At 72.2% G+C, this 51664-nt stretch carries 51 protein-coding genes and 2 rRNA genes (1 of these 53 cut by a window edge); 19 read left to right on the forward strand and 34 right to left on the reverse strand.

Annotation, left to right across the window (positions count from 1 at the left end):
- Window positions 1-164: the 5' end (the start) of a bifunctional DNA primase/polymerase gene (locus ACFXJ5_RS25010; protein WP_384635086.1), read on the reverse strand. It extends 748 nt beyond the left edge of the window; the window shows 164 of its 912 coding nt (coding positions 1-164); the start codon lies at window positions 162-164; its stop codon lies beyond the left edge, outside the window.
- A gap of 152 nt (window positions 165-316) precedes the next feature.
- Between ACFXJ5_RS25010 and ctaD the strand changes: the two genes are divergently transcribed.
- On the forward strand, window positions 317-1981 hold the full coding sequence (ctaD, locus tag ACFXJ5_RS25015; RefSeq protein WP_384635089.1) for an aa3-type cytochrome oxidase subunit I: 1665 nt from the start codon (window positions 317-319) through the stop codon (window positions 1979-1981).
- 25 nt (window positions 1982-2006) lie between these two features.
- Here the strand turns inward: ctaD and ACFXJ5_RS25020 are convergent, their stop codons facing one another.
- The 3 genes from ACFXJ5_RS25020 to ACFXJ5_RS25030 all read right to left on the reverse strand — a co-directional run bounded on the left by ACFXJ5_RS25020 (window position 2007) and on the right by ACFXJ5_RS25030 (window position 5273).
- A complete protein-coding gene (locus ACFXJ5_RS25020) occupies window positions 2007-3287 on the reverse strand; it encodes a glycosyltransferase (protein ID WP_384635092.1) in 1281 nt (426 codons plus the stop codon).
- Window positions 3288-3445: 158 nt separating this feature from the next.
- Window positions 3446-4750, reverse strand: a complete 1305-nt coding sequence (locus ACFXJ5_RS25025; RefSeq protein ID WP_384635094.1) for an ABC transporter substrate-binding protein — start codon at window positions 4748-4750, stop codon at window positions 3446-3448.
- Window position 4751: 1 nt separating this feature from the next.
- Complete coding sequence (locus tag ACFXJ5_RS25030; RefSeq protein WP_384635096.1) at window positions 4752-5273, reverse strand: hypothetical protein; 522 nt, start codon at window positions 5271-5273, stop codon at window positions 4752-4754.
- 78 nt (window positions 5274-5351) lie between these two features.
- Between ACFXJ5_RS25030 and ACFXJ5_RS25035 the strand changes: the two genes are divergently transcribed.
- The 3 genes from ACFXJ5_RS25035 to ACFXJ5_RS25045 are packed head-to-tail and all read left to right on the forward strand — an operon-like array spanning window position 5352 to window position 9053.
- Entirely contained in the window at window positions 5352-5789 is a 438-nt protein-coding gene (locus ACFXJ5_RS25035; RefSeq protein WP_384635098.1) for a hypothetical protein, read from the forward strand.
- A gap of 1 nt (window position 5790) precedes the next feature.
- Window positions 5791-8340, forward strand: a complete 2550-nt coding sequence (locus ACFXJ5_RS25040; RefSeq protein ID WP_384635101.1) for an ABC transporter permease subunit — start codon at window positions 5791-5793, stop codon at window positions 8338-8340.
- Entirely contained in the window at window positions 8337-9053 is a 717-nt protein-coding gene (locus ACFXJ5_RS25045; RefSeq protein ID WP_384635104.1) for an ATP-binding cassette domain-containing protein, read from the forward strand. The genes ACFXJ5_RS25040 and ACFXJ5_RS25045 overlap by 4 nt, the downstream gene beginning before the upstream one ends.
- Here ACFXJ5_RS25045 and ACFXJ5_RS25050 read toward each other — a convergent pair.
- Together ACFXJ5_RS25050 and ACFXJ5_RS25055 are read right to left on the reverse strand one after the other, a co-directional pair.
- Entirely contained in the window at window positions 9022-9477 is a 456-nt protein-coding gene (locus ACFXJ5_RS25050) for a transglycosylase family protein (protein ID WP_384635107.1), read from the reverse strand. The genes ACFXJ5_RS25045 and ACFXJ5_RS25050 overlap by 32 nt on opposite strands.
- Window positions 9478-9572: 95 nt before the next feature.
- Window positions 9573-10175, reverse strand: a complete 603-nt coding sequence (locus ACFXJ5_RS25055) for a transglycosylase family protein (RefSeq protein ID WP_384635110.1) — start codon at window positions 10173-10175, stop codon at window positions 9573-9575.
- 484 nt (window positions 10176-10659) lie between these two features.
- Between ACFXJ5_RS25055 and ACFXJ5_RS25060 the strand changes: the two genes are divergently transcribed.
- Both ACFXJ5_RS25060 and ACFXJ5_RS25065 read left to right on the forward strand, forming a co-directional pair.
- Window positions 10660-11436 carry a hypothetical protein gene (locus ACFXJ5_RS25060; RefSeq protein WP_384635113.1) on the forward strand — a complete coding sequence of 259 codons (777 nt, stop codon included), beginning with the start codon at window positions 10660-10662 and terminating at the stop codon, window positions 11434-11436.
- 122 nt (window positions 11437-11558) lie between these two features.
- Window positions 11559-11837, forward strand: coding sequence for a hypothetical protein (locus tag ACFXJ5_RS25065; RefSeq protein ID WP_384635116.1), 279 nt, complete (start codon window positions 11559-11561; stop codon window positions 11835-11837).
- A gap of 177 nt (window positions 11838-12014) precedes the next feature.
- On the opposite strand, the gene der is transcribed toward ACFXJ5_RS25065, so the two are convergent.
- The 5 genes from der to aroH all read right to left on the reverse strand — a co-directional run bounded on the left by der (window position 12015) and on the right by aroH (window position 16604).
- Window positions 12015-13472, reverse strand: a complete 1458-nt coding sequence (gene der, locus ACFXJ5_RS25070) for a ribosome biogenesis GTPase Der (RefSeq protein ID WP_384635236.1) — start codon at window positions 13470-13472, stop codon at window positions 12015-12017.
- A gap of 205 nt (window positions 13473-13677) precedes the next feature.
- Complete coding sequence (locus ACFXJ5_RS25075) at window positions 13678-14370, reverse strand: lysophospholipid acyltransferase family protein (protein ID WP_384635119.1); 693 nt, start codon at window positions 14368-14370, stop codon at window positions 13678-13680.
- Window positions 14328-15011, reverse strand: coding sequence for a (d)CMP kinase (gene cmk, locus ACFXJ5_RS25080; protein WP_384635122.1), 684 nt, complete (start codon window positions 15009-15011; stop codon window positions 14328-14330). The genes ACFXJ5_RS25075 and cmk overlap by 43 nt, the downstream gene beginning before the upstream one ends.
- A 148-nt stretch (window positions 15012-15159) precedes the next feature.
- A complete protein-coding gene (locus tag ACFXJ5_RS25085; RefSeq protein ID WP_384635125.1) occupies window positions 15160-16245 on the reverse strand; it encodes a prephenate dehydrogenase in 1086 nt (361 codons plus the stop codon).
- Window positions 16242-16604, reverse strand: coding sequence for a chorismate mutase (aroH, locus tag ACFXJ5_RS25090; protein ID WP_384635128.1), 363 nt, complete (start codon window positions 16602-16604; stop codon window positions 16242-16244). Before aroH ends, ACFXJ5_RS25085 begins: the two co-directional genes overlap by 4 nt.
- Window positions 16605-16732: 128 nt before the next feature.
- On the opposite strand from aroH, the gene ACFXJ5_RS25095 reads away from it, so the two are divergent.
- The 5 genes from ACFXJ5_RS25095 to ACFXJ5_RS25115 all read left to right on the forward strand — a co-directional run bounded on the left by ACFXJ5_RS25095 (window position 16733) and on the right by ACFXJ5_RS25115 (window position 19643).
- Window positions 16733-17095 carry a DUF952 domain-containing protein gene (locus ACFXJ5_RS25095; protein WP_384635130.1) on the forward strand — a complete coding sequence of 121 codons (363 nt, stop codon included), beginning with the start codon at window positions 16733-16735 and terminating at the stop codon, window positions 17093-17095.
- Between the two features lie 89 nt (window positions 17096-17184).
- Window positions 17185-17853 (forward strand): hypothetical protein, encoded by a 669-nt coding sequence (locus tag ACFXJ5_RS25100; protein ID WP_384635133.1) that lies wholly within the window; start codon window positions 17185-17187, stop codon window positions 17851-17853.
- A 19-nt stretch (window positions 17854-17872) separates the two neighbouring features.
- Complete coding sequence (locus ACFXJ5_RS25105) at window positions 17873-18469, forward strand: DUF6529 family protein (RefSeq protein WP_384635135.1); 597 nt, start codon at window positions 17873-17875, stop codon at window positions 18467-18469.
- Window positions 18466-18867 (forward strand): Rieske (2Fe-2S) protein, encoded by a 402-nt coding sequence (locus ACFXJ5_RS25110; RefSeq protein WP_384635138.1) that lies wholly within the window; start codon window positions 18466-18468, stop codon window positions 18865-18867. The genes ACFXJ5_RS25105 and ACFXJ5_RS25110 overlap by 4 nt, the downstream gene beginning before the upstream one ends.
- Before the next feature lie 56 nt (window positions 18868-18923).
- Entirely contained in the window at window positions 18924-19643 is a 720-nt protein-coding gene (locus ACFXJ5_RS25115) for a DNA polymerase beta superfamily protein (protein WP_384635141.1), read from the forward strand.
- Here the strand turns inward: ACFXJ5_RS25115 and ACFXJ5_RS25120 are convergent.
- The 10 genes from ACFXJ5_RS25120 to ACFXJ5_RS25165 all read right to left on the reverse strand — a co-directional run bounded on the left by ACFXJ5_RS25120 (window position 19595) and on the right by ACFXJ5_RS25165 (window position 31397).
- On the reverse strand, window positions 19595-20371 hold the full coding sequence (locus ACFXJ5_RS25120) for a DNA polymerase beta superfamily protein (protein ID WP_384635144.1): 777 nt from the start codon (window positions 20369-20371) through the stop codon (window positions 19595-19597). The genes ACFXJ5_RS25115 and ACFXJ5_RS25120 overlap by 49 nt on opposite strands.
- Window positions 20372-20452: 81 nt before the next feature.
- A complete protein-coding gene (locus ACFXJ5_RS25125) occupies window positions 20453-21520 on the reverse strand; it encodes a pseudouridine synthase (RefSeq protein WP_384635147.1) in 1068 nt (355 codons plus the stop codon).
- A complete protein-coding gene (scpB, locus tag ACFXJ5_RS25130) occupies window positions 21520-22161 on the reverse strand; it encodes an SMC-Scp complex subunit ScpB (protein WP_384635150.1) in 642 nt (213 codons plus the stop codon). Before scpB ends, ACFXJ5_RS25125 begins: the two co-directional genes overlap by 1 nt.
- Window positions 22154-23188 (reverse strand): segregation and condensation protein A, encoded by a 1035-nt coding sequence (locus ACFXJ5_RS25135; protein ID WP_384635153.1) that lies wholly within the window; start codon window positions 23186-23188, stop codon window positions 22154-22156. Before ACFXJ5_RS25135 ends, scpB begins: the two co-directional genes overlap by 8 nt.
- A 111-nt stretch (window positions 23189-23299) precedes the next feature.
- Window positions 23300-23908 carry a hypothetical protein gene (locus ACFXJ5_RS25140; protein WP_384635156.1) on the reverse strand — a complete coding sequence of 203 codons (609 nt, stop codon included), beginning with the start codon at window positions 23906-23908 and terminating at the stop codon, window positions 23300-23302.
- Entirely contained in the window at window positions 23893-24852 is a 960-nt protein-coding gene (locus ACFXJ5_RS25145; protein ID WP_384635159.1) for a ParA family protein, read from the reverse strand. Before ACFXJ5_RS25145 ends, ACFXJ5_RS25140 begins: the two co-directional genes overlap by 16 nt.
- A 457-nt stretch (window positions 24853-25309) precedes the next feature.
- Complete coding sequence (ald, locus tag ACFXJ5_RS25150) at window positions 25310-26425, reverse strand: alanine dehydrogenase (protein ID WP_384635162.1); 1116 nt, start codon at window positions 26423-26425, stop codon at window positions 25310-25312.
- A gap of 189 nt (window positions 26426-26614) precedes the next feature.
- Entirely contained in the window at window positions 26615-28684 is a 2070-nt protein-coding gene (locus ACFXJ5_RS25155) for an NB-ARC domain-containing protein (protein ID WP_384635165.1), read from the reverse strand.
- 352 nt (window positions 28685-29036) lie between these two features.
- Complete coding sequence (locus tag ACFXJ5_RS25160; RefSeq protein ID WP_384635168.1) at window positions 29037-29663, reverse strand: NUDIX domain-containing protein; 627 nt, start codon at window positions 29661-29663, stop codon at window positions 29037-29039.
- An 87-nt stretch (window positions 29664-29750) separates the two neighbouring features.
- Window positions 29751-31397 (reverse strand): CTP synthase, encoded by a 1647-nt coding sequence (locus tag ACFXJ5_RS25165; protein WP_384635171.1) that lies wholly within the window; start codon window positions 31395-31397, stop codon window positions 29751-29753.
- 438 nt (window positions 31398-31835) lie between these two features.
- Between ACFXJ5_RS25165 and ACFXJ5_RS25170 the strand changes: the two genes are divergently transcribed.
- Window positions 31836-33647 (forward strand): glycoside hydrolase family 15 protein, encoded by a 1812-nt coding sequence (locus tag ACFXJ5_RS25170; RefSeq protein ID WP_384635173.1) that lies wholly within the window; start codon window positions 31836-31838, stop codon window positions 33645-33647.
- Between the two features lie 24 nt (window positions 33648-33671).
- On the opposite strand, the gene ACFXJ5_RS25175 is transcribed toward ACFXJ5_RS25170, so the two are convergent.
- Both ACFXJ5_RS25175 and ACFXJ5_RS25180 read right to left on the reverse strand, forming a co-directional pair.
- On the reverse strand, window positions 33672-34811 hold the full coding sequence (locus tag ACFXJ5_RS25175; RefSeq protein WP_384635176.1) for a glycosyltransferase family 4 protein: 1140 nt from the start codon (window positions 34809-34811) through the stop codon (window positions 33672-33674).
- 122 nt (window positions 34812-34933) lie between these two features.
- Window positions 34934-35731, reverse strand: coding sequence for a hypothetical protein (locus tag ACFXJ5_RS25180; RefSeq protein WP_384635179.1), 798 nt, complete (start codon window positions 35729-35731; stop codon window positions 34934-34936).
- 136 nt (window positions 35732-35867) lie between these two features.
- Between ACFXJ5_RS25180 and ACFXJ5_RS25185 the strand changes: the two genes are divergently transcribed.
- From ACFXJ5_RS25185 to ACFXJ5_RS25200, 4 genes are read left to right on the forward strand one after another with little or no spacing between them, the layout of a single operon-like run.
- Window positions 35868-36773 carry a hypothetical protein gene (locus tag ACFXJ5_RS25185; protein ID WP_384635182.1) on the forward strand — a complete coding sequence of 302 codons (906 nt, stop codon included), beginning with the start codon at window positions 35868-35870 and terminating at the stop codon, window positions 36771-36773.
- Between the two features lie 18 nt (window positions 36774-36791).
- The gene (locus tag ACFXJ5_RS25190; RefSeq protein WP_384635185.1) at window positions 36792-38039 is read left to right on the forward strand and encodes a hypothetical protein; all 1248 of its coding nucleotides are present in this window, start codon (window positions 36792-36794) and stop codon (window positions 38037-38039) included.
- Window positions 38036-38419, forward strand: a complete 384-nt coding sequence (locus ACFXJ5_RS25195; protein WP_384635188.1) for an effector-associated constant component EACC1 — start codon at window positions 38036-38038, stop codon at window positions 38417-38419. The genes ACFXJ5_RS25190 and ACFXJ5_RS25195 overlap by 4 nt, the downstream gene beginning before the upstream one ends.
- Window positions 38419-39522, forward strand: a complete 1104-nt coding sequence (locus ACFXJ5_RS25200) for a caspase domain-containing protein (RefSeq protein WP_384635191.1) — start codon at window positions 38419-38421, stop codon at window positions 39520-39522. The genes ACFXJ5_RS25195 and ACFXJ5_RS25200 overlap by 1 nt, the downstream gene beginning before the upstream one ends.
- Window positions 39523-39524: 2 nt before the next feature.
- On the opposite strand, the gene ACFXJ5_RS25205 is transcribed toward ACFXJ5_RS25200, so the two are convergent.
- From ACFXJ5_RS25205 to ACFXJ5_RS25230, 6 genes are all read right to left on the reverse strand, one after another.
- The gene (locus ACFXJ5_RS25205; RefSeq protein WP_384635194.1) at window positions 39525-40568 is read right to left on the reverse strand and encodes an aldo/keto reductase; all 1044 of its coding nucleotides are present in this window, start codon (window positions 40566-40568) and stop codon (window positions 39525-39527) included.
- Between the two features lie 113 nt (window positions 40569-40681).
- On the reverse strand, window positions 40682-42424 hold the full coding sequence (recN, locus tag ACFXJ5_RS25210; protein WP_384635197.1) for a DNA repair protein RecN: 1743 nt from the start codon (window positions 42422-42424) through the stop codon (window positions 40682-40684).
- A 75-nt stretch (window positions 42425-42499) separates the two neighbouring features.
- Window positions 42500-43420, reverse strand: coding sequence for an NAD kinase (locus ACFXJ5_RS25215; RefSeq protein ID WP_384635199.1), 921 nt, complete (start codon window positions 43418-43420; stop codon window positions 42500-42502).
- A complete protein-coding gene (locus ACFXJ5_RS25220; protein WP_384635239.1) occupies window positions 43417-44223 on the reverse strand; it encodes a TlyA family RNA methyltransferase in 807 nt (268 codons plus the stop codon). The genes ACFXJ5_RS25215 and ACFXJ5_RS25220 overlap by 4 nt, the downstream gene beginning before the upstream one ends.
- Before the next feature lie 13 nt (window positions 44224-44236).
- A complete protein-coding gene (locus ACFXJ5_RS25225) occupies window positions 44237-44530 on the reverse strand; it encodes a hypothetical protein (protein WP_384635202.1) in 294 nt (97 codons plus the stop codon).
- Complete coding sequence (locus ACFXJ5_RS25230; RefSeq protein ID WP_384635204.1) at window positions 44523-45539, reverse strand: histone; 1017 nt, start codon at window positions 45537-45539, stop codon at window positions 44523-44525. The genes ACFXJ5_RS25225 and ACFXJ5_RS25230 overlap by 8 nt, the downstream gene beginning before the upstream one ends.
- Window positions 45540-45669: 130 nt before the next feature.
- On the opposite strand from ACFXJ5_RS25230, the gene ACFXJ5_RS25235 reads away from it, so the two are divergent.
- Window positions 45670-46017, forward strand: coding sequence for a sterol-binding protein (locus ACFXJ5_RS25235; RefSeq protein ID WP_384635207.1), 348 nt, complete (start codon window positions 45670-45672; stop codon window positions 46015-46017).
- Window positions 46018-46034: 17 nt separating this feature from the next.
- The gene (locus ACFXJ5_RS25240; protein WP_384635210.1) at window positions 46035-46880 is read left to right on the forward strand and encodes an alpha/beta fold hydrolase; all 846 of its coding nucleotides are present in this window, start codon (window positions 46035-46037) and stop codon (window positions 46878-46880) included.
- Between the two features lie 65 nt (window positions 46881-46945).
- Here ACFXJ5_RS25240 and ACFXJ5_RS25245 read toward each other — a convergent pair whose 3' ends face one another.
- Window positions 46946-47968 carry an HAD-IIA family hydrolase gene (locus ACFXJ5_RS25245; protein ID WP_384635213.1) on the reverse strand — a complete coding sequence of 341 codons (1023 nt, stop codon included), beginning with the start codon at window positions 47966-47968 and terminating at the stop codon, window positions 46946-46948.
- Between the two features lie 75 nt (window positions 47969-48043).
- Here ACFXJ5_RS25245 and ACFXJ5_RS25250 point away from each other — a divergent pair, with 75 nt between their 5' ends.
- Window positions 48044-49318: a DUF1015 family protein gene (locus ACFXJ5_RS25250; RefSeq protein WP_384635216.1), complete on the forward strand. Its 1275-nt coding sequence runs from the start codon at window positions 48044-48046 to the stop codon at window positions 49316-49318.
- 66 nt (window positions 49319-49384) lie between these two features.
- Here the strand turns inward: ACFXJ5_RS25250 and ACFXJ5_RS25255 are convergent, their stop codons facing one another.
- The 4 genes from ACFXJ5_RS25255 to ACFXJ5_RS25270 all read right to left on the reverse strand — a co-directional run.
- Window positions 49385-50239, reverse strand: coding sequence for a hypothetical protein (locus ACFXJ5_RS25255; RefSeq protein ID WP_384635242.1), 855 nt, complete (start codon window positions 50237-50239; stop codon window positions 49385-49387).
- Window positions 50179-51054, reverse strand: coding sequence for a hypothetical protein (locus ACFXJ5_RS25260; protein WP_384635219.1), 876 nt, complete (start codon window positions 51052-51054; stop codon window positions 50179-50181). Before ACFXJ5_RS25260 ends, ACFXJ5_RS25255 begins: the two co-directional genes overlap by 61 nt.
- 289 nt (window positions 51055-51343) lie before the next feature.
- A 5S ribosomal RNA gene (gene rrf / locus ACFXJ5_RS25265) occupies window positions 51344-51460 on the reverse strand.
- A gap of 110 nt (window positions 51461-51570) precedes the next feature.
- Window positions 51571-51664 (reverse strand): 23S ribosomal RNA (locus tag ACFXJ5_RS25270); the annotation flags it as partial.

The following is a 51664-nucleotide window of genomic DNA, read 5'->3' on the forward strand; positions in this document are numbered from 1 at the left end:
CACTCACCGCGGCAGGGGGACGGCCCCGCGGCCGGGCCCGTCTCGTCCCGGTGCGGGGAGCGGAGGGCGGGCAGCTTGGAGCGCGCCAGCGGGAAGACCGCCAGCCCTTGCGTGGCGGCCGCCAGCGCGTGTTGCACGGCGTGGGTGTAATCGGGATGCACCACCCGGTTATCGTACGTCCGTTCGAGTCGGGGCGCACCAGTGCATTTCCGGCCGTCTTCGGGTGTTCCGCGTGGCACCCTCGCCACGGATCCGGCGCCGTGCGCATCATGGGGCGTTCCGCCCGGATGCTGCGTAGCGAGGCGAGGGGGCACGCATGGGGACCGACACCGCACCGGCCGACCCCGGAGTGGCAGCGGCCCGCCATCCCGGGCGGCTGGTCGTGGACTGGCTCACCACCACCGACCACAAGAAGATCGGCCACCTCTACCTGATCACGTCGTTCGGGTTCTTCCTGGTGGGCGGCCTGATGGCGCTGCTGATGCGCGCGGAGCTGGCGCGGCCCGGGCTGCAGCTGGTCTCCAACGACACCTACAACCAGCTGTTCACCCTGCACGGCACGATCATGCTGCTGCTCTTCGCGACCCCGACCTTCGCCGGCTTCGCCAACGAGATCATGCCGCTGCAGATCGGCTCCCCCGATGTCGCCTTCCCCCGGCTGAACATGTTCTCGTACTGGCTGTTCCTCTTCGGCGGCCTCATCGTGGTCGGCGGCCTGCTGGTGCCCGAGGGCGCGGCGTCCTTCGGCTGGTTCGCCTACGCGCCGCTGAACAGCGCCACCCGCTCCCCCGGCATCGGCGCCGACATGTGGATCGTGGGGCTGGCCCTGGCCGGCTTCGGCACCATCCTCGGCGCGGTCAACTTCATCACGACCATCATCGGGATGCGGGCCCCCGGGATGACGATGTTCCGGATGCCGATCTTCACCTGGAACGTGCTGTTCACGTCGATCCTGGTGCTCTTCGCCTTCCCGGTGCTGGCTGCCGCGCTGCTCTGCCTGGAGGCCGACCGGCGCTTCGGCGCGGTGGTCTTCGAGCCCCAGAACGGCGGGGCGCTGCTGTGGCAGCACCTGTTCTGGTTCTTCGGGCATCCCGAGGTCTACATCATCGCGCTGCCGTTCTTCGGCATCATCAGCGAGATCATCCCGGTCTTCTCACGGAAGCCGATCTTCGGCTACGTGTCGCTGATCGGTGCGACCATGGCCATCGCCGGGCTGTCGATCGTGGTCTGGGCGCACCACATGTTCGTCACCGGCGCGGTGCTGCTGCCCTTCTTCTCCTTCATGTCCTTCCTCATCGCGGTGCCGACGGGGGTGAAGTTCTTCAACTGGATCGGCACCATGTGGCACGGCTCGCTGTCCTTCGAGACCCCCATGCTGTGGGCGGCCGGCTTCCTGGTCAGCTTTCTGTTCGGCGGCCTGACCGGCGTCATCCTGGCCTCGCCGCCGCTGGACTTCCACGTCAGCGACACGTACTTCGTCGTCGCCCACTTCCATTACGTGGTCTTCGGCACCGTCGCCTTCGCGACCTTCGCCGGCTTCTACTTCTGGTGGCCCAAGCTCACCGGCAAGATGCTCGACGAGCGGCTGGGCAAGATCCAGTTCTGGACCCTCTTCGTCGGCTTCCACACCACCTTCCTGGTCCAGCACTGGCTGGGCGTCGAGGGCATGCCCCGCCGGTACGCCGACTACCTGGCCGCCGACGGCTTCACCGCCCTCAACACGGTCTCCACGATCGGCGCCTTCCTGCTGGGGATCTCCACCCTCCCCTTCCTCTACAACGTCTGGAAGACCCACAGGTACGGGACGAAGGTCGACGTCGACGACCCCTGGGGCTACGGCCGCTCCCTGGAGTGGGCGACCTCCTGCCCGCCGCCCCGCCACAACTTCCTCACCCTGCCGAAGATCCGCTCCGAGTCGCCGGCCTTCGACCTGCACCACCCCGAAATGGCCACGCAGGCCGAGGCCGACGAGCGGGTGTGAGCGCCGTCAGGGCAGGTGACGATGTCTACCGGGCCCTGACCGCCCGCCTCGCGCGCCGCGCCACAGCCCTGGCCACGTCCTTGCACAGGTAGGCCGCCCCGAGGGCCGGCCCGCCCGTACGGCGGCCGAGGCGCCGGGCCAGGCCGGCCATTCCGCGGCGTTCCCTGAGCAGCTGCTCGAAGAGGTCGGCGCAGACGCGGGCGATGCGGTCGGGATCGTAGTGCCGGGCCTTCTCCCGGGCGGCACGGCCCATCGCGCGGCGGCGGTCCTCGTCGCCGATGAGGTCGAGCAGGGCGGCGGCCATGGCGTCGAGGTCGCGCGGCGGGACGAGCAGGCCGTCCTTGCCGTGGTCGATGATCTCGCCGGGGCCGAGCGGGCAGTCGGTGCTGACGACGGGCAGGCCGACCGTCATTCCCTCGACGATGGTCATACCGAAGGACTCCATGGCGGAGGAGACCGCCAGGATCGAGCCCTTGGCCATCTCCGGTTCGACGGGGGCGACCTGTCCCATCAGCCGTACGTACTCGCCCAGTTGGAGTTCCTCGATCAGCTCGGCCAGCTCGTCGCGCTGGACCCCGCCGCCATAGATCCGCAGACCCCAGTCGGGCCGTTCGGTGACGACCTTGCCGAAGGCGCGGATCAGGTCGCCGTAGCGCTTGACGGGGACGAGCCTTCCCGCGGCCACGACGTACTTCGCCGTCAGGTCGGAGGGCGCGGCGCCGGTGTCGGGCACGCTGTTCGGCACCGCCCGGACCCGTACCCCCGGCAGTCGCAGCCGGCGGCGGTACGCGGCGGCGTCGGCCTCGGTGGTCGTGGTCACCGCGTCGAGGCGCGGATACATCCGGCGCAGCGTGAGGGTGAGCCGGGCGGGGTGGGTGTCCAGGGTGAGGTGCTCCTGGGCGACGCGCACCAGGCCGCGCGGGGCCTGGCGGGCGATGTGGACGTTGAGCCCCGGACGGGTGCCGATCACGACGTCCGTGTCCAGTTCGGCCAGCCAGTGGCCGATCCGCTGGTCGGTGAGCCTGCTGTACTGCCGGTAGCGGCTCTCTGCGACCGGGAAGACCTTCGCCGGCTGCTGGTGGAGCGGGTGTTCGCCTTCGTACGTCGGGCTCTTCTTCCGCAGGTCGACCAGGTGCCGCAGCGGGACCTCCGGGGCGAGTGCGAGGACCGGCTTCTCGCGGTGCCGGAACACGGAGGCGATCTCGACCTCGTGGCCCTGCCCGGCCAGCGCACCGGCCAGATTGAACGTCGTACGGATGGTCCCGCCCAGTCCGTAGGCGTTGTGGAGCAGGAATGTGATGCGCATGCGTCCCCGTCATTCAGCGGCTCCCCGCGGACTTTCGTCCGCCTTCCGAAGGCAAGACCCGCTCCCCCCACACCTGGTTGTTCGCCATGACCTCCTTGTGGCGGAGCTGTGATCACATCGGTAGCCGGACCCGGACAACCTTTCCGGCGGCCGACGCGTCAAGCACCGTACGGGAGTTGGGGGACGACAAAGCAGTTCTTCCGCATGTCGCCGCCCCTGGTGAGCCATCCTCCGTGGCCGTTCTTCGCACGGTCGCTCCACTGGGCGACCGACAGGCAGGTGCGGGCGGTGGCCGGCGGTTTCGCCGTCGAGGTGAAGCGCACCGGGAGCAGCAGCCCGCCCGCGTCGTACGGCTTCCCGGCGACGAAGCGTTCCACGCACGCGCGGGTCACGGAGCCGTCGCAGGAGCGGATCGCGTCGGTCAGCCACATGGCGGCGGCCCAGCCCTCCAGCTGCCACTGGGCGAGCCGGCCCGTCTTCCTGGCCGCCATGCCGGTACGGAAGGCGCGGACGGCCGGGTCGGCGGTGTCGTCGTAGTTGCGGCTGGCCGAGGTCGCCCAGAGCGCGTTGCGGCAGCCGGCCGCGTCCTTGTAGTCGGACGGGACGGTCGACGCCCAGTTCTGGACGTTGGTGACCTTGGCGGTGACGGTGACGCCGGCGCTCTGCATGGCACGGCAGAGCTGGCCGTTGCCGTGGGTGTCCATGGCGTCGAAGAGGATGTCGGCGTGACGGGCGCGCAGATCGGCGGCGACGGCACGGAAGTTGGGCAGCGCGAAGTCGACCTCCTCGCGGACGGTCCGGTAGCCCTCCACCTTCAGGCCGCGCAGGATCTGGTCGGCGTAGCGGGCCGAGGAGGCCTGGTTGTAGTAGACGACGGCCGCCGTACGGGCCTTGAGCCGCTCCTTGAAGAAGCGGTAGACCTCGGTGCCCGCGTAGAGCCGGCCGCCCCAGCCGGGGGTGCCGTCGCGCGGGGCGGCGCTGCCGTAGATGCCGTAGAGGTGCGGGTAGGTGTCGTACTCGGTGCCGATGGGGATGCCGCCGATGTCGGGGACGCCCTTGCGGCTGACGTAGGGGGCGCCGGCGTAGTCCAGGGAGCTGGTGGCGACGAGGGCGAACACCTTGGCCTTGTCGACGAGTTCGCGTACGCACTGGTTGTTGCCGAAGCCGCTGCCGCCGTCGTCGCAGGTGACGGCCTCCAGGCGGTGGCCGTTGACGCCGCCCTCGGCGTTGACGGCGTCGAGGTAGGCGAGGGCGCCGTCGCGCGGGGCGGAGAAGGCGCCGCCGCCGACGGGGCTGGTGGCGCTGGTGATGATGCCGACCTTGAGGGTGGCCGCGCTCCGGCCCGGAGTCGGGCGGCCGGTGAAGTCGCTTTCGGGCAGACGGCTGCCGCAGGCGACGAGGAACAGTACGGCGAGGGCCAGGGCGAGAGCCGGGGCCGTCAGGGGCCGGGCCGCCCGGCGCACGTCAACAGCCCGGGACAGAACCGCCGGTGCCGCTGCTGCTGTCCATGTTGATCAGGCCGCACAGGCTCTTGACGGAGACCTTCCAGACCTTGTCCTGGAGGACGGAGGTGCCGGTGGCGTCGGTCAGTACGTTCTGGCCGGACAGGGAGAGCGTGTAGGTGATGGTCGCCTCGGTCGGGGAGGTGAACTCGACCTTGCTGACCTTCGCCTTGACCTTGCCGACCCGGCTGTCCCCGGCGAAGGCCTGGAGCACCAGCTGGAGTTGGTCGCCGTTCTGCAGCAGCTTGGCCTTGTCCTTGACCGGGGTGTCCGGCGAGAAGAACTTCTCCCAGTTCTCCCGCACCTGCTGCTCGGCGGCGGAGGAGGAGGCGGCTGCCGAGGGGACGGCGCTGACCGTGGCGGTGGGTGTCGAGGTGTTCTGGCCGCCGCCCTTGTTGTCGCTGCCGCAGCCTGCGACCGTGATCAGGAGTGCCGCCGTCAGCAGCCCCCCGGTCAGGCGTCCGATGCGTCCGGTGCGGGCCATCTGCCTCACCATCCCTTGCCCCCGTTGGCATATCGATACTGCCACTAATCGGTGGACATGCCCATACACTGGCACATCATGAGGTGGACCGCAGCCCGTACTCACTGGGTCGGCTGGGTGGCCGTCGCCGCCGGTGCGGTGCTGTGCGTACTGGGCTGGTACGGGATCTCCGGCGAGCGGTACGTGGCGCGGCAGCTGCCCTATCTGGCCTCGTCGACCATCCCGGGGGCCGCGCTGATCGTGGCGGGCTCGGTGCTGGTCGCCGCGCGGCAGCCACGGGAGGAGCGGGCGGAAGCGGACGAGGCCTGGTCCACCGGGTCGGAGCCCTCCGCGCCGGAGCCGCCCGGACCGGTGGCCGTCTCCACGGACCCGCCCGTCCGCGTGCCCGGCGGGAAGCTCTACCACCGGCCGGACTGCCCCCTGGTCGCGGGCAAGCCGGGAGCCGAGCCGGTACCGGGACGGGAACCGGTCCTGAGCCCATGCCCCGTCTGCGAGCCGCAGGGCGAAACGCACTGACATGGCGTCGCTGACGTACGACCTCACGCTCGCCGGGGTCGCCGTCGGCAGCGCGGCCGCGCTCACCGGCATCGGGCTGGTCGTCACCTACCGGGCCACCGGCGTCCTCAACCTCGCGCACGGCGCGATCGCCATGGTGACGGCCTACGTCCTGCGCGGCCTCGTCGTCGTCCACGGCTGGCCGCTGTGGCTCGCGGCCGCCGTCAGCCTGCTCGTCGTCGCCCCCGGCATCGGGCTCGCCCTCGACCGGTTCGTCTTCCGGCCGCTCGCGGTGCGCGAGGCGGGCCCGGCCGAGACGCTGGTCGCGACGGTCGGCGTCTTCGTCCTGCTGGTCGGCGCCGCGTATCTGGCGTGGGGCGGCGACGCCCGGCCCGACGCGCCGGTTCTGGTGCCGGGGGACCCGTGGGCGCAGCTCGCGGCGGTGGTGCTGCTGGCGGCGGCCGTGGGGGCCGTCACCCGGTGGACGGCCTTCGGCATGCGGCTGCGGGCCGTCGTCGACGACCGGCGCCTCGCCGCGCTCGCGGGGATCGACGCGAACCGGGTGGCCGCCGCCGGCTGGGCTTTCGGCGCCTTCACGGCGGGGCTGGCCGGAGTGCTGCTGGCGCCCTATCTGCGGCTCGATCCGTACGGCCTCTCGCTGCTGGTCATGGAGACCATGGCGGTCGCCGTGGCGGCGGGCATGCGGAGCCTGCCGGTGGCCGTCGGCGTCGCGCTGGGGGTGGGCGTCGCCCAGAGCCAGCTCACCCGGCTGCACCCGCCGGGCGCCTGGGAACCCCTCGTCCAGGCCATCGGGTCGAATCTGTTCGTGGTCGCGCTGCTGGTGGCGGTCCTGGTGCTGCCGGCGCTGCCCGTGGTCGGGGCCTCGGACGGCGGTTCGGCCGTGGTGCGGCGGCGCGTCGCTTCCTGGGGACCCCGGACCGGCGTGGGCGGGGGGCCGGCGCTTGCGTGGGTGGTCGCGGGGATTCTGTTCCTGCTGCCGCTGGGCTTCGCGGGGAGTGATCTGACGACGTCCGTGCAGGTGCCGGCGATGGGCCTGATCCTGCTGTCGCTGGTGGTGGTGACGGGCCTGGGCGGCCAGATCTCGCTGGGCCAGGCCGCTTACGCGGGGCTCGGGGCCCTGTTCACCGCGCTGCTCGCGGCCGGGCGCTTCCCCGGGGTGCCCGCGCTGCCGCAGCTCGCCGCGCTGGCGGTGGCCGTGCTCCTCGTCGCGCCGCTCGGCCTGCTGACGGGCGGCCCCGCTGTGCGCCGGCGCGGGCTGGCGCTGGCGCTGGCCACCTTCGCGGTGGGGGTCGCGGTGAGCCGCTTCGTCTTCGACCAGCCGTACGCCACCTCGGGGCTGGCCCTCGCCAGGCCGGACGGTTTCGTCGCGGACCGGGCCTACTACGTCCTCGAACTGGTACTGCTCGGCGCCGCGTTGCTGGCCGTACGGGCACTGCGCAGGGGGCGGACCGGGCGGGCGCTGGCCGCCATGGCAGACCACGAGGCTGGGGCGGCGGCGGCCGGGGTGCCGGTGGCGGGGCTGAAGCTGGTCACCTTCGTGGTGGGGGCGGCGCTGGCCGCGTTGGGCGGGGGGCTGCTCGGGATGGGCGTACAGGCCTTCGACGCGGGCGCCTTCGATCCCGTACGGGGGCTGTTGTGGTTCGCCGCCGTCATCGTTCTGGGCGCGGACAGCCCGCTCGGCGCGATGGCGGCCGCCGCGCTGCTCATCGGCCTCGACGCCGGCACGAAGGAGGGCGTGGCCGCAGCGCTGATCGGCCTGCTCGCGATCTTCCCGTTCCTCTCGCCGAGCCGGTTCCTGACGGCCGAGCGGCGGCCGTCCGCCCCGGTGTCGCCACGCCGGACCGTGCCGGGCCCCGCCGCGGCCCCGGGGGTTCGGCTGACGGCGCGTGGGATCCGGATGGCGTACGGCGGGATCGCGGCGGTGGACGGGGTGGACATCGCGGTCGCGCCGGGACGGGTGACGGCCTTGGTCGGGCCGAACGGGGCCGGGAAGAGCACGCTGTTCCACTGCCTGTGCGGCACCCTGCGGCCGGAGAAGGGCCACGTGGTGCTGGCGGGGCGGGAGGTGACGCGGGTGTCGGCGCACGGGCGGGCGAGGCGTGGCGTGGCCCGTACGTTCCAGGAGGTGGCGGTCTTCCCGGGGCTGACGGTGGCGGAGAACGTACAGGTCGGGGCGGAACAGGGGCGAACGCGGGATCCCGGAGCCGTGGAACGGGTGTTGCGGCTGCTCAGGCTGGAGGCCGTGCGGGACTCCGCGGCCGCCGGGCTGCCGACGGGCACCCTGCGGCGGGTCGAGCTGGGCCGGGCGCTGGCCGGGGCGCCGGGGGTGCTGCTGCTGGACGAACCGGCGGCGGGGCTGGACACGGCCGAGGTGGAGGCACTCGGGACGGTGCTGCGGGCGCTGGCGGCCGACGGGACGGCGGTGTTGCTGGTCGAGCACGACCTGGAGCTGGTGGCCGGGCTCGCGCACACGGTCTACGCGATGGAGGCCGGCCGGATCATCGCGTGCGGCCACCCCGGGGACGTACTCAGGGGGTTGGCCCGGCTATGAGCGTCGAGATCGCGCTGAGCGCCGCCCGCGTCCGCTACGGACCCCTGGAGGCCCTGCACGGCGTGGACCTGGCCGTCCCCGCCGGAACGGCGACCGTGCTGCTGGGCCGCAACGGCGCCGGCCGGACGACGGTGCTGCGGGCCCTCGCGGGCACCGCCCGGCTCACGGCGGGCCGGGTGGTCTGGCGCGGCCAGGACGTGACGCGGCTGCCTGCGCACCGACGGGCGCGGCGGGGGCTGGTGCTCGTACCGGACCGGCGGCCGGTGTTCGGGTCACTGACGGTGGCGGAGAATCTGCGTGTTTTCGCCGGCTCGGGCGGCTCGACGGACCCCGCGCTCGACGCCTTCCCCGCGCTGCGGCCGCTGTTGGGCCACCGCGCCGGGACCCTGTCCGGGGGCGAGCAGCGGATGCTGGCCGTGTCGCGGGCGCTGCTGGGCCCGGCCCGGCGGCTGGCGCTGCTGGACGAGCCGGGGCTCGGCCTGTCCCCGGCGGCGGCAGCGCGTACGTACGAAGTCCTGGCCGCCCTCTGCGCGGAGGGCGCCCGGACCGTGGTGGTGGCGGAGCAACGGCTGCCGGCGGCGCTGCGCCCGGTGACGGCGGTGGTGTACGAACTGCGGCGCGGGGCGGTCGCCTTCCGCGGCGAGCCGGGCGAACTGGACGAGCCGCCCGGAGGCAGGCGGCTCACGGCAGGCGGATCAGCGTCCCCGGGGTGAGGTCCGCACCGGGATTGAGGCTTTGGAGCTCCTGCGCGCCACCCGGCACCTGGAAGCGGTCGGCGATCGACTCCAGCGTGTCCCCGGGCTGTACGGCGTGCCAGCGCCCGGAGAGGCCGAGTTGGCCCGAGCAGTCGGGCCAGGCCTCCCAGCCCTGGTCGCGGAGGATGTCCTCGGCGACGGTGATCTGGTCGTCGCGCGAGGCGAGGTCGGGGCGCGGGGCGTAGGCGGCGCCGCCGTGCTCGGTCCAGGTGGCCTGCCAGATCTGCAGACCGCCGTAGAAGCCGTTTCCGGTGTCGGCGTCCCAGATCCCGCTGCTCTCGCAGGCGGCGAGGTCGTCCCAGACCGGGGCGTGGCCGACGGCGGCGGCCGGGGCCATCACGGCGGAGACGGCAAGCACGGCGGCGCTGAGGAAGTGGGCCATGCGCCAGCACGCTAGGCCCGGGCCCGGCGGTCACCGCGCCGCCGCGCCCGGGCCCCACCCGGTCGGCTCAGAGCCCTCCCGGGGGCCTCAGGGCCTCAGAGCGCGAGCCGCTGCCCCGGCAGGATCCGGTTCGGATCGTCGCCGATGACCGGCCTGTTCGCGGCGTACAGCTTCTTCCAGGCCGTGTGGTGGGCCGCCGCGATCCCGCTGAGGGTGTCGCCGGGCTTCACCGTGTAGCGGTGCTTCGCGTCGCTGTGCGCCACCTTCGCACGGCTGTGGGCGCGGCCCGTGTGCGTGGTGGCCCGCTTGGCGGGCTTGACCTTTGTCGTGGCCCGGGGCGCGGCCCCGTACGCTCCCGCCTTCACGGAGCAGGTCGGCCAGGCCCCCCAGCCCTGCGCGCGCTGCACCTTCGTCGCGACGGCGATCTGTTCGGACCGGCCGGCCCGGTCGGCGGTGGCCGCGTAGGCCGTGCCGCCGTAGGCCCGCCAGGTCCCGGCGGAGAACTGCAGTCCGCCGTAGTACCCGTTGCCGGTGTTGATGTGCCAGTTCCCGCCGCTCTCGCACGTCGCGATGCGGTCCCACACTCCGCTGCCGGCGGCCGAGGCCTCCCCCGCCGTGGCCATGACGGCCAGCGGGGACAGGACTGCGGCGCTGCCCACGAGCACTGCGGTTTTACGGTACTTGGCTATGACGGCCATGGATTCCCTCTCCACGGACCCGGGATGTCCCCCTGCATTTCGTTGCGGGACCGCGTGCCCCGGCGCATCGGACGCCGGTGCGGTGCGGCCCTTCGCCCCACGTTCGAGCGATCCCGGGCGGTGCTCCTTGCACACGGCGGAGGAATCTATGGGCTATCGTCCCGCTATCAAACAAATGCCCGTCGTTGCAGGCCAGTTGAGGGTTACTCGCAGTAAAGTCCTTTTCCGGACACCGGATTGATGAGCTGATTTCGTACTAAATCAACACACTGCATATGCGACGTGTGACCCAGCTCATATCCAACCCACCCGACCCGGGGCCAAGGTTGGACATGGAGTGACCGCCTCCGGTCCCCCGCTCACCGTGTGCATACACCACCGGACGTGAGAACGGAGAAAGGCGTGACTCCCGACACAGATCGTCCGTTGTCTATACGTGCCGGACAACGTCCGGCGAAGGAGCCGCACAGTCAGGGAGGCTTTCGTGCCGGCCATGCTCGATGTCAGCGACGAGGTACGCGCCGAGATCGGCGAACAGGAGGCCGAGCGTCTGCTGGCCGGTGATAGCGCGCCGGGCACATACGACTGCACCTCCTGCCGCACTCCGGGTGACACCTCGAAGGAACGCACCAGCACCGTGCTCTTCGTGGGTGACGAGACCGCGGTCCTCGCCTTCGCCCACGCGACCTGCATCCCCTCGCAGGTCGTACCCGTCTCCGAGCAGCAGCTCCAGGGCGCGGTGCACACCTTCGAGGGCGACGCGGCGGCCGCCGCCGCCCCGGAGGTGGACGCCGAGCCGCGCCAGGCGGTGCTCGGGATCACCTGCGGGCTCGTCCTGGTGAAGGACTCGATCTGCCCCGCCCTGGTGATCGAGCCCACGGGCCCGATCTCCCGGCCCGGCCAGCAGGACAACGGCGACGAGTTCCTGCCCATCCTGATCGAGCAGGGCTTCCTGCCGGTCAGCGACCTGGCCGTACCGCCGTCCCCGAACGCCGGCTGGTCCGTGCTGCTCGCCATGGGCCAGCTGCACGCCATCCTCCAGCCCGGCGCCGCGGGCGCCTGGTGGCAGGCGCACCAGCCACTGCCCGTCAGCGACGGCTGGCGCGTGGCGGTCAACAAGACCAACGAGGTGTACGTCTACGCGGCCCCGGTCGGCAGCATCGGCCAGCAACCCCGCGAGGACCTGCTCCAGTCCGCCCTCGCCCGCGCGGCCGAGCGCGGCCTCCTGGTCGGCGCGACCATGCCGCTCTCCGGCACCTGACCGAGCAGCGATCGACAGGGCGCGTACGGAATTCCGTACGCGCCCTCGTCGTGCGCGGACAGAATTCCGTAAATCAGCCGTACGCCCGCATCCAGGACGAACCATCACTCGTTGGCACAGACGTGCACACCTTTGACGCCTCCCGAGCCCAGTACCGCAGCCAGATCCCGTCCATGCGAGCCGCGTCGCAGGACACCTACGGAGGCTCGGGCACACCGATCTACGACGCCCTCTACTCCGAGTACCGCCGCCTCTTCCGCACCCTGCCCGGCGACCGCACCGGCGAGGAGTCCCTCCGCTTCAACGGCTTCGAGCCCCTCCAGCGCGCCGGACGCCACCGCGGAGCCGTCCCCGCCGCACTCCCCCCGGGCACGACCGACAACCGGCTCCCCGGCCTCTAGCGGCTACTTCTTCCGGCCGCGCTTCTCCCGCACCCGCACCGACACCTGGATCGGCGTCCCCTCGAAGCCGAACTCCTCGCGCAGCCGGCGCTCGATGCTGCAACATCCCGGGGAGCGACCCCCCGGACCCCCACGAAAGACCTCCGCGCGGCCACCCGCGCAGCCAGGTCACCGGCACTACTTCTTCCGGCCGCGCTTCTCCCGCACCCGCACCGACACCTGGATCGGCGTCCCCTCGAAGCCGAACTCCTCGCGCAGCCGGCGCTCGATGAAGCGGCGGTAGCCGGCCTCAAGGAAGCCCGAGGCGAAGAGGACGAAGCGCGGGGGCTTGGTGCCGGCCTGGGTGCCGAAGAGGATGCGGGGCTGCTTGCCGCCGCGGATGGGGTGGGGGTGGGAGGCGACGATCTCACCGAGGAAGGCGTTGAGGCGGCCGGTGGGGACGCGGGTCTCCCAGCCCTCCAGGGCGGTCTCGATGGCCGGGACGAGCTTCTCCATGTGGCGGCCGGTGAGCGCCGAGACGTTCACCCGGGGCGCCCACTGGACCTGGACCAGATCCCGCTCGATCTCGCGCTCGAGGTAGTAGCGGCGCTCCTCGTCGAGCTGGTCCCACTTGTTGTACGCGATGACGACCGCGCGCCCGGCCTCGACCGCCATCGTGATGATCCGGAGGTCCTGCACGCTGATGGACTCGGTGCCGTCGATCAGGATGACCGCGACCTCGGCCTTCTCGACGGCGGCGGCGGTGCGGAGCGAGGCGTAGTAGTCGGCGCCCTCCTGGAGGTGGACGCGGCGGCGGATGCCGGCGGTGTCCACGAACTTCCAGGTCTTGCCGCCGAGTTGGATCAGCTCGTCGACCGGGTCGCGGGTGGTGCCGGCGACCTCGTTGACGACGACCCGGTCCTCGCCGGCGACCTTGTTGAGCAGGCTGGACTTGCCGACGTTCGGCCGGCCGATGAGCGCGACCCGGCGCGGCCCGCCGAGGGCCTCGCCGAAGGTCTGGGCGGGTGCCTCCGGCAGCGCCTCGAGGATCGCGTCCAGCAGGTCGCCGGTGCCACGGCCGTGCAGCGACGACACCGGGTACGGCTCGCCCAGGCCCAGGTTCCACAGCGCGGTGGCGTCCGCCTCGCCGGAGGGGCCGTCGACCTTGTTGGCGGCCAGGACGACGGGCTTGCCGGCCTTGCGGAGCAGCCGGACGACGGCCTCGTCGGTGTCGGTCGCGCCGACCGTGGAGTCGACCACGAAGACCACCGCGTCGGCGGCCGAGATGGCGTACTCGGCCTGCGCCGCGACGGACGCGTCGATGCCGAGTACGTCCTGCTCCCAGCCGCCGGTGTCGACGATCTTGAAGCGGCGGCCGTTCCAGGTCGCCTCGTACGTCACCCGGTCCCGCGTCACGCCGGGCTTGTCCTCGACGACCGCCTCACGGCGGCCGATGATCCGGTTCACGAGGGTCGACTTGCCGACGTTCGGCCGGCCGACCACCGCGAGCACGGGCAGCGGGCCGTGGCCCGCCGCCGCGAGGTCACCGGCGACCTCGTCGAGGTCGAAGCCCTCCTCGGCGGCGAGCTCCATGAACTCGGCGTATTCGACGTCGCCGAGCGCGCCGACTTCGCCGTACTCGTTCTCGATCTCCATCACGTCACCCGCGCACTCCCTGATTCACCCTGAAGGGGTAGTGCGCTTCCTTTCCTCAAAGTCCTACTCTTGGCGCATTGCAGGGCAGGGCTTGCCCTTCGCTCGGCCCCGAGCTGAGCGAGAAGCCCCCGGCATCGGCCGGGGGAGGAGTCACGAAAGCGTCTTCTCCGTCGGTCGAGCGTAATCGACGGCACCAGAGACACTTTCAGACGCGCTGCGTAGCGCGCTTTGCATAAACCAGGTGTGCCGTCAGGCGCTCCTGGATGCGCACCGTGGCGGCGTCCATTGCCGTACGGGTGCGCCGGCCGCTGCCGTCGCCGGCGTCGAAGGGGTCACCGAAGACCACGTCGATCCGGCTGCGCAACGGCGGCAGCGCGGATATCACCCGCCCGGAGCGGGCACTGCCCAGCACCGCCACCGGCACCACGGGCGTGCCCGAGCGCACCGCGAAGTACGCCAGACCGGCCCGCAGCTCGGCGAAGTCACCCTCGCCGCGGGTGCCTTCCGGGAAGATCCCGAGGACCCCGCCGCGCTCCAGGACGCCGAGCGCGGCGGTGATCGCCGTACGGTCGGCGCTCTCCCGGTCGACGGCGACATGGCCGACCGCGCGCAGGAACGGGTCCATCGGGCCGACGAACGCTTCCTTCTTCACCAGGAAGTGCACCGGACGCGGCGACGTACCGATGATCATCGGGCCGTCCACGTTGTGCGAGTGGTTCCCGGCGAGGATGACCGGCCCTACGGCCGGCACCCGCCACGAGCCGAGCACGCGCGGCCGCCACAGGCCGTTCATCAACCCGATCCCGATGCGGCGGCCGACCGCCGCGCCTCGTGCCGCCGGGACGGTCGTCTCCGTCACGCGGCGACCCGCTTCTCCTCGACGAGGGTGACGACGCACTCGATGACCTGCTCCAGGGTGAGCTCGCTCGTGTCGACCTCTATGGCGTCCTCCGCCTTGGCCAGCGGCGACGTCTTACGCCCCGAGTCCGCCGCGTCCCGCTTCACCAGCGCCGCGTGGGTCGCCGCCAGGTCGGCGGGGCCCTTGGCCTGCAGCTCGCCCGCGCGGCGTGCGGCCCGCGCCTCGGCCGAGGCCGTCAGGAAGATCTTCACCGTCGCGTCCGGCAGCACCGTCGTGCCGATGTCCCGGCCCTCCACGACGATCCCCGCCGTGGCCTTCTCCGCCGCCTCGCGCTGCAGCTCCACCAGTCGCGTCCGCACCTCCGGCACCGCGCTCACCGCGCTCACCGCCGCCGTGACCTCCGGCGTACGGATCGGTCCCGACGCGTCCACGCCGTCCACCGTGATCGTCGGCGCCAGCGGGTCGCTCCCCGACTCGATCACCGGCTTCGCCGCCGCGTTCGCCACCGCGGCCCGGTCGTTCACATCGACGCCATTGCTCAGCATCCACCAGGTGATCGCCCGGTACTGGGCCCCGGTGTCCAGGTAGCTCAGGCCGAGCTCGGCCGCGACCGCCTTCGAAGTGCTGGACTTGCCAGTGCCCGAGGGGCCGTCGATCGCCACGATCACCGGATTCGACACAGTCGGGGGACCTTCCTTGTACGCGGTGGGAGATGGCAACACGCCATCCCCCAAGGTTACCGGTCGCCCACCCACCCCCGTACCACGGACGGCCCAGCGCCGGCACGGGTGGCCGGGCGATCCAGCCCGTCCGGCGTTTGAGGACCCCCTAGGCGCGGAGGGACCAGCCCCGCCCCCGCAGGGCCGCGGCCAGGCCGGGCGCGGCGGAGGGCTCGACCATGAGCTGGACGAGACCGGCCTGCTGGCCAGTGGAGTGCTCGATGCGGACGTCCTCGATGTTGACGCCGGCACGGCCCGCGTCGGCGAAGAGGCGAGCCAGCTCGCCCGGCTGGTCACCGATGAGGACGGCGACGACCTCATAGGACTTGGGCGCGGAGCCATGCTTGCCTGGCACCTTGGCCTGGCCGGCGTTGCCCCGGCGCAGTATGTCCTCGATGCCGGTCGCACCCTCCCGCCGCTTCACCTCGTCCGCGGACTGAAGCGCCCGCAGTGCCTCGACGGTCTCCGTCAGGTCCCCGGCGAGGTCGGCGAGCACGTCCGCCACCGGCCCCGGATTCGCGGAGAGGATGTCGATCCACATGCCGGGCTCGGAGGCGGCGATCCGGGTCACGTCACGGATGCCCTGCCCGCACAGCCGCACCGCCGTCTCCTCGGCGTGCTGCAGCCGGGCCGCGACCATGCTCGACACCAGGTGCGGCGTGTGGGACACGAGGGCCACCGCCCGGTCGTGGGAGTCGGCGTCCATGACCACCGGCACGGCCCGGCAGAGAGCGACGAGCTCCAGGGCGAGGTTGAGGACCTCGGTGTCGGTCTCCGGGGTGGGGGTGAGCACCCAGGGGCGCCCCTCGAAGAGCTCGGCGGTCGCGGCGAGCGGGCCGGAGCGCTCGCGGCCGGCCATCGGATGCGTACCGACGTAGGCGCGCATGTCGACGCCGAGGGCCTCCATGTCGCGGCGCGGGCCGCCCTTCACGCTCGCCACGTCCAGGTAGCCGCGGGCGCGCCCGCGCCGCTGCGCCTCGGCGAGCGTCGTGGCGACGTGCGCGGGCGGTACGGCGATGATCGCGAGGTCGACGGGACCGACCGGGGCCTCGTCCGTGCCGGCGCCGAGCGCGGACGCGGTACGGGCGGCGGAGGGGTCGTGGTCCTCCAAGTGCACCCCCACGCCCCGCGCGGCGAGCGCGAGCGCGGCCGAGGTGCCGATGAGGCCGGTGCCGATGACGAGGGCGGTTCTCACTGGGCGATGTCCTTGCGAAGGGCGGCAGCGGCGCCGAGGTAGACGTGGGAGACCTCACCCTTGCTGAGCCCGGTCTCGACGTGGGCGAGTATCCGTACGACCCGTGGCATCGCCCCCGCGATGTCCAGCTCCTGCGCGCAGACCAGCGGCACGTCGGTGATGCCGAGCTTGCGCGCGGCGACCGCCGGGAAGTCGCTGTGCAGATCGGGCGTGGCCGTGAAGATCACGCTGATGAGGTCGTCCACGGCGATGCCGTTGCGCTCCAGGATGGCGGTGAGCAGCTCCGAGACCTGCCCGTGCATGTGCTCCGCTTCGTCCCGTTCCAGCTGGACGGCTCCGCGGACCGCTCGTACCGCCACGTCACTGCTCCTCGTTCGGCTCTGCTCGTACGTGATTGAGCGTAGTCGCGGCCCGGCGGGCGCCGCTTCGCGGACCGCCCTGCGAGACGGGCCACATACGCACCCGGCGCTCCGGTACAACGGTGCGCATGATCTTCCATCTGGTGCCGCTGGACGACTGGCTGCGCGATCCGGACCGCCCCTACGCCCCGGCGTCGCTCGCCGAGGACGGCTTCGTCCACTGCTCCCCCGACGAGCCGACGACCCTGGCGGTCGCCAACGCCTTCTACCGCGACACCGTCGGTCCGCTGATGGCGCTCCTCATCGACGAGCAGGCCCTCGACACCGGCGTCGTCTGGGAAGCCGCCGACCCCGCCCCGCCTCCCGGAGTGCCCGGAGCCACGCGCTTTCCGCACATCTACGGCCGTATCAACCGCAGCGCCGTCGCGGGCATGATGGAGGTCCGCCGCGACGCCGACGGCCGCGCGGTGGCGCTCGCGCTGTGGTCGTAACCGCCGTTTCATGACGTTGCGCCCCTGGACGCGGCTTTCGCGATCCGCTTCCATGGTGGTGGCTTGACGCCGCCTCGGGGGAGGCCCCAATGAAGCGCTCCGGACCGCTCTACACACTTCTCGCCGGGCTGGCGCTCGCGGTGGTGATGCTTTCGCTCAACGCGACGACCGGTTCCGCCGGGGCTTCGTACGGGGAGACACCCCCGTCGGCCACCCCTTCGTCGCCCTCTCCTTCGGCCTCGCTGTCCCCCACCCCGAGCCCGAGCCCGTCCCCGAGCCCGTCCCCGCCACCGGACGCGGACTACGCGGGCCGTACGGCGGACGGGGTCGCGAGCGTGGCGATCGCCCTGCGTGGGGGGAAGGCGATCGCGTACGCCTGCGACGGCCGCAGCAAGGAGGCGTGGCTGCGCGGCGACGTGGGCGACGACGGCGCCGTGCGGCTCACCGGCGAGCACGGCGCGAAGCTGGAGGGCACGCTGGGCGACAACCACGGCCGGATCACCGGCACCGTCGAACTCACCGACCGCACCTGGAAGTTCACCGCCGCCAAGGCCGTCAAGCCGTCGGGGCTCTACCGCGCGACCGCCCGCGTGAGCGGAGCGAAGATCGACGGCGGCTGGATCGTGCTGCCGGGCGGCAAGCAGGTCGGCATCGTCGACCGCGACGGCGTGCCGTCCGCCGCGCCGTCCATCGACCCGGAGACCGGCGCCGTGACCATCGACGGCGTGCCGGTCACCGCGAAGCCCGTTGTCCCCTGAGCGCTGCGAGAGGTGCCCGATGAGCGTGGACCCGAACGCCCGCACCGCGTCCTTCCCGCCCCAGCCGCCGGGCCACCGGCGTACCTCACCCGCCGCCCGCTACCTCGTGCCCGCACTCGTCGCCGCCGCCGTAGCCGTCGGCCTCGGCACGTACGGCAGGCTCCACGATCCGGCCGGCACCGCCTTCAACCTCGCCGGTTTCTCCAGCACCGGCGCCGTGAAGTCGTGGCTCGCCAGCGCCGCCTTCGCCTTCGCCCTCGTCCAGCTCGGCTCCGCCCTCGCCATGTACGGCAAGGTGCCAGGCCTGCGCGCCCCCTCCTGGACGGGAGCCCTGCACCGCTGGTCCGGCCGCATCGCCTTTCTCCTGGCGGTCCCCGTCGCCGTCCACTGCCTCTACGCCCTCGGCTACCAGACGTACAGCACCCGCGTCATGTGGCACTCCCTCCTCGGCTGTTTCTTCTTCGGCGCCTTCACCGCCAAGATGCTGCTTCTGCGTGCCGAACGCCTCCCCAACTGGCTGCTGCCCGTCATCGGCGGCCTGGTCTTCACCGTGCTGACCGTGCTGTGGCTCACGTCCGCCCTGTGGTTCTTCCGCACGGTCGGGGTGACGACATGAAGCGCCGGGTCCTGCTGGCGGCGATGGCCGCACTGGCCGGCTGCGCCAAGTACGGCGGCGAGGGCGGCGGCACGGCACCGGCCTCGCCCGCGCAGCCCGCGTCCTCCGGCGGTGCCCCCCTCGCGAAAGCCGCCGACATCCCGGTGGGCGGCGGCACGGTCCTGGCCGACCGCAAGCTCGTCGTGACCCAGCCCACGAAGGGCCGGTTCAAGGCGTTCTCCGCCGTCTGCACCCACCAGGGCTGCACCGTCAAGGACGTCAACTCCGGGACCATCAACTGCCCCTGCCACGGCAGCAGATTCCGCATCACCGACGCCTCCGTCGCCGCCGGTCCCGCCCCTCGCCCACTGGCCGAGCAACCGATCACCGTCCAGGGCGGCGAGATCCTCCTCGCGTAGCGCACCACCGCAAAAGCAGGCGAGATCCTGGCCCGCCCACCCCTACGATCCGCCGTATGCACGCCCACGACCTCGTACGGCACCACACCGTCTACGCCTGCGTGATGGGCTCCCGCGCCTTCGGCCTGGCCACTGACGCCAGCGACATCGACCGACGCGGGGTCTATGTCGCGCCGACCCCGCTCTTCTGGGGCTTCGCCAAGCCCCCGACGCACGTGGACGGCCCCGCCGCCGAGCAGTTCAGCTGGGAGCTGGAACGCTTCTGCGAGCTCGCGCTTCGCGCCAACCCCAACGTCCTGGAATGCCTGCACTCCCCGCTCGTCGAGCACATCGACGCCACCGGTCGCGAACTCCTCGCCCTCCGCGACGCGTTCCTCTCCCGCCAGGTCCACGACACCTTCAGCCGCTACGCCGCCGCCCAGTTCGGCAAGCTCCGCACCGGGCCGCCCCGCTGGAAGCCCGCCATGCACCTCCTGCGGCTCCTCGCCAGCTCACGCGACCTGCTCCGCACCGGCCGGCTCCACATCGACGTCGGCGACCAACGAGAGCCCCTCCTCGCCGTCAAGCGCGGCGAAGTCCCCTGGCCCGAAGTCGAGGCCCGCATGATCCGCCTCAGCGACGAAGCCGACGCCGCCGCCCTCCGTACGCCCCTCCCCGCCGAGCCGGACCGGGCCCGCGTCGAAGACTTCCTGATACGCGTCCGGCACGCCTCAGCGGCCGCCGGCCTTCACGCGGCCACGCGGGTACGTACGACGAGGTCGTGGAGTGCGTCGTAGGCGGTGGCCTCGTCGGGGAGGCGGGAGGCTTGGTGGGCGTCGTCGAGGACGGTGTGGAGGGCGTCGATGTCGGCGCGGATGAGCTTGGCGTCGAGGTCCATGGCGAGGCTGTGCTCGGCGAGTGCCTTGTCCTGGATGAGCTCGCGGAGGTACGGGGGCGCGCCGACGTGCTCGACGAGGGTGGGCAGGTGGGCCTCGACGGAGCCGCTGCGCATGAGGTGGATGCCGGTGAGGAGGACGCGGAAGGTGTAGAGGAGGGGCTTGAGTTCGCCGGTCTTCTCGTAGAGCTCCCACTGGGTGCGGGCGAAGCCGCGGTAGTGGTGGGCGTGGTTGCGGGTGATCACGCCGGGGGCGAGGTCGACGAGCTGGGCGTGGACGCCGCTGGTGTGCACCACCAGCGGCGACAGCAGCTGCTCGAGGACGTAGCCGTTGCGCCGGAGCATGAGGCGGGCGAACTTGAGCAGATCGTGGGTGACGAGGTCGAGCTCGAGGCCGTCGCGGTCCCACATGCGGGTCTGGGTCTCCTCGCCCTCCCGCAGGCCGATGATGTCGGCGAGGGGGAGGAGGTGGACGCCCCGCAGGTCCACGTCCGAGTCGCGCGAGGGGAACCCGTACAGATGCGCACCGGAGACGGTGACGAACAGCATCGGGTGCCTCTGCTCGGCGAGGACCGGGCTCAGGTCGGGGAGCCCGGCCTCACGGAGGCGTTCGGCGTGGTGGGTGGTCATGGACGCCATCTTCTCCGGAATGGTGCCCGCGGAACCATGGGATTCCCGTTAAAGATCGAACGGTTTAGCTTGAAGATCCACTCAGAGTTCGACCTCGCGCATGAGCATGCCGACCTCGGTGTTGGTGAGGCGGCGCAGCCAGCCCGACTTCTGGTCGCCCAGCGGGATCGGGCCGAAGCTGGTCCGCACCAGCTTGTCGACCGGGAAGCCGGCCTCGGAGAGCATGCGGCGGACGATGTGCTTGCGGCCCTCGTGGAGGGTCACCTCGACGAGGTAGTTCTTGCCGGTGTTCTGCACGATCCGGAAGTGGTCGGCGCGGGCGTAGCCGTCCTCCAGCTCGATGCCGTCCTTGAGCCGCTTGCCGAGGTCGCGCGGGAGGGGGCCCTGGATCGCGGCGAGATAAGTCTTCTTGACGCCGTAGCGGGGGTGGGTGAGGCGGTGGGCCAGCTCGCCGTGGTTGGTGAGCAGGATGATGCCCTCGGTCTCGGTGTCGAGCCTGCCAACATGAAAAAGCCGGGTCTCGCGGTTGGTGACGTAGTCGCCGAGGCACTGGCGGCCGTCGGGGTCCTCCATGGTGGAGACGACACCGGCCGGCTTGTTGAGGGCGAAGAAGAGGTACGACTGCGTGGCGACGGTCAGCCCGTCCACCCTGACCTCGTCCTTGTCCGTCACCCGCAGGCCCTGCTCGGTGACGATCTTGCCGTTGACCTCGACCCGGTGCTGTTCGATCAGCTCCTCGCAGGCGCGACGCGAGCCCATACCGGCCCTGGCCAGCACCTTCTGCAGCCGTTCGCCCTCCTGCTCGGCGCCGGGGAAGGTCTTGGGCAGGTTGAGCTTCGGCTTGTCGTGGCGGGCGCGGTTGCGCTCCTCGATCTGGGCGTCCAGCTCGCGGGGGCGGGCGGGCACGGGCTTGCGGCCGCGGTTGCCGGTGGGCTTGGTGCTCGGCTTGGGGCGCGCGACGCCGCCGGGCTTGTTCGCGCCCGACTGGCCGGTGTCGCCGACGTCGTAGCGGCGCTCCTCGGGCCGGGGGGTGCCCTTGCGCTTCGGCCCGTCCTTCGAACCGCGCTTGGCGCCGCCACCGGTGCCGCCGGTGCCGCCCGCGCTCCGGGGCTTCCGGCCGTCGCCGCTGTTCCTGTCACTGCTTCGCATCAAGAATCCGTAATCGAGGTCGTGTCCGGTGCATCCGGGTCGAATGACGGAACCCCTTCGAGAGAGTCCGCCTCGACGGCGTCCACCTCCGGGAGGAAGGGCGCCAGCTCGGGCAGTTCGTCCAGGCCCCGCAGGCCCATCCGCTCCAGGAAGTAGTTCGTCGTCCTGTACAGGATCGCACCTGTCTCGGGTTCCGTCCCACCTTCCTCCACCAGACCCCGCTGCAGAAGGGTGCGCATGACCCCGTCACAGTTGACCCCGCGCACCGCCGAGACCCGCGACCGGCTCACCGGCTGGCGGTACGCGACCACCGCGAGGGTCTCCAGCGCGGCCTGGGTGAGCCGGGCCTGCTGGCCGTCCAGAACGAACTTCTCCACGGCCGGGGCGTACGCGGGCCGGGTGTAGAACCGCCAGCCGCCCGCGACGAGCCGCAGGTCGAAGCCGCGCTTGGCCACGGCGTACTCGTCGGCCAGCTCGCGCAGGGCGTCCGCGACGGCCCGGCGCGGCCGCTCCAGGACCTTGGCGAGGTGCTCCTCGGTGGCCGGCTCGTCGACGACCATGAGCACCGCCTCCAGGGCGGGTTTGAGGTCCAGCGCGCCCACGGCGGCGGAGAGCAGCCCCGAGGGGGCGTCGTCAGTCATCGTCCTTGCCGTCCTTCGTCACAGGCTTCACAGGCTGGTCGAACTCGTCCGTCACCAGCGGCCCCGTCTCGCTCTCGCCGCCCGTCCAGCGGACCAGGAGCGTACCGAGCGCCTCTTCCTGGTCCAGGGCCACCGCCTTCTCCCGGTACAGCTCCAGGAGGGCCAGGAAGCGCGCCACGACGGTCAGCGTGTCCGCCGCGTCGGCCGTCAGCTCCTGGAAGGTCGCGTGGCCGCGCTCCCGCAGCAGCGCGATCACATGCTCGCCCTGCTCCTGGACGCTCACCAGCGGCGCGTGGATGTGCTCCACGTAGACCTGCGGCTTCGGCTTCGGCTGCATCGCCTTCACCGCGAGCTGCGCGAACCGCTCCGGGCCCACGCTCAGTACGACCTCCGGCAGCAACTCGGCGTGCTGCGGCTCCAGGCCGACCGTGCGGGGGTGGTGCAGTGCCTCTGCCTCCAGGCGGTCCGCGAAGATCGCCGCGATCTGCTTGTACGCGCGGTACTGGAGGAGGCGGGCGAAGAGCAGGTCCCGCGCTTCGAGGAGGGCCAGGTCCTCCTCGTCCTCCACCTCGGCGGCGGGCAGCAGCCGGGCCGCCTTCAGGTCGAGGAGGGTCGCGGCGACGACGAGGAACTCCGTGGCCTGGTCGAGGTCCCAGTCCGCGCCCATGGCGCGGATGTGCACCATGAACTCGTCGGTCACCTTGGACAGGGCGACCTCGGTCACGTCCATCTTGTGCTTCGAGATCAGCTGCAGGAGAAGGTCGAACGGCCCCTCGAAGTTCGCCAGCCGCACGGTGAAGCGGCCGTTGGCGGCGTCAGTGGACTCCGGCCCGCCGCCGGGCAAAGCCGCCGCCGGGCCGGAGTCCTCGACGGGCTCAGCCGGCTCCGGGCCGGAGTCCTCGACGGGCTCAGCCGGCTCCGGGGGCGCCGGCGCTTCGGCTTCGGCCACGGGCGTGCCGCCGCCCCGGCCGAGGGGACGGCGACCGGCGACCGCGGCAGGCGGCGTGGAGTCGTGGGGAACGGTCATCTCGGGCAGATTACCCCGGTGCCGCCTCGGTGACCGCAGCCATCAACTGAGCAACCCCTGCGGCGGGCAACCCAGGCCGCGAGAGCGGCGCCGGTCAGGCGGAAAAAACAGCTAGCGGCCCCTGAGGCGGCGTACCAGGATGCTCGCGTCGCCTCGCGACTCCAGATCGGCGAGGACGACGGCGACGGCCTCCCGGACGATGCGGCCACGGTCGACCGCGAGCCCGTGCTCACCGCGCAGCACCAGGCGGGCGTGTTCGAGGTCCATGAGCTCCTCGGCGGAGACGTAGACCGTGATCTTCTCGTCGTGGCGCTCGCGGCCGCTGGGGCGGCGGTTGGGGCGCGACGACTTGCGGCGGGGCTGCTGCTGGGCCTGCGCGGCAGCCTGGGCGGGGTTGGGTGCCTGCGGCGCCGGGACGGGCTGCTGCGGGCGGCGGGGCGGGGCCACGACGGCCTGCTGCTCGGGCGGCGCCGTGCGGGCCGTGGCGGCGCCGTCGGTGCCCGCGTCGGCGTCACGGCCGCTGTGCTCGGCGCGTTCGCCGGCGTCGGCGTCCTCCTCCTCACCCGCGGCCGGCCCGGGCACGGCACGGAGCCGCTCGGCCGCCTCGGGGCCGGCCGCCTCGCCGTTGGCGTGCTGCCGCGGGGTGGAGGACTGCAACGCCCTCCCACCGGTGGTCCGGAACAGCTCGTCCGCCCCCGGGAGACTCACTCGGCGTGACACCGGGCGAGCACCTCCCTGGCGAGCTGACGATAGGCGGCGGCGCCGACCGAGTTGGAGGCGTACGTGGTGATCGGCTCACCGGCGACCGTGGTCTCCGGGAAGCGGACCGTACGTCCGATGACGGTGTGGAAGACGTGCTCGTCGAAGGCCTCGACGACCCGCGCCAGCACCTCGCGGCTGTGCACCGTGCGGGAGTCGTACATCGTGGCGAGGATGCCGTCGAGTTCGAGCTCGGGGTTGAGCCGCTCGCGCACCTTCTCGATGGTCTCCGTCAGCAGCGCGACCCCGCGAAGGGCGAAGAACTCGCACTCCAGCGGGACGATCACCGAGTGGGCGGCGGTCAGCGCGTTGACGGTGAGCAGGCCCAGCGACGGCTGACAGTCGATGACGATGTAGTCGTAGTCCGCCATCAGCGGCTTCAACGCCCGCTGCAGGGTGGACTCGCGGGCCACCTCGCTGACGAGTTGGACCTCGGCCGCCGACAAGTCGATATTGCTGGGCAGCAGGTCCATCCCCGGCACCGCGGTCTTCAGCAGCACGTCATCGGCGACCAGTCCCCGCTCCATGAGCAGGTTGTAGACCGTGATGTCGAGTTCCATCGGATTGACGCCGAGTCCGACCGAGAGCGCGCCCTGCGGGTCGAAGTCCACGAGCAGCACACGGCGGCCGTATTCGGCCAGCGCCGCACCGAGGTTGATGGTCGAAGTGGTCTTGCCGACCCCGCCCTTCTGGTTGCACATCGCGACGATCTTGGCCGGGCCGTGGTCGGTCAGCGGTCCGGGGATCGGGAAGTACGGGAGGGGGCGGCCGGTCGGGCCGACGCGCTCGCGTCGTTGGCGGGCGGCGTCAGGGGCGAGTGTGGCCGCGTATTCGGGATCGGGTTCGTATTCCGCGTCGGGGTCGTAGAACTGACCGTCCTGCAGATCGTCCTCGTATTGGGCCATGGCTTGTGGTGCTTGCGTCTCCGGGTTGGTGCCGGGCCGGCGGGCTTCGAATGTGCGTACGGCGACGGAGCCCACTGCTTCAAGCCGTGTGGGACCTTCGGCAGATACGGTCATTCCTGGTTGACCACCCCCGGGAGCAAATGTCGACTCGTTCACAAGTCGTCTTACCTCCTTGGTGACCAGGAAACATCTAGACACGTCAGCGTTGGAGCATGCCGACGGTTGGCGACTCTATGGCGTGTCGGTGGTTCACAGCAACACAATCCGCCGGACAAGGCCCGATGTGTCGGCAACCGAACACCCCTCTGTCAAGGGTGTAACGAGCTCATCACCGATGTTTCAACGGGGTACGAATCGGCAAAACAGTAATGTTCTACACCTACGGCCGGGTCTTGACGCTCAAGACCCGGCCGTAGGTATCGAATTGGCGACATGTTGACGCCAGGGGCGAAGTCGCTCAGGCGAGCAGCGACGCGATGTCGACCGTCTCGAGGCCGTGCGCCTCGGCCACCGGACCGTAAACGACCTGGCCCTCATGGGTGTTGAGGCCCTTGGCGAGGGCCGCGTCACGGCGCAGCGCGTCGCGCCAGCCGCGGTTGGCCACCTCGACGATGTACGGGAGCGTGGCGTTGGTCAGCGCGTAGGTCGAGGTGTTGGGCACCGCGCCGGGCATGTTGGCGACGCAGTAGAAGACCGAGTTGTGGACCTCGAAGGTCGGCTCGGCGTGCGTGGTCGGGCGGGAGTCCTCGAAGCAGCCGCCCTGGTCGATCGCGATGTCGACAAGGACAGAACCCGGCTTCATGCGGGAGACCAGCTCGTTGGTGACCAGCTTCGGGGCCTTGGCACCCGGGATCAGCACCGCGCCGATGACGAGGTCGGCGTCGAGGACGGCCTTCTCCAGCTCGAAGGCGTTGGAGACGATGGTGGTGACCTTCGTGCCGAAGACCTTGTCCGCCTCGCGCAGCTTGTTGATGTCGCGGTCGAGCAGCGTGACGTGGAAGCCCATGCCGACGGCGATCTGCGCGGCGTTCCAGCCGGAGACCCCGCCGCCGATGACGACGGCCTTGGCCGGGGCCACGCCCGGGACGCCGCCGGGGAGCACGCCGCGGCCGCCGGCCGAGCGCATCAGGTGGTAGGCGCCGACCTGCGGGGCGAGCCGGCCGGCCACCTCGGACATCGGGGCGAGCAGCGGCAGCGCGCGGTTGGCGAGCTCGACGGTCTCGTACGCGATGGCGGTGGTGCCGGACTCCAGCAGCGCGTCGGTGCACTCGCGGGAGGCGGCGAGGTGCAGGTAGGTGAAGAGTGTCTGGTCCTTGCGGAGCCGGTGGTACTCCTCCGCGATGGGCTCCTTGACCTTCAGCAGCAGGTCGGCGGTGGCCCAGACCTCGTCCGCGGTGCCGAGGATGGTCGCGCCGGCGCCGGTGTACTCCGCGTCCGGGATGGAGGAGCCGAGGCCGGCCCCCTGCTCCACGAAGACCTGGTGGCCGTTGCGGACGAGCTCGTGCACGCCGGCGGGGGTGATGGCCACGCGGAACTCGTTGTTCTTGACCTCGCGGGGGATGCCGACCTTCACGTGGATCACAGTCCTTGACTCAGGGGATGAATTGGGATGTTTCCGGACATCCCCGCAGATAGGAGGGTACGCCGGACCTGACCGCGATGTACCGCGACGAGACCAAGTGTAGTGAAGGGAGACTTCCTGTCCAGCCTTACAAAGTGACCAGTTTTCGCGAAGGCGTTAGCAGTTTCGTAGGTAGACGGCTCAGACGCCCTGGTCGCCGGGCACTTCGTCGGCCGGCAGGAGCCGCCTGGCGGCCGCCCTCTGCAGCCGGGCGCCCGCCGGGTCGCCGAGCCGTTCCAGGGTGTCCGCCATGCGCAGCAGCACCGCGCCCTCCAGTCGCTTCTCCCCCGCCTCCCGCGCCCAGTACAGGGCGTCCCGGCAGGTCCGCAGAGCCTCCTCCGGGTGGCCGGCGTACTCCTGCACCCGGGCCACCTCACTCATCGCCCGGGCCTGGGCCGGCAGGTCCCTGAGCCGGCGGTGGGCCGCCACCGCGGCCTTCCACTCGCGCAGCGCGGGACCGTACCGCCCGGCGTAGGTGTGCAGCGCGCCGAGCCGGCTGTGCAGCCGCGCCTGGTGTACGAGTTCGCCCCGGGTCTGCCGCAGGGCCAGCGCCCTGCCGTACCAGTCCGAGGCCCGCTGCGGGTCGTCCAGCTCCAGATACGTCCCGGCGATCGCCTCCAGGGCCCGGCCCTCCGCGTCGCCGTCGAAGCCCTCGCGGGCGGCGACCAGCGCGGCCCGGTAGCGGTCCAGGGCGTCCAGCGGGCGGGCACCCTCCGCGTCCAGGTCGCCGAGGTTGATCAGCGCGGCCGCCTTCTCGCGGTGCAGGCCGCGCCGCCCGGCCACGTCCAGGACCAGGGTGTGCAGCTGATAGCGCTCGGCCGTGGTGTCCCGGGCCTCCGGGTCGGCGGCCAGGGCCCGTACGAGACCGGCCACCAGCCGCCGGGCCAGCGTGTCCAGCTCGCCGTCCGCCACCGCGGTCCGTACGGCGGCGAGCAGCACCGGCAGCCGGACCCGCAGCCAGGTGCCGGCGGCGGCCTGGGAGGGGAAGCGCAGCGCGGGCGGGATCTCCTCGGTGGCGGGGGCGGTTCCGGTGGCGGGGGCCAGGGCCACCCGGCAGGCCTGCAGCAGTCGTACGGTCCGCTCCAGCATCCGGGCCTGGGCGAGCCGCAGCTCGCCGGGGCGGTCCAGGGTCTCCAGCAGCTCCCGCAGCATCGGCGCGAGGCAGCCCGGCACCCGGTGGTGCGTGGGCCCCGCCTCCAGCAGCCCGCAGCCGGTCAGGTCGTCCAGGGTCGACTGGGCCGCGCCCACCGAGCACCCGGCGAGCGCCGACGCGATCTGGGCGTCCACCAGCCCGGCCGGGGCCAGCGCCAGCAGCCGCAGCATGCGTGCCACCGGCTGCGCCAGCGCGCCGTACACCAGCCGGAAGGCGCGGGCCAGCGGATCCGACGACTCCTCGGGCACGGCGCGCAGCAGCCGCGTCGCGTCGGTGACCGACATCCTCGGCTGTGCGGCCAGCCAGGCCGCGATCAGTCGCAGCGCGGCGGGGTGGCCGCCGCACTCCTGGGCCAGCACCTCGGCGGCGCGCGGGTCATTGGTGATCCGTACCGGGCCGATCGACTGCGCCAGCAGATCCAGTGCGGCCGGTCCGTCCAGGCCGCCCAGCGTGCACGGCCGCACATCCGGCACCCCGGGAAGCGGTCCGTCCGACGTCGCCACCACCAGGCTGCCGGCGCCCTCGGGCAACAGGTCCAGCAGCTGCTGCGGCTCCGCCACGTCGTCCAGCACCAGGACGGCCCGGCGTCCTGCGAACGCCGTCCGCGCGGCGGCCTGCGCGTCGTCCCGCGCCTCCACGCCGACAGCCCGCAGCAGCGTCCGGGCGGCCTGCTCGGCGGTGTTGCCGTTGCCCAGGCGGACGAAGTACTGGCCGCCCGGGTACCGGTCCGCCACCTCCCGCGCCAACCGCACCGCCAGCGCCGTCCGCCCCGACCCCGGCCGCCCCGCCACCAGCAGCACCCGGCTTCCGGCGGTCGCCTGTCCCCGCAGCACGTCCAGGCCCGGCCGGTCGATGTCCGCCCTCAGCCCGTCGAGCTCCCTACGGCGCCCCACGAAGTACGGCGGATCCGGCAGCAGCGCGGCTTCGCCTGCGGCGGCCGCCGACTGCGGGGTTGACGTCGGCGCCGGCTCTGGCTCTGGCTCTGTGCTGGTCCCGGCCTCCCGCGGCTCGCCGGGTGCCGCCACCGCCGCATCGGCGTCCAGCACATGATCCGCCACGGGCCCACTCCCGTTCTGCTGCGCACGACCCCGCCGCCCCTGCGTACGGGGAACGCCCCGAGCCTAATTCACGCCCCCCGCCCTCTTCCGGCCACCGACGCGCCTGATCCGGCCGAGTATCACCCCATCGGATCAACGGACCAGCCTATTTTCAGCGCGCCGTGCCCGCGCCGGACTCCGTCCGCCATGCCGGTGCTGCCGCCCGGGGGCTGGCGTCTTCCCCCGCCCCGCCCCTTCCCGAAACCAGGGGGCAAGCCCCCTGGACCCCCGAACGCCCTTCGGGCGTGTCCTCAAACGCCGGACGGGCTGCATTCCCGGCCACGGACCCGCACCCGACAACGCACGTCCGGCCCTATGCCCGGAAGGGCCTCGCGGGCCAGGGGGCGTCCGCCGGACGGAGGGCCTGCACGCCACCGTCGACCGCAAGCGCGGCCTGCAGGGACAGGATGCCGACAACCAGGCAGTTGTTGTGCAGCTCGCCCGCGAGGGCGCCGCGCACGAGGTCGGCCAAGGGCACGCGGGCGTACTCCATGTCGGCCTCTTCCTCGGAGACCTCGAAGCGTTCGCCCTCGACGTCGGAGATGCCCCGGGCGAGGAAGATGCGGACGGCCTCGTCGCAGCCGCCCGGGGTGGTGTAGACGTCGACGAGGACGCGCCAGTCCTCGGCCTTGACGTGTGCTTCCTCGTAGAGCTCCCGCTGGGCGGCGCCGAGCGGATTCTCGCCGGGGACGTCGAGCAGGCCGGCCGGGATCTCCCAGAGCTTCATGCGCACCGGGTGCCGGTACTGGCGGAGGACGAGGACGCGCCCGTCCTCGTCGAGGGCGAGCACGGCCACGGAACCGGGGTGGACCTGGTAGTCGCGGCGGACCACGGAGCCGTCGGGCATGACGACATCATCCGTACGGACACTGGTCTTGTTGCCGACGAACGGCGTGGCGGTCGCGGTGACCTGCCATTCCTCGGGGATGTCGTGGATCATGATGCCCTCCGTGAACGTGCGTACGGAACGAGAAAACGGTGCCGGTGCGCGCCCCCGCCGGGAGGGCCCGCACCGGCACCGTATCGATCATGCCTGCTGACGCTTGACCGCGGCCGCGACGAGGCCCGCGAAGAGCGGGTGCGGGCGGGTCGGGCGGGACTTCAGCTCGGGGTGCGCCTGGGTGGCGACGAGGTACGGATGCACGTCGCGCGGGTACTCGACGTACTCGACGAGCTTGTTGTCGGGCGAGGTGCCCGAGAAGAGGATGCCCGCCTTCTGCTCCAGCTCGCTGCGGTAGGCGTTGTTGACCTCGTAGCGGTGGCGGTGGCGCTCCTCGACGTACGGCTGGTCGCCGTAGACCTCGCGCACGATGGATCCCTCGGCGAGCTTCGCCGGGTAGGTGCCGAGCCGCATGGTGCCGCCCAGGTCGCCCTGGCCGGCGACGATGTCGAGCTGCTCGGCCATGGTGGAGATCACGGGGTGGGCGGTCGCGGGGTCGAACTCGGTCGAGTTCGCGTCGGCGATGCCGGCCAGGGAGCGCGCGGCCTCGATGACGACGCACTGCAGGCCCAGGCAGAGACCGAGCAGCGGGATCTTGTTCTCGCGGGCGTACGTGATGGCCGCGACCTTGCCCTCGATGCCTCGGTCGCCGAAGCCGCCGGGCACGCATACCGCGTCGACGTCGCCGAGGAGGCGGGCGGCGCCGGCCGGGGTCCGGCAGTCGTCGGACGTGACCCACTTGATCTTGACGCTGGCCTTGTTGGCGAAGCCGCCGGCGCGCAGCGCCTCGGTCACCGACAGGTAGGCGTCGGGCAGGTCGATGTACTTGCCGACCAGGGCGACCGTGACCTCGTGGTCCGGCCGGTGGACGCGGCCGAGCAGGTCGTCCCACTGGGTCCAGTCCACATCGCGGAACGGCAGGTTCAGCCGGCGGACGACGTAGGCGTCCAGGCCCTCGGTGTGCAGCACCTTGGGGATGTCGTAGATCGACTTGGCGTCGATGGCGGCGACCACCGCCTCCTCGTCCACGTCGCACATCAGCGAGATCTTGCGCTTGATGGAGGCCGGCACCTCGCGGTCGGCCCGCAGCACGATCGCGTCCGGCTGGATACCGATGCTGCGCAGCGCCGCGACCGAGTGCTGGGTGGGCTTGGTCTTCAGCTCGCCGGAGGGGCCGATGTACGGCAGCAGCGAGATGTGCACGACGAAGACGTTGTCGCGGCCGACCTCGTGCCGGACCTGGCGTACGGACTCCAGGAAGGGCAGCGACTCGATGTCGCCGACGGTGCCGCCGACCTCGGTGATGACCACGTCGACGTCGCCGGCCGCCATGCGCCGGATGCGGGACTTGATCTCGTTGGTGATGTGCGGGATGACCTGCACGGTGTCACCCAGGTACTCGCCGCGCCGCTCCTTGGCGATGACCGTCGAGTAGACCTGGCCGGTGGTGACGTTCGCAGAGCCGTCCAAGTCAACGTCAAGGAAGCGCTCGTAGTGTCCGATGTCCAGATCGGTCTCGGCGCCGTCGTCGGTGACGAAGACCTCACCGTGCTGGAAGGGGTTCATCGTGCCCGGGTCCACGTTGAGGTACGGGTCGAGCTTCTGCATGGTGACGCGCAGGCCACGGGCCTTGAGCAGAGCCCCCAGGCTGGAGGCGGTCAGCCCCTTGCCGAGCGAGGAGGCGACACCCCCGGTGACGAAGATGTGCTTGGTCGTCGTGGATTTCGGCGGCATGGCCAAGAGGGGGCTCCCGTGGTCGCGAGGTGAGGGTCGGGGCGGCACCATGGTTTCAGGGGAGGCGCCACCGCGGCGGTTCAGTGGTTCAGCCCACCGGCCCACGGGCTACCAGGGTATCAGCGACCGGGGACCCCCGCGTCCGGTACCTCCTCCCGACGCCCGGAGGAAACCGTCAGTAAATTTTGCCGCTACCGGGAAGCGGAATTTTCCGGCTACCAGGAGACTCGTACGACAAAATGCACCCGACCGGCCCATCGGCTTCGGTCGTCGCTTCCACACCCCCCGCATCCACGTCGTATCCTGCTCGGACACATCGATTCGATGCGAGTCGGCCGGCACGGCACCACCCCGCCCGCTCCCGGACAAGAGCTCATCGAAATCCCCAGACCGCTTGTCGCCCCCAGGGGCGACGCCGTCGTTCGACTGGAGATACACGTGGCCGGGCGTATCGAGGATTACGCACTCATCGGCGATATGCAGACCGCCGCCTTGGTCTGCCGGGACGGCACGGTCGATTGGCTGTGCCTGCCGCGCTTCGACTCACCCGCGGTCTTCGCCGGCCTGCTCGGCACCGAGGACCACGGGTTCTGGCGGCTTGGCCCCGCCCATGCCGCCGGCACCGAGCCGCCCGCAGCGGTCCGGCGTCGCTACCGGGGGGATTCCCTGGTGCTCGAATCGGAGTGGGACACCCCGCGCGGGACCGTCCGCATCATCGACTTCATGCCCCCGCGTGACGGCGCGCCCCAGCTGATCCGGATCGTCGAGGGCGTCAGCGGCCGGGTCCCGATGCACTCCGCGCTGCGGATGCGCTTCTCGTACGGCCAGGTCACGCCCTGGGTGCACAAGGTCGGCGACCGCACGGTGGCCGTCGCCGGGCCGGACTCGGTCTGGCTGGACACCGAGTGCGACACGTACGGCAAGGACCTGACGACGTACTCGGACTTCACCGTGGCCCCGGGCGACCGCATCGCCTTCACCATCAGCTGGGAGCCTTCGCACAAGCAGCCCCCGGCGCTCCCCGAGCCCGAGAACGGCCTGGAGAGCACCGAGACCTTCTGGCGCGAGTGGGTCGAGCAGTGCACGTACCACGGCCCCTACCGGGACGCGGTGGTCCGCTCACTCATCACCCTCAAGGCCCTGACGTACGGCCCCACCGGCGGCATCGTCGCCGCCCCGACCACCTCCCTCCCGGAGGACATCGGGGGCGTACGCAACTGGGACTACCGCTTCACCTGGCTGCGGGACGCCGCCATCACGCTGTCCTCGCTGCTGCGCACCGGCTACCGGGACGAGGCGCGGGCGTGGCGCGAGTGGCTGCTGCGGGCCGTCGCGGGCGACCCCGAGAACCTGCAGATCATGTACGGCATCGCCGGTGAGCGCGAGCTGGGCGAGACCGAGCTCGACTGGCTGCCCGGCTACGAGGGCTCCACGCCGGTCCGGGTCGGCAACGGCGCGGCGCACCAGCTCCAGCTCGACGTCTACGGCGAGGTCACCGAGGCCCTGCACCTGGCCCACATGACCGGCCTGGCCCGCAACGACTACGCGAGCCTGCTCCAGCTCAAGCTGATCCGCTACCTGGAGCAGCACTGGGACGAGCCCGACGAGGGCATCTGGGAGGTCCGCGGCCCCCGCCGGCACTTCGTCCACTCCAAGGTCATGGCCTGGGTCGCCGTCGACCGCACGGTCAAGCTGATCGAGTCGGGCGAGGCCGACGGGCCCCTGGACCGCTGGCGCGAGCTGCGTGACGAGATTCACTGGGACGTCTGCGAGAAGGGTTACGACAAGGAGCGCAACACCTTCACCCAGTCGTACGGCTCCCGCGAGCTGGACGCCTCGCTGCTCCTCATCCCCCAGGTCGGCTTCCTCCCGCCCGACGACAAGCGCGTCATCGGCACCATCGAGGCCATCCAGCGCGAGCTGTCGACGGAGGACGGCTTCGTGCTGCGCTACCCGACCGACGGCGGCGGCGAAGGCGGCGAGAACCTCGACGGTCTGCCCGGCGACGAGGGCGCCTTCCTGGCGTGCTCCTTCTGGCTCGCGGACGACCTGGCGATGATCGGGCGGGTCGACGAGGCACGCCGGCTCTTCGAGAAGCTGCTGTCCCTGCGCAATGACCTGGGTCTGCTGGCCGAGGAATGGGACCCGCGTCTGCAGCGGCAGGTCGGCAACTTCCCGCAGGCCTTCAGTCACGTGCCGCTCATCGACACCGCGCTGCGGCTGACGGCGAGCGGGGCGTACGGCGGCTGATCAGGGCTGACCGCGGCGGGCCGCTCAGCGGTGGCCCGCCGCCAACTCGTCGTAGATGCTGAGCACCTGGGCGACCGTGTCGTCCTCGGTCGGCCAGGTGGCCGCCTGGGCCCGCCCAGCGGCGGCGAGTTCGGCGCGGCGGGCCGGGTCGGCGAGCAGCCGGGCGACCGCTTCGGCCAGCGCCCCGGCATCGCCGTACGGGACCAACTCCCCCGCCTCACCGATCAGTTCGGGCGTCCCGCCGACCGCCGTGGCCACCAGCGGCACCCCGGCGTGCAGGGCCTCCTGGGCGATCAGCGCCCGGGCCTCCCAACGGCTGGGCAGCACCACGGCGTCGGCCGCCGCGAGCAGCTCGGGGATGTCATCGCGTCGGCCCAGCAGCCGCACCGGCAGCCGGTCGGCGTCGATCCGCCGTTGCAGTGCCGCCCGCTGCGAGCCCTCGCCCGCGACGACCAGCAGAGGGCGCGGCTCCAGCGCGCACCAGCCACGGGCGGCCTCCAGCAGCGTGTCGTACCCCTTGTGCGGCTCCAGCCGGCCCACCGCCAGCAGCAACGGCCGGTCCACGGCGCCGAATTCGGCCCGGGTCTTCTGCCGCCGCAGCTCCGTGTCCACCGCCGGCTCCGGGGGCAGCGGCGCCCGTACCGGAGCGGGTACGGCGACCGGCGCGAGCCGTGCGTCGCGGGCGCCCACCGTCCGGGCCCGGTCGACCAGATCGGAGGAGGCGCCCAGCACCACGTCGGCCGCGCGCGAGACGCGCCGTTCCAGAAGCGCGAGCAGCCGCGCCCGGGCGCCGTCCGCGAGCACCGCGCTGTGCCAGGTCACGACCAGCGGGGTACGGCGGCCGCCCAGTGCCAGCGAGGCCAGCAGGCCTGCCCGGAGCCCGTGTGCGTGGACGACGTCAGCGCCGGAGCAAGCCGCCCGCAGGGCCGTCACCACCGCCGCGTCGGCCCTGGTGGTCCGCCGGGCGATCTCCACCGGCGCGAACCGGGCGCCCACTCCCGCGAAGCCGTAGTTCCCGTCCGCCGCCGACGGGCCGCACACCGTCACCGTCACACCGCGCGCGACCAGGCCACGGGCCAGCGAGGACACATGCGCACCCGCCGTCTCACCCAGCACATGGACGGCGTGCAGCTGTCCACGCAACGGGGTCGGTGTGCTGCTCACTCGGGGTCGGGCTCCTGACACGGCGTCGTACGAAGGGCGTTGTCTCGGACTTCAAGGATGCCAGGCCGCCACGGCATCCCGGCAACGACCGCGGTGCCTCACGCGGTCGCGCGTGCGCGGGATCACCCGTACGAGTCACGCCGACCGTAGGCGTCGACACTCCTTACACCCGGGGCGCCCCACAGGGCCTGGCTGTAGCTCACCTTGTCACCCACCGCCGCAAGCGCCACCAGGACCGCGGCGTGCACCGCCGGCCCGGCCCGGCCGTTCGCAGCCCTCGACGCGACCGCAGCCACGCCGAGGGCTGCGCCCAGCGCGTGCGCCCCGGCGTCGCCCAGCATCGTGCGCTCGTCCAGGTCGTCCGCCAGTACGGCTGCCGCTGCCGCCACCGGGACAGCCGCCGAGGCGCCCATCGCGCCGCCGACGGCGATCACCACCTTCGCCGCCCGCCCCGGCCGGACGTCGACGAGGTTGACCAGATGCGCCGTTCCCGCGATCACGACTCCCGCCAGCACCTTGTCCAGGGGGCGCCGCTTCATCACCGCGCCCGCCGCCAGGCCCGCCGCGCCGATCCCGAGCAACTTCACCGCGCCCGAGGTGACCTCGCCCCGGCGCAGCGCCCCGAGGTGCGCGCGGAAGCCCCGCTGCCCGGCCCGGCCACGCTGGTCGTCGTACGCCCCGCAGGCGGCGGCCACCGCCGTCACCACGGCGCCGGCCACCCGCACCCGGGCCGGCGCACCGGGCGCCAGCGCCGTTCCCACGGCGGCCCCGGCCGCCGCGGCGAGGCCGCCGTACAGCTCCAACTGCCGCCCCGCGTAGTTCTTCCGCTCCCACCGGGCCGCCCCGCCCGGCGGGCTGTGCCGCAGCACGGCGTACGCCGCCCGGGTCACCGCTGCCGCTCCCGCCGCCTGCCTGATCATCCGGACACCCTAACGCCAGGGTGCGTAAGAGGAATTCGTCGGCAATTGTGACGAAGATGCAGACCGGCGCCGAATGCGTCTGCCATGCTGCCGAATGACGGAATGTCAGGGGGACTGACATGGAGGGGTGTTCGTCATGAGTCACGTTGAGTATGCCGGTCTGCCCGGTTGGAGAGGCGGCGACGCAAACGCCGCCTACCTCGACAAAAATCTTCGGCACACGCCGATCGAGCTGTCTCTGGACGACTCGGTGAGCTGGCGCTCACTGGTCCAGCTCTTCGTGTTCGCGATACTCGCGTCCATTCTGGCTTTCCTGCCCTTCTTCTTCCTCGGCCTGCTCTTCGCGGTCGCCGGAAGCGGCGCCGGATTCGGTGTGATGATCGTCCTGGCGTATCTCGCCTCGGGCGTCGCCTTCTGGGTGACGCTGCTGGGGATGCGACTGGCCGAGCCGATCGCCGAATGGCGGGTCCTGCTGACGGACCGCAAGGGATCGAAGGACTCGTCGTACGTCACCATCGCCGGCACCCTGCAGCGGCGCGAGATCCCGATCTCCAGCGCCGAACGGCTCATTCCCACCGGCCTGGGGGCCGACCAGGCCAAGAACCGGCTGGTCCTGACAGAGGGCCACTGCCAGGCGTACGTCTCGGTGTTCAGCTACGGCACCAGCCTCTACCTGGGCTGGCAGATGTGGCGTTCACGGCGCGGATACGCGCTGATCGGCCAGTTCGTCACCGACCTGTTCGCGTCCATCATGGGCCGCAGCGGGCCGGAGCGGACGATGATGCGCACCGAGGGTGTGCGGGCCATGCGGGAAGCGGTGCACGCCGCCTGCCGTGAGGGCCTGGCGACAGCCGTCGACGGCATCGACGTACCGGTGACGTACGCCTTCCCGCAGGGGCTGCCGCCGATCGGGCGCGAGGACAGCAAGGCGGCCCCGGTGCCGGGCTTCGGTACCCCGGTGGTACCGGCCCAGGCGGCTGCCTGGGGGCCGGGCGGCGCACCGCCGACGCCGCCGCAGGCCGACGGACCGCAGCAGCACTGAGGCCGAGGGAGCAGGCTCATGACCGGGTCCGCTGCCGGCGGTGTGCTCGTCCGCGGCGATTCCGGTGGGGACAGCTGGGCGTACGTCGCCTTCCGGCTGTCCCCGAGCCGCGCGGCCGAGGGCTACTACCCGGAGCTGTCGCAGGAGCGGCGCCGGGCCGCGACGGCCGCCGCGGAGCGGGACTGGCTGGCCGCGCTGTGGACGGACCGGCTGCCGGTCCGCTGGGAGCTGCGCCATCTCAACGATCCGGCGGACGGCCGGATCACGTCCGTCCTGTTCGCCCAGGTGCTCGGAGCGGATCCGGTGGCTGCCGAGCGGGCCGCCGAGGAGCTGTGCGGGGTGCTGGGCCGGCCGCCGGGCCACGCGGTGGCCGACCGGGTCACCGACAGCGCGGAGATCGAACGGCTGCTCACCCCGTTCACCCCGCGCCCGGGGGGCATCGCCGAGATACGCAAGCTGATCGAGCACCGCCGGCTGACCCGGGCCTGGCACAACGAGCGCTACGGGATCGCCGTGGCCCGGCTGGACGCCCAGGACCCCTCGTGGGAGGCGGTATGGACGCAGCTGGCCCGGTATCCCCGGCGGGCGGTGGTGAGCGTGTGCCTGGAACCCTGCGTCGCCCCCGCCAGGCTGAGCGAAGCGCTGACCTACCGGGCGCAGGCCTTCGGGGTGCTCGCGGCGCCGGGGCCGCCGGACCCGTTGTTCGGGCACCCCGTGCCGGGCGACCCGTTCGCCGCGTACGCCGAGCAGCTCTACCTGGCGGGCGCCGAGCGTTACCGGGGCCCCGGCCCGCTGCACCGCATCCGCGTCTCCGTGGCGACCGAGGGGCCGGAGCCCGTGCCGCCCGCCCTGACCGAGCCGCTGGCCCGCACCCTGTCCCCGACGGGCGGGGCGGTGGTCCGCGTACCCCGGGATTCCGCGGAGTGGCAGGCGGCCTGCGCCAACCTGCTGGGCATCAACCGCCTGTGGCAGGAGGAGACGTACTGGCAGGAGGTCCCCGAGCAGTTGCGGGACCCCGCAGCACCCCAACGCTGGCTGAGCGATCCCGGCCTCGTGGCCTCGCTGAGCGATCTGGTCGACGCCGACGAGGCCTCGGCCGCCTTCCGGCTGCCGCACGAGGAGCCGGGCGGCACCGAGCTGTTCGCCTACCGGCGGCGGGCCTCGGACGGGCCGCCGGCGGTTCCGGTGCCGCGTCCTGCCGAGGAGGACGTCCGTACCGGCTGGGAGAACTTCCAGGACGACGACACAGGAGAAATACGAGCATGACCGGGAAAGCCCTGTCCTTCACCTTCGCGGGAACACCTGCCGAGGCCGACGCGCTCAGCAGGGATCTGGCCGCGTGGATCAACAGCACCGGCCCGCTGCGGGGGACGGCAGGGCTGCGGACGGCACCGCCGCGCCCCGGCGAACAGGGCGACCTGGCCATGGCGGTCGACATCGCCAACGCCTCGGCCGCGCTGGTCGCCGCGATCACCAACGCGTTCTATCTGTGGCTTGAGCAGCGTTCCGCCGGCCGGCGCATCGAGTTCGAGGCGACCCGCCCCGACGGAGCCCGGATCAGCGGCTCGGCGGGTGGGCCGGAGGCGGCGTCCGCGCTGGTGGAACAGCTGTCCAGGTTCGCGTCGCCGCCCCAGAACCCGACGTGATGAGGTGGGCCGTCCGGCTGCCGGAGCCCGACGCCTGCCGAGTGCTGGTGGTCGGTACGGCCGTGCACGTCCCGCCGAGCCGGCTGCCCCCGCTGCCGCAGGCCACCGACTCGGCCGAGGCCTTCGCCGCCGCCCTGACCGGTGAAGACGGGCTGTTCGACCCCCGGCAGGTCCGGCTCGTACGCGACCCGGTCACGCAGCGGGACGTCCTCGACCCGCTCCGGGACCTCGCGGGTGACCCGCAGGCCAGGCTGCTGCTCTTCTACTTCGCCGGGCACGGGCTGCTCGGGCGCGACGACCGGCTCTGCCTGGCCCTCAAGGTCTCCGCCGAGGCGCAGGGCGGCGGCGATCCGGCGCAGTCCCTGCCCTTCGCCGAGGTCGCGCACCTGATGGACGAGTCCCCGGCGGCGCACAAGGTGGCGGTCCTTGACTGCTGCTTCTCGGGCCGGGCCCTGAACACGCCGGGCGGCATCCACCTGCTCACCGCGTGCGGCCCCACGGAGAAGGCGCTGTTCGACCCGGCATCGCACTTCACCGGCTTCACCGGCGAGCTGCTGCGGCTCCTGGACGAGGGTATCCCCGACGGCCCCGAACACCTCGACCTGGCCACCGTCCACCGGCGGCTGTCCGTCGTGCTGCCCACCACCCCCGCGCCCTCCGCAGGACTTCTCCCGGGGTTCCTCCCCGTCCCGCACCAGCGGTCGGTGGACGACAGCGCAGACCTCGCGCTGGCCCCCAACCGGGCGTTCGGCACCGCCTGCGGCAGGGCCGGACTCCGTTCCCGGGCCCGCTTCGCCCAGCGGCTGAAGCGCCTGACCGAGCCCTCCCCCACCATGCCCGTCCCGGACCCCGTACGGTCCGCGCAGCTGGCCCGGCTCCTCGCGGCCCTCGCCGAGGACGCCGTGGAGGCCCTGGGCCCGGCCGACGAGTTCAGCGTCCAGGTGCGCCTGAACCACGCGGCGGCCACCGGCATCGCGGGCCGTCCGGCGCGGGCGGTGCTTCTGCTGGCGGACCTGCTCGACGACCTGAAGGGGCTGCCGGACTCTGACGCGGCCCTGGCCCGGATTCGTACCGCGCACGCCTACTGGAGCCGCGAGAGCTGACGTCAGGCTTCGGGGTTGAAGCCGGGGATCTGCGACTTGATGCGCTCCAGTGCGGCGTCGTCGGAGATGCCCTGGAGGTCGTGGCGCGGGGTGTAGGGGCGCTGGAGCTGGAGGAGTTCCTCGTCGGTGAGGTGGATGGTCAGGGAGGCGACGGCGTCGTCGATCTGGGACGTCCTGCTCGCGCCGACGACGGGGGCGGCGACGACGGGATTGTGGCGCAGCCAGGCCAGGGCGATCTGGGCGCGGCTGACGCCATGCGCGTCGGCGATCGCGCCGACGGCGTCGATGACGGCGTGATCGCTGTCGGCGGTGAGGTCGGTGTAGAGCATGTCGGCGAAGCCGTCGCTGGTGGAGCGGGCGGTCTCGGCCTTCCAGGGACGGGCGAGGCGGCCGCGGGCGAGAGGGCTCCAGACCATGGTGCCCACGCCCTCGTCGGCGCACAGCGGCAGCATTTCGCGCTCCTCCTCGCGGGCGAGGAGGTTGTAGTGGTCCTGCATGGTGATGAAGCGGGCCCAGCCGTGCTCCTTCTGCAGGTGCAGGCACTTGGAGAACTCGAAGGCCCGCATGGAGGAGGCACCGAGGTAGCGGACCTTGCCGGCCTTCACCAGGTCGTTCAGGGCTTCGAGGGTCTCCTCGAGCGGGGTGTCGTTGTCGAGCCGGTGGATCATGTAGACGTCGACATGGTCCGTGCCCAGGCGGCGCAGGCTGTGGTCGATCTCGGTCATGATCGCCTTGCGGGACAGCCCCTTCCCGTTCGGTCCGGGGCGCATGGTGTGGCGGACCTTGGTGCAGATGACCACGTCGTCGCGGTCGGCGTAGTCGTTCAGGGCGCGGCCCAGGATCTCCTCGCTGGAGCCGAGGGAGTACATGTTCGCGGTGTCGAAGAAGTTGATGCCCGCGTCCAGGGCGTGCTTGATCAGGAGGCGGCTGTCCTCCTCGCCGAGGGACCAGACCGGATGGCCGCGGTCGGGCTCGCCGTAGGTCATGGCGCCGATGGCGACGGGGGAGACATCCAGGCCGCTGTTGCCGAGTTTGATGTAGCGCACGAGGGCTCCTGGGAGTAGGCAGACATACCGGAGAGTTCTCCGCTTCCCTTCAGAAGGTAGCGGAGACCTCTCCGGTTAGCAACCATTGCCTGGATCGGCCGACCCCGGCCCCGTCAGCGCGCCTCGCGGGCCGCCGCCAGCAGTTCCTCGGCGTGGGCCCGGCCGAGCTCGGAGTCCTCCAGCCCGGCCAGCATCCGCGAGAGCTCCCGTACGCGCTCGTCGCCCTCGAGGACCTTGACACCGCTGCGGGTCACCGACCCGTCGTTGGTCTTCTCGACCAGGAGCTGCCGGTCGGCGAAGGCGGCGACCTGCGGCAGGTGCGTGACGACGACGACCTGGGCGGTACGCGCCAGGCGGGCCAGGCGCCGGCCGACCTCGACGGCGGCCTTACCGCCGACACCGGCGTCGACCTCATCGAAGAGATAGGTCGGCACCGGGTCGGACCCGGCGAAGACGACCTCGACCGCGAGCATCACCCGCGACAGCTCACCGCCCGAGGCGCCCTTGGCGATCGGCCTGGCCTGCGCGCCCGGGTGGGGGGCGAGCTGCAGCTCGACCTCGTCTGCGCCGGTCGCACCGAAGGCCACCAGCCGCCCGCCGACCTCGATGCCCTCGCCGTCGTCCGCCTGCCGGATCGCGACGCCCACCCTGGCGTGCGGCATGGCCAGCTCCGCCAGCTCGGTGGTCACCGCCTGGCCGAACCGCTCCGCGGCCTCCGTACGGGCATCGGTCAGCGCCTGCGCGAGGTCGCCCAGCTCGCCCCGGAGGGCGTCGCGCTCGGCGGCCAGCTCGGCGATGCGCTCGTCATCGCCCTCCAGCTCACCGAGCCGGGCGGCGCTGTCCTCCGCCCAGGCCAGGACCTCGTCGATGTCGCCGCCGTACTTACGGGTCAGATGCGCGAGCACCGACCGGCGTTCCTCCACCGCCGCCAGCCGCAGTGGATCGGCGTCGAGGTTGTCCGCGTAGCCCGCCAGCTCACCGGCCACGTCGCCCAGCAGGATGCCGATCTCGCCGAGCCGTTCCGCGAGCGCGGCCAGCGCCGGGTCGTGGGACCGTACGGCGTCCAGCGCCCGCTGCGCACCCGCGACCAGGGCGCCGGCGTCGACGCCCTCCGGGTCCTCCGGGTTGCCGGCCATCGCGGCATGGGCGATCGCGGCGGCCGAGGCCAGCGCCTCGGCGTGCCCGAGCCGTTCCGCCTCGGCGGCCAGCTCGACGTCCTCGCCGGCCACCGGCTCGGCCGCCGCGACCTCCTCCAGCCCGAAGCGCAGCAGATCTGCTTCCTGGGCCCGCTCCCGGGCCCGGGTGGTCAGCTCGTCCAGCTCGGCGGCGACCTCCCGCAGCCGACGGTAGGCGGCCCCGTACTTCGCCAGCGGCACCGCCACCGCGTCGCCCGCGTACCGGTCCAGCGCCTCCCGCTGCCGGGCGGGCCGCAGCAGGCCCTGCTGGTCGGTCTGGCCGTGCACGGCGACCAGCTCGTCCGCCAGCTCGCCCAGCAGTCCGACCGGAACGGCGCGGCCCCCGATGAATGCCCGGGACCGCCCCTCCGCCGAGACCGTACGGCCGATGAGCAGCGCGCCGTCGTCCAGCTCGGCGCCCGCCTCCTCGGCTCGCACCGCGACCGGGGAGTCCGCCGGCAGGGTGATCCGCCCCTCCACCGACGCCGACTTCGAGCCGATCCGCACCAACGCGGGATCGGCACGGCCGCCGAGCAGCAGGCCGAGGCTCGTGACGACCATGGTCTTGCCCGCGCCGGTCTCGCCGGTCACCGCCGTGAAACCGGGTGACAACTCCACCACGGCGTCCTCGATGACTCCCAGCGACCGGATCCGCATCTCCTCCAACACGGATACGACCATACGAGGTTTACGACCCCCCGCGCGACGGACCTCCCCGACTGGTCAGTCACAGGTCAGTACGCCGCCATGGCGACGTCAGTGCGGCGCGCCCCGCCATCCCGCCACCGGCAGGGCGAACTTCGCCACCAGCCGGTCCGTGAACGACGCGTGATGCAGCCGCGCCAGCCGCACCGGCACCGCGCCCCTGCGCACCTCGACCCGCGCACCCGCGGGCAGTTCCACCGTCCGCCGCCCGTCGCACCACAGCACGCCGTGCGGGGTCTGCGGCTGCACCTCCACCGCCAGCACCGACGTCGGCGAGGTCACCAGGGGCTTGGCGAACAGCGCGTGCGCGCTGATCGGCACCATAAGCAACGCCTCGACCTCCGGCCACACCACAGGCCCGCCCGCCGAGAAGGCGTACGCCGTCGACCCGGTCGGGGTCGCGCAGACCACACCGTCCCCGCCGAACCGCGAGACCGGCCGGCCGTCGACCTCCGTCACGACCTCGATCATGCGCTCGCGCGCCTGCTTCTCGACCGAGGCCTCGTTGAGCGCCCAGTCCACATGCACGACGTGGCCGTCGTTGCGCACGAGGACGTCGATCGTCATACGCTCCTCGACCTCGTACTCCTTGGTGGCGACCCGGTCGACCACCTTGTCCAGGTCGTCCCGCTCCGCCTCCGCGAGGAAGCCGACCCGGCCCAGGTTGACGCCGAGCATCGGCACCCCGGACGCCCGGGCGAACTCCGCGCCGCGCAGCAGTGTGCCGTCGCCGCCCAGCACGATGATCAGCTCACAACCCTCGACGGACGCCGGGCCGACCTCCTGCACCGTCTCGACCACGAGCTCGCCCGGCAGCGACATGTCCGCCGCCTCGTCGGCCAGCATGCGCACCCCGATGCCGCAGCGCGTCAGGCCGCGCACGACCCGCTCGGCACTGCGGATCGCCGCCGGGCGCCCGGTGTGCGCCAGCAGGAACACGGTGCGTAGCTCTTGCGTATCCGTATCGCTCAACGGGGCCCCTCCGCCACAGCACGGTCGACATCCGCCGGGTCCAGCTCAGGCGCCCCGGCGCGCAGCCACAGAAAGTACTCCACATTGCCCGACGGTCCCGGCAACGGGCTCGCCGTCACGCCCAGCACGCCAAGCCCCAGCCCGGCCGCCTGCCTCGCCACATTCCGTACGGCATCGGCACGCAACTGCGTACTCCGAACGACACCACCACTCCCCAGCCGCTCCTTCCCCACCTCGAACTGCGGCTTGACCATCAGCACCAGGTCCGCGTCCGGCGCGGCACAGCGGACCAGGGCCGGCAGTACGAGTCCCAGCGGGATGAAGGACAGGTCGCCGACGATGATGTCCGCCGGCTCGTTGTCGATCTGCTCCAGCGTCAACTCGCGGACGTTAGTACGGTCCTTGACGGTGACGCGTTCATCACTCTGCAGCGACCACGCGAGCTGTCCGTAGCCGACGTCCACCGCCACGACCCGCGTGGCTCCGTTGCGCAGTAGCACGTCCGTGAAGCCGCCGGTCGACGCCCCCGCGTCCAGCGCCCGCCGGCCCTCCACCCGCAGGCCCTCGGGCACGAACGCCGCCAGCGCCCCGGCGAGCTTGTGCCCACCGCGCGACACGTACTCCGGGTCGGTGTCGTCCTTCACGACCACCACGGCCGCGCTGGTCTCCACCTGCGTGGCCGCCTTCGTCGCCGTCGCCCCGCCGACCGTCACGCGGCCGGCCGCGATCAGCTGGCTCGCGTGCTCGCGCGACCGGGCGAGATTCCGGCGCACCAGCTCGGCGTCGAGTCGGCGTCGTGCCACTGCCACGTGCGGTTCAGCTCCTGTTGTCGTCGAGTGCGGTGAGCGCGTCGCGCAGCCCACGGTGTACATCCTCGTACACCTCGATATGGTCCTCCGTCGGCAGTATGTCCGCGTCCCCCAGCCTCGTCAGCAGCGCGTCCACCTCCGGATGCCCCGTAGCCTGCACTGCTACCCCCAGCGGGGCCGCTTCCGGGGCCCGGCCGGCCGCCTCGTCCACCCCGGGCCCGGGTCCGGGTTCGGGGCGCTCGGCAAGCGCCTCAGCGGCGGTCGTCCCCTCGGCCTCTCCGTCCCACACCGGCTCACTCACCCTCCGCCTCCGCCTCCGGCGTCAACGGGACCGGGCCGGGCGCCTTCTTGGCGGGCGTGGCCTTCTTGGCCGGGGTGGCCTTCTTCGCCGGGGCCGCCTTCTTCGCGGCCGGGGCCTTCTTGGCGGGTGCCGTCTTCGTCGCAGGGGCAGCCGTCTTGGCGGGAGCGGCGGCCTCCTTGGCGGGGGCGACCGTGGTGGCCGGGGTGGCCTTCTTCGCCGGGGCGGCTTTCTTCGCGGCCGGCGCCTTCTTGGCAGGGGCAGCCTTCTTCGCGGGGGTGGCCGTCGTGGCGGGGGCGGCGGCCTCCTTGGCGGGGGCCGCCTTCTTCGCGGCCGGGGCCTTCTTGGCGGGTGCCGTCTTCGTCGTAGGGGCAGCCGTCTTGGCGGAGGCAGCCGTCGTGGCCGGGGTCGCCTTCTTCGCCGGGGCCGCCTTCTTCGCCGCCGGGGCCTTCTTGGCAGGGGCAGCCTTCTTCGCCGCCGGGGCCTTCTTGGCAGGGGCCGCCTTCTTGGCGGGGACAGCCCTCTTGGGGGCGGCGGCGGTCCCGGCTTCGGCAGCACTGGGCGGTGCGGGGGCGGGCTTCCCGGCTGGGGCCGCGTTCTTCGTCGGAGCCGGGGCGGGCGCGGGGTGAGCGGGGGCCGGGGCAGGCGCAGGCGGCACGGCCACCGGCGGAGCCGCGGGCTCGTCGGCGGGGGCCTCGTCGCGCTCGAGGTTGCGTACACGGCGCTCGAGCGCCTCGAGGACGACTCCGACCTTGGTGACGTCGTCGGCGAGGCGGCCGACACGGGTCATGGTCTTGTCGACCTCTTCCCGTACGAGCCCGAGCAGGAGATCCCGGTTGGCCCGCCCGGAGGCGATGAGATCGTCGGCGAAGGCCTGCGCCTGACGCTGGAGGTCGTCGACGTCTATTCCGGTCTGGTCGATCAGATCCTTCGCCGCGGCGGTAGCCCGCCGCCGCGTGGCCTCGGTCAGACCGCCCGCGATCTGCAGGCAGGTGCGCAGCGCGTCCCGCATCGTTTCTCACTCCTCGCTCGTGAAGCTACCGTCCCTGACGCTACCGCCTACCGTGCCATCTCCGGTTGTCAGTGCCCTGCGGTACGGTCGGATCCGATCACTCAGCACCCGGACGGGAGACGCACCACCGATGGCGACCATCGAGGAGTGCCGCAGCGCGCTCGACCAGCTGTCGGAGAATCTCGCGAAGGCCGAGGGCGACGTCCGCAGCGCCGCCGCGATGGACCGCTCGCTGAGCTGCCACATCACCGACCTCGACATCACCTTCGTCGGACGGCTCACCGACGGCCACATCAGGGACGTGACCACCCTCCACGGCCCGCCGCCCAGCAGGGCCGAAATACGCCTCACCATGGCCGGCGACGACCTGGTCTCCCTGGTCAACGGCGAGCTGCACTTCGCGCGGGCCTGGGGCAGCGGCCGCGTCAAGCTGGAGGCGGGCCTCCGCGATCTGCTGCGCCTGCGCAAGCTGCTCTAGACCTGGGAGGACGGCCCTTGACCGACCACTGGCAGCTCACCGAACGCGCCCGCACCGCTTCCGGCGAGGTCCGCTGGGGCCGCCTCGGTCCGCCCGGCAGGGACCCGGTGGTCCTGCTGCACGGGACGCCCTTCTCGTCGTACGTGTGGCGGGCCGTCGCCCGCTCCCTCGCCCGCGATCACCAGGTGTTCGTATGGGACATGCCCGGCTACGGCCAATCGGAGAAGTTCCCCGGCCAGGACGTCTCCCTCGCCGCCCAGGGCCGGGTGTTCACCGAGCTGCTGGCGCACTGGGGCCTGACCGAGCGGCTTCCCCTCGTCGCCGCCCATGACTTCGGCGGCGCCGTCGCGCTGCGTGCTCACCTGCTGCACGGCGCCCACTACCGCGCACTCGCCCTGGTCGACCCGGTGGCGCTGGCACCCTGGGGCTCGCCCTTCTTCCGCCTGGTCGGCGAGCACTCCGAGGTCTTCGAGCAGCTACCGCTCGCCCTGCACCGCGCACTCGTACGCGAATACGTCGGCACCGCCAGCGCCCGCGGCCTCCATCCCGCCGTCCTCGACCGGCTCGTCGCCCCCTGGTCGTCCGACGAAACCGGCCAGGCCGCCTTCTACCGGCAGATCGCCCAGGCTGACCAGCGCCACACCGACGAGGTCCAGGACCACTACGCCGACATCGCCATCCCGGCCCGGGTCTTCTGGGGCGCCGACGACACCTGGATCCCCGCCTCCAAAGGCCACGACCTCGCCGCCCGCATCCCCGGCGCACACCTGGACCTCATCCCCGGCGCGGGCCACCTGGTCCAAGAAGACGCACCAGCCGAGCTCACCGCAGCCCTCATCGCCTTCTTCCGATCCCTGCCCTGAGCCGTGTGTGGGGCAGGCGTTCCGCAGTGGCGAGCGCAGCGACCGGGTGGGGGAAGGAATCCCGCCTACAGCCCCAGCCAGGCCAGTGCCTTCCCCGCGTCCAGCCCGCACGACCCCTCCCCCGCCACCGTCCACGCGGCAGCGCACAGCGCCCGCAGCCCATCCATCGGCTCGCCGCCCTCACCCTCCAGGACCAGCGCGCTCTCCCCCGCCGAAGCCGTCCATCCCCCGCACTCGAAGCCGTCCCCGGACGCCGCGACCGCCGGCTGCGGCTCCAGCAGCCCCCGCAGGTCCGCGTCCACATACGTCGGCCGGTACTTCGGCTCCGCCCTCAGCAGCAGCGCGGCGTCCGTCACCCCGGTCAGCACCAGCAGCGAGTCGACGCCGCCCGCGTTCGCACCCTCGATGTCCGTGTCGAGGCGGTCACCGACCACCAGGGGCCGCTTCGCCCCCGTCCGGATCACCGTCTCGCGGTGCATCGGCGGCAGCGGCTTGCCCGCGATCTGCGGCTCGGCGCCCGTGGCGATCCGTACGACCTCCACCAGCGCGCCGTTGCCCGGCGCGGTGCCGCGCGCGGTCGGAATCGTCAGGTCCGTGTTCGACGCGAACCACGGCACCCCCCGATTCACCGCGTACGAGGCCTCCGCGAGCTGCGCCCACCCCACCTGCGGCGAATAGCCCTGCACCACCGCCGCCGGGTCGTCGTCCGCCGACGACACCGGCTCCAGCCCCCGCTCCCGCAGCGCCTCCAGCAGGCCGTCCCCGCCGACGGCCAGCACCCGCGCCCCCTGCGGGACCTGGTCGGCGATCAGCCGGGCCACGGCCTGCGCGGAGGTGATCACGTCCCCCGCCTCGGCCGGCACCCCGAGCTCGGTGAGGTGCCCGGCGACCGCCTGCGGCGTGCGGGCGGCGTTGTTGGTGACGTACGCGAGGTGCATGCCGTGCTCACGCGCCGTGCCGAGCGACTCGACGGCGTGCGCGATGGCGTCACCGCCCGCGTACACGACACCGTCGAGGTCGAGCAGCGCGGTGTCGTACGCCGTGTCCAGGGTCTGCTCGCTGGAGGCCGGTACGGTGCGGGTGGTCATAAACGGCTCGCTCCTCGTGTGGTGGTGGCTTGTTCCCATCATCCCGGGCCCGTGCAACCCGCGTAACATGCCCTGATGAGCACTTACGGACCCGCCACCGGCGGCCTGCGCCTGGCGCCGTTCCGCGGGCTCCGTTACGTACCCGAGCGCGTCGGCAGCCTGGCCGCCGTCACCTCGCCACCGTACGACGTCGTGGTCCGGCCCGGCGGCCAGCGCGAGCTGGAGACCTCCGACCCGCACAACGTCGTACGCCTGATCCTCCCCAACGAGCCCGACCCCGCCGCCCGCCACCGCCAGGCCGCCTGGGCGCTCTTCCAGTGGCAGGAGGAGGGCGTCCTCGCCGCCGACCGCGAGCCCGCCCTCTACGTCTACGAGCAGCGCGACGGCGACCTCGTCCAGCGCGGCCTGATCGGCGCCCTGCGCCTCACCCGCCCCGAGGAGCGCGTCGTCCTCCCGCACGAGGACGTCATGCCCGGCCCGGTCGCGGACCGCGCCTCGCTGATGCGCGCGACCGCCGCCAACCTGGAGCCGCTGCTCCTCACGTACGAGGGCGGGGGCGCCGCCGCCGAGATCATCGACCGTACGGCGCAGGAACGCGAACCCCTCCTGGAGACCACGACCGAGGACGGCATCCGGCACCGCCTGTGGACCCTCACCGATCCCGCCGACCTCGCCGCCGTCGACGCCGACCTCGCCCGCCACCAGGCCCTCATCGCCGACGGCCACCACCGCTGGGCCACCTACCTGCGCCTCCAGGAGGAGCAACACGGCCCCAGCCCCTGGGACTACGGCCTGGTCCTGCTCGTGGACAGCGCCCGCTACCCGCTCCGGGTCCGCGCCATCCACCGCGTGCTACCGCGCCTGCCCGTCGAGGACGCCATCCGTACGGTGCGGGGCGCCTTCCGGGTCCAGGAGACCGAAGGGCCCCTGGAGCGCGCGCTCGACGCCCTTGCGGCAGCCTCCGCCGCGGGCAACGCCTTCCTCCTCACCGGCGGCAACGGCCGGTTCCACCTCCTGGACCGCCCCGACCCACGGCTCCTCGACGAGGCCGTCCCGCACGACCGACCCGAGGCCTGGCGCCGGCTCGACGCCACCGTCCTGCACTGCCTGCTGCTCGACCGCGTCTGGCAGGTCCCCGACGCCCCCGAGCACATCCAGTACATCCACGACACCCAGGCGGCCGTCGACCAGGCCGCACGGTTCGGCGGCACGGCGGTTCTGATGCATCCCGTGCGCGAGGACGTCGTACGCGAGCTGGCCCGGCAGGGCGTCACCATGCCGCGCAAGTCGACCTCGTTCGGCCCGAAACCGGCCACGGGACTGGTGCTGCGCAGCCTGGAACTGGAATGACCTTCAAAGACCACGGAATGACGAAGGGCGGCACCCTCATTGCGGGTACCGCCCTTCGTCATTCACTCAGCTCTCGTCGTCGCTCTTCTGCGGCTCCTTGAACGGGTCGTCCAGGAACGTCGACGGCTCGGCCTCATCGGTGATGTCGACCTCGACGTCGGCCTCGGCCTCAGTCTCGACCTCCGGCTCTGTCTCGGCCTTTGTTGCGGCCTCGGCCTCGGGCTCCTCGGAGGTCTCCTCCTCGGGGAGGACGTCCACGAACTCGACCCCGTCCAGCTGCGCGAGCCGGTCGGACGCGTCCGTCGTACCGTTCTGGTCGGCCTCCAGCGCCTTCGCGAACCAGTCGCGCGCCTCGCCCTCGCGACCGACCGCCAGCAGCGCGTCCGCGTAGGCATAGCGCAGCCGCGCCGTCCACGGGTGCACCGCGCTCGACGCCAGCTCCGAGCTCTGCAGCGTCACCACGGCGGCCTCCGCCTGACCCATGTCCTGCCGCGCACCAGCCGCGACCAGGCGCATCTCCACCTGACCGGCCCGGTCCAGCTTCTGCACCTCCGGCGCGCCGGCCATCTCGAGCGCCCGCTCCGGACGGCCCAGACCACGCTCGCAGTCCGCCATCACCGGCCAGAGGTCGACCGTTCCGGTCATCCGCCGCGTCGCCCGGAACTCCGCGATCGCCTCCGCGTACCGCTCGGTCGCGTACGAAGCGAAGCCGGCCGCCTCCCGGACCGCCGCCACACGCGACGCCAGCCGCAGCGCCACCCGCGAGTACGCGTACGCGCCCTCCGGGTCCTCGTCCAGCAACTGCGCCACCATCACCAGGTTCCGCGCCACATCATCCGCGAGCCCCTTCGGCAGGCTCATCAGCTCCTGCCGGACGCTCGGGTCGATCTCCTGGCCCGTGACCTCGTCCGGAATCGGCAGCCGCTTGACCGGCTCCCGCTCCTCCCGACGGTCATCCCGCCCACGGTTCTCGAACCGCCCCCGACCCTGCACCGACGGCCGCCGATCGCCACTGCGGGGACGCTCGTCACGACGGTCGTCGCGCCGGAAGCCACCACGGTCGTCCTCACGACGCGGACCACGGGGACGGTCATCGCGCCGGTCATCCCGGGGACGGTCAAAGCTGCGCGGACGCTCGTCACGGCGGTCGTCACGAGGACGATCGAAGCTACGCGGACGCTCATCACGACGGTCATCGCGACGGGGAGCTCCGCGGTCGTCACGGGGACGATCGAAGCTACGAGGACGCTCGTCGCGCCGGTCGTCACGAGGACGGTCAAAGCTGCGCGGACGCTCGTCGCGCCGGTCGTCACGAGGACGATCGAAGCTACGGGGACGCTCGTCACGACGGTCATCACGGCGGGGGCCACCGCGGTCGTCCTCACGACGCGGACCACGGGGACGGTCATCGCGCCGGTCATCCCGGGGACGATCGAAGCTGCGCGGACGGTCAAAGGTCCGGGGGCGCTCGTCACGGCGGTCGCCACCACGGAATCCCCCGCGGTCATCACGCGGGCGGTCGTCGCGGCGGGGGGCACCGCGGTCGTCCTCACGACGCGGACCACGCGGACGGTCATCACGCCGGTCGTCGCGCGGGCGGTCGAAACTACGCGGGCGCTCATCACGTCGGTCATCGCGACGGGGGCCGCCGCGGTCGTCCTCACGACGGGGACCGCGCGGACGGTCGTCACGCCGGTCGTCGCGCGGACGGTCGTCCCGGCGGAAGCCACCGCCATCGTTCCGGCGGGAGCCAGCGCCGGCCCGGTCGCCGTCCCTACGGGGGCCGCTGCTGCGGAAGCCGCCGCGATCGCCGCCACCCTGGCCCTGACCCGGACGCGAATCCCTGCGCTCGGGCCGCTCCGGCCGCTCCTCGGGTGAGTTGGACATAGACGGGTACTCCTGTCGGTTCGTACTGCTGTAGTGCAAGTCTCTCGTACTCGCGGAGAGAACGCGCACCGGCGATAACACAATAAAAAAGACCCTCGGTCCCAGCGCTGTGGCCGGGACCGAGGGTCCTGAAAGATTGTTCGGCGGTGTCCTACTCTCCCACAGGGTCCCCCCTGCAGTACCATCGGCGCTGAAAGGCTTAGCTTCCGGGTTCGGAATGTAACCGGGCGTTTCCCTAACGCTATGACCACCGAAACACCATCGGGTGTCTCCAAGCGAACAAGCACACTTTTTAGTTAGTGACTCATGTGTTCACCGGTGCGACTGTTCGCAACCCGGGAACCAAACAGTGGACGCGAGCAAATGAGGACAAGCCCTCGGCCTATTAGTACCGGTCAGCTCCACCCCTTACAGGGCTTCCACATCCGGCCTATCAACCCAGTCGTCTACTGGGAGCCT

Origin of the sequence: Streptomyces sp. NPDC059373, assembly GCF_042751495.1 — a bacterium.
In the GTDB taxonomy this organism is placed as follows: Bacteria; Actinomycetota; Actinomycetes; order Streptomycetales; family Streptomycetaceae; genus Actinacidiphila.

Coding starts and splice junctions, on each gene's coding strand:
- ctaD (WP_384635089.1), top strand. CDS start 317: ATGGGGACCGACACCGCACCGGCCGACCCCGGAGTGGCAGCGGCCCGC.
- ACFXJ5_RS25020 (WP_384635092.1), bottom strand. CDS start 3,287: ATGCGCATCACATTCCTGCTCCACAACGCCTACGGACTGGGCGGGACC.
- ACFXJ5_RS25030 (WP_384635096.1), bottom strand. CDS start 5,273: ATGGCCCGCACCGGACGCATCGGACGCCTGACCGGGGGGCTGCTGACG.
- ACFXJ5_RS25035 (WP_384635098.1), top strand. CDS start 5,352: ATGAGGTGGACCGCAGCCCGTACTCACTGGGTCGGCTGGGTGGCCGTC.
- ACFXJ5_RS25040 (WP_384635101.1), top strand. CDS start 5,791: ATGGCGTCGCTGACGTACGACCTCACGCTCGCCGGGGTCGCCGTCGGC.
- ACFXJ5_RS25045 (WP_384635104.1), top strand. CDS start 8,337: ATGAGCGTCGAGATCGCGCTGAGCGCCGCCCGCGTCCGCTACGGACCC.
- ACFXJ5_RS25050 (WP_384635107.1), bottom strand. CDS start 9,477: ATGGCCCACTTCCTCAGCGCCGCCGTGCTTGCCGTCTCCGCCGTGATG.
- ACFXJ5_RS25055 (WP_384635110.1), bottom strand. CDS start 10,175: ATGGCCGTCATAGCCAAGTACCGTAAAACCGCAGTGCTCGTGGGCAGC.
- der (WP_384635236.1), bottom strand. CDS start 13,472: ATGGAGATCGAGAACGAGTACGGCGAAGTCGGCGCGCTCGGCGACGTC.
- ACFXJ5_RS25095 (WP_384635130.1), top strand. CDS start 16,733: ATGATCTTCCATCTGGTGCCGCTGGACGACTGGCTGCGCGATCCGGAC.
- ACFXJ5_RS25100 (WP_384635133.1), top strand. CDS start 17,185: ATGAAGCGCTCCGGACCGCTCTACACACTTCTCGCCGGGCTGGCGCTC.
- ACFXJ5_RS25105 (WP_384635135.1), top strand. CDS start 17,873: ATGAGCGTGGACCCGAACGCCCGCACCGCGTCCTTCCCGCCCCAGCCG.
- ACFXJ5_RS25110 (WP_384635138.1), top strand. CDS start 18,466: ATGAAGCGCCGGGTCCTGCTGGCGGCGATGGCCGCACTGGCCGGCTGC.
- ACFXJ5_RS25115 (WP_384635141.1), top strand. CDS start 18,924: ATGCACGCCCACGACCTCGTACGGCACCACACCGTCTACGCCTGCGTG.
- ACFXJ5_RS25120 (WP_384635144.1), bottom strand. CDS start 20,371: ATGACCACCCACCACGCCGAACGCCTCCGTGAGGCCGGGCTCCCCGAC.
- ACFXJ5_RS25125 (WP_384635147.1), bottom strand. CDS start 21,520: ATGCGAAGCAGTGACAGGAACAGCGGCGACGGCCGGAAGCCCCGGAGC.
- scpB (WP_384635150.1), bottom strand. CDS start 22,161: ATGACTGACGACGCCCCCTCGGGGCTGCTCTCCGCCGCCGTGGGCGCG.
- ACFXJ5_RS25135 (WP_384635153.1), bottom strand. CDS start 23,188: ATGACCGTTCCCCACGACTCCACGCCGCCTGCCGCGGTCGCCGGTCGC.
- ACFXJ5_RS25145 (WP_384635159.1), bottom strand. CDS start 24,852: ATGGCCCAATACGAGGACGATCTGCAGGACGGTCAGTTCTACGACCCC.
- ACFXJ5_RS25160 (WP_384635168.1), bottom strand. CDS start 29,663: ATGATCCACGACATCCCCGAGGAATGGCAGGTCACCGCGACCGCCACG.
- ACFXJ5_RS25165 (WP_384635171.1), bottom strand. CDS start 31,397: ATGCCGCCGAAATCCACGACGACCAAGCACATCTTCGTCACCGGGGGT.
- ACFXJ5_RS25180 (WP_384635179.1), bottom strand. CDS start 35,731: ATGATCAGGCAGGCGGCGGGAGCGGCAGCGGTGACCCGGGCGGCGTAC.
- ACFXJ5_RS25185 (WP_384635182.1), top strand. CDS start 35,868: ATGAGTCACGTTGAGTATGCCGGTCTGCCCGGTTGGAGAGGCGGCGAC.
- ACFXJ5_RS25190 (WP_384635185.1), top strand. CDS start 36,792: ATGACCGGGTCCGCTGCCGGCGGTGTGCTCGTCCGCGGCGATTCCGGT.
- ACFXJ5_RS25195 (WP_384635188.1), top strand. CDS start 38,036: ATGACCGGGAAAGCCCTGTCCTTCACCTTCGCGGGAACACCTGCCGAG.
- ACFXJ5_RS25200 (WP_384635191.1), top strand. CDS start 38,419: ATGAGGTGGGCCGTCCGGCTGCCGGAGCCCGACGCCTGCCGAGTGCTG.
- recN (WP_384635197.1), bottom strand. CDS start 42,424: ATGGTCGTATCCGTGTTGGAGGAGATGCGGATCCGGTCGCTGGGAGTC.
- ACFXJ5_RS25230 (WP_384635204.1), bottom strand. CDS start 45,539: ATGCGGGACGCGCTGCGCACCTGCCTGCAGATCGCGGGCGGTCTGACC.
- ACFXJ5_RS25235 (WP_384635207.1), top strand. CDS start 45,670: ATGGCGACCATCGAGGAGTGCCGCAGCGCGCTCGACCAGCTGTCGGAG.
- ACFXJ5_RS25245 (WP_384635213.1), bottom strand. CDS start 47,968: ATGACCACCCGCACCGTACCGGCCTCCAGCGAGCAGACCCTGGACACG.
- ACFXJ5_RS25250 (WP_384635216.1), top strand. CDS start 48,044: ATGAGCACTTACGGACCCGCCACCGGCGGCCTGCGCCTGGCGCCGTTC.
- ACFXJ5_RS25260 (WP_384635219.1), bottom strand. CDS start 51,054: ATGGCGGTGGCTTCCGCCGGGACGACCGTCCGCGCGACGACCGGCGTG.